Annotated in this window: 49 protein-coding genes, 7 tRNA genes and 1 pseudogene (1 of these 57 cut by a window edge); 49 read left to right on the top strand and 8 right to left on the bottom strand. The window is 62.2% G+C overall.

Annotated elements, in window-relative coordinates:
* Positions 1 to 895: the 3' portion of a UDP-N-acetylmuramate dehydrogenase gene (gene murB, locus ABOA88_RS21630; RefSeq protein WP_367851202.1), read on the top strand. Its footprint begins 122 nt before the window's first position; 895 of the gene's 1017 nt are visible here — the last part of the coding sequence; the start codon falls outside the window, past its left edge; it ends in the stop codon at positions 893 to 895.
* 114 nt (positions 896 to 1009) lie between these two features.
* Here the strand turns inward: murB and rne are convergent, their stop codons facing one another.
* Positions 1010 to 4168 carry a ribonuclease E gene (rne, locus tag ABOA88_RS21625; protein ID WP_367851203.1) on the bottom strand — a complete coding sequence of 1053 codons (3159 nt, stop codon included), beginning with the start codon at positions 4166 to 4168 and terminating at the stop codon, positions 1010 to 1012.
* 907 nt (positions 4169 to 5075) lie between these two features.
* Between rne and rluC the strand changes: the two genes are divergently transcribed.
* The 3 genes from rluC to ABOA88_RS21610 are packed head-to-tail and all read left to right on the top strand — an operon-like array spanning position 5076 to position 7713.
* Positions 5076 to 6032, top strand: a complete 957-nt coding sequence (rluC, locus tag ABOA88_RS21620) for a 23S rRNA pseudouridine(955/2504/2580) synthase RluC (protein ID WP_043214399.1) — start codon at positions 5076 to 5078, stop codon at positions 6030 to 6032.
* Positions 6033 to 6038: 6 nt separating this feature from the next.
* Entirely contained in the window at positions 6039 to 6728 is a 690-nt protein-coding gene (locus ABOA88_RS21615) for an HAD family hydrolase (RefSeq protein WP_196169400.1), read from the top strand.
* Positions 6721 to 7713, top strand: coding sequence for a S49 family peptidase (locus ABOA88_RS21610; RefSeq protein ID WP_196169399.1), 993 nt, complete (start codon positions 6721 to 6723; stop codon positions 7711 to 7713). The genes ABOA88_RS21615 and ABOA88_RS21610 overlap by 8 nt, the downstream gene beginning before the upstream one ends.
* 95 nt (positions 7714 to 7808) lie before the next feature.
* Here ABOA88_RS21610 and ABOA88_RS21605 read toward each other — a convergent pair whose 3' ends face one another.
* Positions 7809 to 8387: a Maf family protein gene (locus tag ABOA88_RS21605; RefSeq protein ID WP_196169398.1), complete on the bottom strand. Its 579-nt coding sequence runs from the start codon at positions 8385 to 8387 to the stop codon at positions 7809 to 7811.
* 96 nt (positions 8388 to 8483) lie between these two features.
* On the opposite strand from ABOA88_RS21605, the gene ABOA88_RS21600 reads away from it, so the two are divergent.
* From ABOA88_RS21600 to ABOA88_RS21520, 17 genes are all read left to right on the top strand, one after another.
* Positions 8484 to 9011 carry a YceD family protein gene (locus tag ABOA88_RS21600; protein ID WP_043214407.1) on the top strand — a complete coding sequence of 176 codons (528 nt, stop codon included), beginning with the start codon at positions 8484 to 8486 and terminating at the stop codon, positions 9009 to 9011.
* A gap of 13 nt (positions 9012 to 9024) precedes the next feature.
* Entirely contained in the window at positions 9025 to 9207 is a 183-nt protein-coding gene (gene rpmF, locus ABOA88_RS21595) for a 50S ribosomal protein L32 (RefSeq protein WP_008096416.1), read from the top strand.
* 3 nt (positions 9208 to 9210) lie between these two features.
* Positions 9211 to 10221: a phosphate acyltransferase PlsX gene (gene plsX / locus ABOA88_RS21590; RefSeq protein WP_196169397.1), complete on the top strand. Its 1011-nt coding sequence runs from the start codon at positions 9211 to 9213 to the stop codon at positions 10219 to 10221.
* 124 nt (positions 10222 to 10345) lie between these two features.
* The gene (fabD, locus tag ABOA88_RS21585) at positions 10346 to 11284 is read left to right on the top strand and encodes an ACP S-malonyltransferase (RefSeq protein ID WP_070573266.1); all 939 of its coding nucleotides are present in this window, start codon (positions 10346 to 10348) and stop codon (positions 11282 to 11284) included.
* 16 nt (positions 11285 to 11300) lie between these two features.
* On the top strand, positions 11301 to 12041 hold the full coding sequence (gene fabG, locus ABOA88_RS21580) for a 3-oxoacyl-ACP reductase FabG (RefSeq protein WP_196169396.1): 741 nt from the start codon (positions 11301 to 11303) through the stop codon (positions 12039 to 12041).
* 206 nt (positions 12042 to 12247) lie between these two features.
* On the top strand, positions 12248 to 12484 hold the full coding sequence (gene acpP, locus ABOA88_RS21575; RefSeq protein WP_043214413.1) for an acyl carrier protein: 237 nt from the start codon (positions 12248 to 12250) through the stop codon (positions 12482 to 12484).
* A 152-nt stretch (positions 12485 to 12636) separates the two neighbouring features.
* Positions 12637 to 13881, top strand: coding sequence for a beta-ketoacyl-ACP synthase II (fabF, locus tag ABOA88_RS21570; protein ID WP_367851204.1), 1245 nt, complete (start codon positions 12637 to 12639; stop codon positions 13879 to 13881).
* Positions 13881 to 14702: an aminodeoxychorismate lyase gene (gene pabC, locus ABOA88_RS21565; protein WP_196169394.1), complete on the top strand. Its 822-nt coding sequence runs from the start codon at positions 13881 to 13883 to the stop codon at positions 14700 to 14702. Before fabF ends, pabC begins: the two co-directional genes overlap by 1 nt.
* A gap of 3 nt (positions 14703 to 14705) precedes the next feature.
* Positions 14706 to 15863, top strand: coding sequence for an endolytic transglycosylase MltG (mltG, locus tag ABOA88_RS21560; protein WP_367851205.1), 1158 nt, complete (start codon positions 14706 to 14708; stop codon positions 15861 to 15863).
* Between the two features lie 9 nt (positions 15864 to 15872).
* Positions 15873 to 16505 carry a dTMP kinase gene (gene tmk / locus ABOA88_RS21555; RefSeq protein WP_367851206.1) on the top strand — a complete coding sequence of 211 codons (633 nt, stop codon included), beginning with the start codon at positions 15873 to 15875 and terminating at the stop codon, positions 16503 to 16505.
* Positions 16498 to 17484 (top strand): DNA polymerase III subunit delta', encoded by a 987-nt coding sequence (locus ABOA88_RS21550; RefSeq protein ID WP_196169391.1) that lies wholly within the window; start codon positions 16498 to 16500, stop codon positions 17482 to 17484. Before tmk ends, ABOA88_RS21550 begins: the two co-directional genes overlap by 8 nt.
* Positions 17485 to 17517: 33 nt before the next feature.
* Entirely contained in the window at positions 17518 to 18303 is a 786-nt protein-coding gene (locus tag ABOA88_RS21545; RefSeq protein ID WP_367851207.1) for a TatD family hydrolase, read from the top strand.
* 388 nt (positions 18304 to 18691) lie between these two features.
* Positions 18692 to 19327, top strand: a complete 636-nt coding sequence (locus tag ABOA88_RS21540) for a TetR/AcrR family transcriptional regulator (protein WP_043215450.1) — start codon at positions 18692 to 18694, stop codon at positions 19325 to 19327.
* Positions 19328 to 19432: 105 nt separating this feature from the next.
* The gene (locus ABOA88_RS21535) at positions 19433 to 20401 is read left to right on the top strand and encodes a GTP 3',8-cyclase MoaA (protein ID WP_367851208.1); all 969 of its coding nucleotides are present in this window, start codon (positions 19433 to 19435) and stop codon (positions 20399 to 20401) included.
* Positions 20402 to 20467: 66 nt separating this feature from the next.
* Positions 20468 to 21073: a DUF4823 domain-containing protein gene (locus ABOA88_RS21530; protein ID WP_196169388.1), complete on the top strand. Its 606-nt coding sequence runs from the start codon at positions 20468 to 20470 to the stop codon at positions 21071 to 21073.
* A gap of 10 nt (positions 21074 to 21083) precedes the next feature.
* Positions 21084 to 21641, top strand: a complete 558-nt coding sequence (locus ABOA88_RS21525; RefSeq protein WP_367851209.1) for a DUF1285 domain-containing protein — start codon at positions 21084 to 21086, stop codon at positions 21639 to 21641.
* A gap of 137 nt (positions 21642 to 21778) precedes the next feature.
* Complete coding sequence (locus ABOA88_RS21520; RefSeq protein WP_196169386.1) at positions 21779 to 22192, top strand: cupin domain-containing protein; 414 nt, start codon at positions 21779 to 21781, stop codon at positions 22190 to 22192.
* Positions 22193 to 22253: 61 nt separating this feature from the next.
* Here the strand turns inward: ABOA88_RS21520 and ABOA88_RS21515 are convergent.
* Together ABOA88_RS21515 and ABOA88_RS21510 are read right to left on the bottom strand one after the other, a co-directional pair.
* Positions 22254 to 22329, bottom strand: a tRNA-Asn gene (locus tag ABOA88_RS21515).
* A gap of 62 nt (positions 22330 to 22391) precedes the next feature.
* A complete protein-coding gene (locus ABOA88_RS21510; RefSeq protein WP_196169385.1) occupies positions 22392 to 23588 on the bottom strand; it encodes an amino acid aminotransferase in 1197 nt (398 codons plus the stop codon).
* 287 nt (positions 23589 to 23875) lie between these two features.
* Between ABOA88_RS21510 and uvrB the strand changes: the two genes are divergently transcribed.
* A complete protein-coding gene (gene uvrB / locus ABOA88_RS21505) occupies positions 23876 to 25891 on the top strand; it encodes an excinuclease ABC subunit UvrB (RefSeq protein ID WP_196169384.1) in 2016 nt (671 codons plus the stop codon).
* Between the two features lie 66 nt (positions 25892 to 25957).
* Here the strand turns inward: uvrB and ABOA88_RS21500 are convergent, their stop codons facing one another.
* On the bottom strand, positions 25958 to 27448 hold the full coding sequence (locus ABOA88_RS21500; RefSeq protein ID WP_196169616.1) for a DHA2 family efflux MFS transporter permease subunit: 1491 nt from the start codon (positions 27446 to 27448) through the stop codon (positions 25958 to 25960).
* Positions 27449 to 27497: 49 nt separating this feature from the next.
* Positions 27498 to 28553, bottom strand: coding sequence for an HlyD family secretion protein (locus ABOA88_RS21495; RefSeq protein WP_196169383.1), 1056 nt, complete (start codon positions 28551 to 28553; stop codon positions 27498 to 27500).
* 143 nt (positions 28554 to 28696) lie between these two features.
* Here ABOA88_RS21495 and gltX point away from each other — a divergent pair, with 143 nt between their 5' ends.
* The 12 genes from gltX to ABOA88_RS21435 all read left to right on the top strand — a co-directional run bounded on the left by gltX (position 28697) and on the right by ABOA88_RS21435 (position 34871).
* Positions 28697 to 30178: a glutamate--tRNA ligase gene (gene gltX / locus ABOA88_RS21490; protein ID WP_043215431.1), complete on the top strand. Its 1482-nt coding sequence runs from the start codon at positions 28697 to 28699 to the stop codon at positions 30176 to 30178.
* Positions 30179 to 30464: 286 nt separating this feature from the next.
* A tRNA-Ala gene (locus ABOA88_RS21485) sits at positions 30465 to 30540 on the top strand.
* 78 nt (positions 30541 to 30618) lie between these two features.
* Positions 30619 to 30694: transfer RNA gene (locus ABOA88_RS21480), tRNA-Glu, on the top strand.
* Between the two features lie 51 nt (positions 30695 to 30745).
* Positions 30746 to 30821: transfer RNA gene (locus ABOA88_RS21475), tRNA-Ala, on the top strand.
* Positions 30822 to 30864: 43 nt separating this feature from the next.
* Positions 30865 to 30940: transfer RNA gene (locus ABOA88_RS21470), tRNA-Glu, on the top strand.
* Between the two features lie 51 nt (positions 30941 to 30991).
* Positions 30992 to 31067, top strand: a tRNA-Ala gene (locus ABOA88_RS21465).
* A 43-nt stretch (positions 31068 to 31110) separates the two neighbouring features.
* Positions 31111 to 31186 (top strand) — tRNA-Glu (locus ABOA88_RS21460).
* Positions 31187 to 31353: 167 nt separating this feature from the next.
* On the top strand, positions 31354 to 31893 hold the full coding sequence (locus ABOA88_RS21455; RefSeq protein WP_367851210.1) for a TetR/AcrR family transcriptional regulator: 540 nt from the start codon (positions 31354 to 31356) through the stop codon (positions 31891 to 31893).
* Between the two features lie 25 nt (positions 31894 to 31918).
* On the top strand, positions 31919 to 32752 hold the full coding sequence (locus ABOA88_RS21450; RefSeq protein ID WP_196169973.1) for an alpha/beta fold hydrolase: 834 nt from the start codon (positions 31919 to 31921) through the stop codon (positions 32750 to 32752).
* Between the two features lie 44 nt (positions 32753 to 32796).
* Positions 32797 to 33231 carry an acyl-CoA thioesterase gene (locus tag ABOA88_RS21445; protein ID WP_196169972.1) on the top strand — a complete coding sequence of 145 codons (435 nt, stop codon included), beginning with the start codon at positions 32797 to 32799 and terminating at the stop codon, positions 33229 to 33231.
* A gap of 51 nt (positions 33232 to 33282) precedes the next feature.
* A complete protein-coding gene (locus ABOA88_RS21440; RefSeq protein WP_196169971.1) occupies positions 33283 to 34257 on the top strand; it encodes a tRNA dihydrouridine synthase in 975 nt (324 codons plus the stop codon).
* A gap of 170 nt (positions 34258 to 34427) precedes the next feature.
* Positions 34428 to 34871 (top strand): Hsp20 family protein, encoded by a 444-nt coding sequence (locus tag ABOA88_RS21435; RefSeq protein ID WP_196169970.1) that lies wholly within the window; start codon positions 34428 to 34430, stop codon positions 34869 to 34871.
* Positions 34872 to 34940: 69 nt separating this feature from the next.
* On the opposite strand, the gene ABOA88_RS21430 is transcribed toward ABOA88_RS21435, so the two are convergent.
* Together ABOA88_RS21430 and ABOA88_RS21425 are read right to left on the bottom strand one after the other, a co-directional pair.
* Positions 34941 to 38240 carry a PAS domain S-box protein gene (locus tag ABOA88_RS21430; protein ID WP_367851211.1) on the bottom strand — a complete coding sequence of 1100 codons (3300 nt, stop codon included), beginning with the start codon at positions 38238 to 38240 and terminating at the stop codon, positions 34941 to 34943.
* 59 nt (positions 38241 to 38299) lie between these two features.
* Positions 38300 to 39178 carry a LysR family transcriptional regulator gene (locus tag ABOA88_RS21425; protein WP_367851212.1) on the bottom strand — a complete coding sequence of 293 codons (879 nt, stop codon included), beginning with the start codon at positions 39176 to 39178 and terminating at the stop codon, positions 38300 to 38302.
* Positions 39179 to 39309: 131 nt separating this feature from the next.
* Here ABOA88_RS21425 and leuC point away from each other — a divergent pair, with 131 nt between their 5' ends.
* The 15 genes and pseudogenes from leuC (at position 39310) to ABOA88_RS21350 (ending at position 56910) form a co-directional block, all read left to right on the top strand.
* Complete coding sequence (gene leuC, locus ABOA88_RS21420; protein ID WP_196169967.1) at positions 39310 to 40743, top strand: 3-isopropylmalate dehydratase large subunit; 1434 nt, start codon at positions 39310 to 39312, stop codon at positions 40741 to 40743.
* Positions 40740 to 41384: a 3-isopropylmalate dehydratase small subunit gene (leuD, locus tag ABOA88_RS21415; protein ID WP_196169966.1), complete on the top strand. Its 645-nt coding sequence runs from the start codon at positions 40740 to 40742 to the stop codon at positions 41382 to 41384. The genes leuC and leuD overlap by 4 nt, the downstream gene beginning before the upstream one ends.
* A gap of 117 nt (positions 41385 to 41501) precedes the next feature.
* Positions 41502 to 42584 (top strand): 3-isopropylmalate dehydrogenase, encoded by a 1083-nt coding sequence (gene leuB, locus ABOA88_RS21410; RefSeq protein WP_196169965.1) that lies wholly within the window; start codon positions 41502 to 41504, stop codon positions 42582 to 42584.
* A gap of 64 nt (positions 42585 to 42648) precedes the next feature.
* Entirely contained in the window at positions 42649 to 43761 is a 1113-nt protein-coding gene (asd, locus tag ABOA88_RS21405) for an aspartate-semialdehyde dehydrogenase (protein ID WP_043206838.1), read from the top strand.
* 306 nt (positions 43762 to 44067) lie between these two features.
* The gene (locus ABOA88_RS21400) at positions 44068 to 45072 is read left to right on the top strand and encodes an aspartate-semialdehyde dehydrogenase (protein ID WP_196169964.1); all 1005 of its coding nucleotides are present in this window, start codon (positions 44068 to 44070) and stop codon (positions 45070 to 45072) included.
* A gap of 71 nt (positions 45073 to 45143) precedes the next feature.
* Entirely contained in the window at positions 45144 to 47825 is a 2682-nt protein-coding gene (locus ABOA88_RS21395; RefSeq protein ID WP_367851213.1) for a FimV/HubP family polar landmark protein, read from the top strand.
* A 172-nt stretch (positions 47826 to 47997) separates the two neighbouring features.
* On the top strand, positions 47998 to 48852 hold the full coding sequence (gene truA, locus ABOA88_RS21390; RefSeq protein ID WP_230387829.1) for a tRNA pseudouridine(38-40) synthase TruA: 855 nt from the start codon (positions 47998 to 48000) through the stop codon (positions 48850 to 48852).
* 60 nt (positions 48853 to 48912) lie between these two features.
* Positions 48913 to 49533: a phosphoribosylanthranilate isomerase gene (locus ABOA88_RS21385; protein WP_367851214.1), complete on the top strand. Its 621-nt coding sequence runs from the start codon at positions 48913 to 48915 to the stop codon at positions 49531 to 49533.
* Between the two features lie 251 nt (positions 49534 to 49784).
* Entirely contained in the window at positions 49785 to 50678 is an 894-nt protein-coding gene (gene accD / locus ABOA88_RS21380) for an acetyl-CoA carboxylase, carboxyltransferase subunit beta (RefSeq protein WP_196169961.1), read from the top strand.
* Positions 50678 to 51981 (top strand): annotated as a pseudogene (gene folC, locus ABOA88_RS21375) (bifunctional tetrahydrofolate synthase/dihydrofolate synthase). The gene accD and the pseudogene folC overlap by 1 nt, the downstream one beginning before the upstream one ends.
* Complete coding sequence (locus tag ABOA88_RS21370; protein WP_367851215.1) at positions 51965 to 52651, top strand: SPOR domain-containing protein; 687 nt, start codon at positions 51965 to 51967, stop codon at positions 52649 to 52651. The pseudogene folC and the gene ABOA88_RS21370 overlap by 17 nt, the downstream one beginning before the upstream one ends.
* 159 nt (positions 52652 to 52810) lie before the next feature.
* Positions 52811 to 53365 carry a CvpA family protein gene (locus ABOA88_RS21365; RefSeq protein WP_043206819.1) on the top strand — a complete coding sequence of 185 codons (555 nt, stop codon included), beginning with the start codon at positions 52811 to 52813 and terminating at the stop codon, positions 53363 to 53365.
* A 42-nt stretch (positions 53366 to 53407) separates the two neighbouring features.
* On the top strand, positions 53408 to 54913 hold the full coding sequence (gene purF, locus ABOA88_RS21360; protein WP_196169958.1) for an amidophosphoribosyltransferase: 1506 nt from the start codon (positions 53408 to 53410) through the stop codon (positions 54911 to 54913).
* 15 nt (positions 54914 to 54928) lie between these two features.
* Positions 54929 to 56140 (top strand): O-succinylhomoserine sulfhydrylase, encoded by a 1212-nt coding sequence (locus tag ABOA88_RS21355; RefSeq protein ID WP_043206813.1) that lies wholly within the window; start codon positions 54929 to 54931, stop codon positions 56138 to 56140.
* Positions 56137 to 56910, top strand: coding sequence for an SDR family oxidoreductase (locus ABOA88_RS21350; protein ID WP_196169957.1), 774 nt, complete (start codon positions 56137 to 56139; stop codon positions 56908 to 56910). The genes ABOA88_RS21355 and ABOA88_RS21350 overlap by 4 nt, the downstream gene beginning before the upstream one ends.
* Positions 56911 to 57196 lie beyond the last annotated feature (286 nt).

Genomic DNA, 57196 nt, shown 5'->3' with positions numbered 1-57196 from the left:
CATCGAGCGGCAAGTGCGTGTGCTGGTGATCGGTGGCGGCAGCAACCTGTTGCTGACCGGCGACATCGATGCGTTGGTGTTGCATATGGCCAGCCGAGGCCGGCGGGTGTTGCAGGACGATGGTGATCGGGTCGTGGTGGAGGCCGAGGCAGGCGAGCCTTGGCACCCCTTCGTGCAATGGAGCCTGACACAGGGCTTTTGCGGCCTGGAGAACCTCAGCCTGATCCCGGGCACCGTTGGCGCTGCGCCCATGCAGAATGTCGGTGCCTATGGCGTAGAGATCAAGGACGTATTTGCCGGCCTCACCGCCTTGGATCGTGAAACCGGCGAGTTGCGGGATTTTGCCCTGGAGGAATGTGCCTTCGCCTACCGGGACAGTTTGTTCAAGCGCAACCCTGGACGGTGGCTGATCCTGCGGGTGCGTTTTGCCCTCAGCCGAACCTTGCATGCGCACCTGGATTACGGCCCGGTTCGCCAGCGCCTGCTGGAGCAGGGCGTTCAAGCACCGACCGCCATGGCTATCAGCGAGGCCATCTGCAGCATTCGCAGGGAGAAACTGCCTGATCCGGCCGAGCTGGGCAATGCCGGGAGCTTCTTCAAGAACCCCGTGGTAACGGCGGCGCTGGCCGAGCAGATTCGCGAGCGTTTCCCGAGCGTGGTGGCTTATCCACAGGCCGACGGGCAGGTGAAGCTGGCAGCGGGCTGGCTGATCGAGCAGGCGGGGTGGAAAGGGTACCGGGATGGGGATGCCGGTGTGCATCGTCTGCAGTCGCTGGTCCTGGTGAACTATGGCCAGGCGAGCGGGGCGCAGTTGCATGACCTGGCGCGCAGGATACAGGCCGATATCTTAGAGCGCTTCGGGGTCGAGCTGGAGATGGAGCCGAACCTGTACTGATCCTTGGAGGCTGCTACGCAGTCCATCACTCAAGACAGTCTCGCAGTAAATGTTCCCGATATGAAAAAGCCCCGCCAGTTCGCACTGGCGGGGCTTTTCATTCAACCGATGGCATCAACCGTGATGAGGTTTCTGCTCTTCGGTGGTCGCCAGCGCTTCGCCAGCCTGTGCCTCGGCGGCAGCCTTGGCAGCGGCTTCTGCTTCGCGCTTGCGGCGACGCACTTCACGTGGGTCGTTCGGTGCGCGGCCGTTCGGCAGCATTACAGTGGCAGGCTCGACCGGAGCCGGGGCTTGCTCTTGTACGCTGGCTTGGACGGCTGGAGCAGGCTCGGTCACTTCCGGCTTGGCCTCGACAGGTTGCTCGGCAACCGGTGCTGGTGCTGCCTCCTGCTCAATGGCGGGGGCTTGCTCAGCTTCACCGGATTCCACGACAGCCGCTTCTGCGACCGCTTCGGTAGTTGGCGCTTCGTCGACCGGTTGTGGGACCACTTCGACCACGGGCTCGGCGCTTGGCTCGGTCACCGCGACCGGCTCGCTGATCGGTTGCTCGACCACGGGCGCGATGGTGAACTCCTCAACCTGGGTGATCTGCTCGATGACCTGCTCGGCAGGCTGAGCAGCTTCCTGGGCTTGGGCAACCACGTTGGTGGCCTGTTCGGCCTGCTGGTTGGCCTGGGCTTCGGCTTCGGCACTGATGTTGCTGGAGGCAACGGCAGCGGTGACGGCAAGGCCAGCGGCCAGCTCTGCGCCCAGCTCGGTAGCCTGGTGTTGCTGTGCTGGTTGCTCTTCGCCGGAGGCTTCGTCTTCACCACCTTCGATCAGCTCGCCGTTGGCATTGCGTTGGCGCTCGCGACGGTTGCTGCGACGACGCTGGCCGCGGGAGCGACGACGTGGGCGTTCGCCTTCGGCGCCGTCCTGTTGCTCGTCCTGCAGCAGCTCTTCGTTTGGCAGTTGGTCCTCGGCGGCCTCGGCAACCTCGGTACCTACGCGAGGCTGACGCTCTTCGCGAGGCGGGCGTGGCTGACGCTCTTCACGCTCGGCACGCTCTTCACGTGGCGCGCGTTCTTCGCGCGGGGCACGCTCTTCGCGTGGGGCACGCTCTTCGCGTGGGGCGCGTTCTTCACGAGGCGCACGCTCTTCGCGTGGTTGGCGCTCTTCACGTGGCGCACGCTCCTCGCGGGCTACACGCTCTTCGCGCGGGGCGCGCTCTTCACGTGGCTGGCGCTCTTCGCGGGCGGCAGGGGCGGCTTCCAGGGGCTCACGCAGTTCGCGCACGCGCTCTTCACGGTTGCCGCGGCGGTCTTCGCGCTGCTGACGTGGCTGGCGCTCTTCGCGTGGAGCACGCTCCTCACGGGGGGCGCGTTCTTCACGCGGCTGACGCTCTTCGCGCGGGGCGCGCTCGCTGCGTTCTTCACGCGGCTTGCGGTCTTCGTCGCGACGACCATTGCGGTTGCGGCTCTGCTGACGGCCGTTGCGGCGCTCTTCGTTGCGTTGTGGACGCTCGGCAGCCGGTTTCTCGGTATTGGCGACCGGGGCGGCTACAGGTTCGTCCTTGCCGGCGAACAGGCTTACCAGCGACTTGACTAGGCCTTTGAACAGGCTTGGCTCCGGAGCGCTCGGGGCTGGTGCGACCGGTGCGACCGGTGCAGGCTCGGGCGTGCTCGGTACCGGCGCGTTGGCGCGGGCCGGGGCAGTCTTGACCGCGGCTTCCTGGCGTACCAGGGTGCGGGTGGCGGTCGGTTGCGGCGCTTCTTCTGTTTCGGCGGCGGCGATCTCGTAGCTGGACTGGTTGTTCAGCACGTCCGGATTGTCATCGCGCAGGCGCTGGACTTCAAAGTGCGGCGTTTCCAGGTGATCGTTCGGCAGGATGATGATGCGGGCGCGGGTGCGCAGTTCGATCTTGGTGATCGAGTTGCGCTTTTCGTTGAGCAGGAAAGCTGCAACCGGGATCGGCACCTGGGCGCGTACCTCGGCGGTACGATCCTTCAGGGCTTCTTCCTCGATCAGGCGCAGGATGGCCAGGGACAGCGACTCGACGTCACGGATGATGCCGGTACCGGAGCAGCGTGGGCAGACGATGCCGCTGCTTTCACCCAGGGAAGGACGCAGGCGCTGACGGGACATTTCCAGCAGGCCGAAGCGCGAGATGCGGCCAACCTGGACGCGGGCGCGGTCGGCCTCGAGGCATTCACGCACGCGCTCTTCAACGGCGCGCTGGTTCTTGGCCGGGGTCATGTCGATGAAGTCGATGACGATCAGGCCGCCGATGTCACGCAGGCGCAGTTGGCGGGCGATTTCCTCGGCCGCTTCCAGGTTGGTCTGCAGGGCGGTTTCTTCGATGTCGCTGCCTTTGGTGGCACGCGCCGAGTTGATGTCGATGGAGACCAGGGCCTCGGTCGGGTCGATGACGATGGAGCCGCCGGACGGCAGGTCAACCACGCGCTGGAAGGCGGTCTCGATCTGGCTTTCGATCTGGAAGCGGTTGAACAGCGGGACGCTGTCTTCGTACAGCTTGACCTTGCTGGCGTACTGCGGCATGACCTGGCGGATGAAGGTCAGGGCTTCTTCCTGGGCGTCAATGCTGTCGATCAGCACTTCGCCGATGTCCTGGCGTAGGTAGTCGCGGATGGCGCGGATGATGACGTTGCTTTCCTGGTAGATCAGGAAAGGTGCGGCGCGATCCTGGGAGGCTTCCTTGATGGCGGTCCACAGTTGCAGGAGGTAGTCGAGGTCCCACTGCATTTCTTCGCTGCTGCGGCCAAGGCCGGCAGTACGCACGATCAGGCCCATGTCGCCTGGTACGGTCAGGCCGTTCAGGGCTTCGCGCAGTTCATTACGCTCTTCGCCTTCGATGCGACGGGAAATGCCGCCTGCGCGTGGGTTGTTGGGCATCAGTACCAGGTAGCGACCGGCCAGGCTGATGAAGGTGGTGAGGGCGGCGCCTTTGTTGCCGCGCTCTTCCTTCTCGACCTGGACGATGACTTCCTGGCCTTCGCTCAATACTTCCTTGATGTTGACGCGGCCTTCGGGCGCCTTCTTGAAGTATTCGCGGGAGATTTCCTTGAGCGGCAGGAAACCATGACGTTCGGAGCCGAAGTCGACGAAAGCGGCTTCGAGGCTGGGTTCGATCCGGGTGATCCGGCCTTTGTAGATGTTGGCCTTCTTCTGCTCGCGCGCCCCGGATTCGATATCCAGGTCGTAGAGACGTTGGCCATCCACCAGGGCTACACGCAACTCTTCGGGTTGAGTTGCGTTAATCAGCATTCTTTTCATGTTGTACCGTCGGTTTCCGGGCTGCCGGAAACGGCGTTCGGCACACACGACGTCTCATGGTCGGTGCCAAGGTGCGCAAAGGGTGGCGGACCACCCCCGTGTCCAACGACATTCGGCACCAGCCGGTTGCCCAGCCTGCCGTGGTCGCGACGACGCGTCCTGTTTTGCGGTGCCTGGTGGCCGGTGTGGTCGAACCGAGTACTTCATCTCGGTACCAGGGCTTGCCTCGCTGCGTTGCCATTGCTCGGCGTAGCTTGGCTACGACGGGGCGTGGCGCCTTGCCTGGCAAACCCTGGCACTCGAAGTTGAATCCTCGAACAACCGTACAGGCCACTTGCACTCAGTCAGGAGGAGGAATCAGCCGTGGGCCGTGGACACCCTCGAAGGTGTCTGCGAAGCCCGGGTCCGCTTGCCAGGCCAGCCTGGGGCTGGTGGCCGGATGCCGTGCTACACGGTCCGAGGTCTGTGCATCTCCACCCTGCACGTATCCCTGATAGTTCGGGTGCTGCCGCGCGCTGAATCCGCAACGGGTTGCATTTTTCGTCAGTTCCGATTCGGGAACTGGCGCCATTTATGTCCAAGGCAGGTGTTTCCGAAGCATTCGCCGGACGATGCGTGCAAGCGCCAAGGGGTGGGCAGAGGTACGGCGAAAAGAAGCGGGTAAGCAGGTGAAACACCGCACTTGTCGTTTTTTTTCGGTCTTCTCTACTCAGCGCTGGTGGCGATTCCAGGCATTTCGGTAAACTGGCGAAAACCCCGTCGGACGGCCTCGCGTCCTCGAGAATTGCGATGGTCAGGGGCGGGCCTGGAGCCTGCTGCCGCTGGCCTGCCGCTTTTGGCGGCGTTCGCGACTATAGCAGCAATGATTAAGTGCTTCAATTCCATAAAAAATTGTTATGATTCCTCCATGACGACCAATACCCCTCCGACTTCCGGCGTTCAGCTGATCGAAGTCGCGCCGGAGCTTGCCGGCCAACGCATCGACAATTTCCTCATCACGGCCCTCAAAGGCGTGCCCAAGACCTTGGTTTACCGCATCCTGCGTAAAGGCGAGGTGCGGGTCAACAAAGGGCGGATCAAGCCTGAGTACAAGCTGCAGGCGGGCGACATCGTACGAGTGCCGCCCGTCCGGTTGCCTGAGCGCGACGAGCCAGCGCCGGTAGCCCAGGGCTTGTTGCAGCGCCTGGAGGCGGCCATTGTCTACGAAGACAAGGCGTTGATCGTGCTCAACAAGCCAGCCGGCATCGCCGTGCATGGCGGCAGTGGCCTGAGCTTCGGCGTGATCGAGGCGCTGCGTCAGTTGCGTCCGGATGCCAAGGAGCTGGAGCTGGTGCATCGCCTTGATCGCGACACCTCCGGGCTGCTCATGATCGCCAAGAAGCGCAGCATGCTGCGCCACTTGCATGCCGCGTTACGTGGCGACGGTGTCGATAAGCGTTACATGGCCTTGGTGCGTGGCCACTGGCCAACGTCCAAGAAGCAGGTCAGTGCGCCGCTGCAAAAGAGCAACCTGCGCTCCGGCGAGCGCATGGTCGAAGTCGATGAAGAGGGCAAGGAAGCACTGACGCTGTTCCGCGTCCTGCGTCGCTTCGGCGACTTCGCGACCATGGTCGAGGCGCGTCCGGTGACCGGTCGCACCCACCAGATTCGTGTGCACACCTTGCATGCCGGGCATAGCATCGCCGGGGACAGCAAGTATGGCGACGAAGACTTCTCCAAGGAGATTCGCGACCTGGGCGGCAAGCGTCTGTTCCTGCATGCCTACGCCCTGACCGTGCCGCTGCCCGATGGCGGCGAGCTCAAGCTCGAGGCTCCGGTGGACGAGGTGTGGTCCAAGACTGTGGAGCGCTTGAGTGCGACCTGATCGTTCATGAATAAACCCTATGAGTTGTTGATCTTCGATTGGGACGGCACTCTGGCCGACTCCATCGGACGTATCGTCGAGGCCATGAATGCCGCGGCCGAACGAGCCGGAGAAGCCTCCAGCAGCGATGCTGCGATCAAGGGCATCATCGGTCTGGCGCTGGGGGAGGCGATCTCCACGCTCTATCCTCATCTGGATGCCATTGAGGTCGAGGTTTTCCGGCAGCACTACGCCGATATTTACATGGCTCTGGATCAACAGCCTTCGCCGTTGTTCGACGGCGTGGTCGAGTCGTTGGAGGCTTTTCGTGCAGAGGGCTATCGTCTGGCGGTAGCCACCGGCAAGGCGCGTCGCGGTTTGGATCGGGTGCTCAAGGCCAATGGCTGGGAGCGGTACTTCGACATTACGCGCGCTGCCGACGAGACGCGCGGCAAGCCGCACCCGCTGATGCTCGAGCAGATCCTTGCTCATTGCCGGGTCGAACCCCGTCAGGCGTTGATGGTCGGAGACTCTGCATTCGACTTGCAGATGGCCAGCAACGCCGGGATGCATTCGGTTGCGGTGGGGTATGGCGCCATGTCGCTGCAGGCCTTGAGCGAATTCGGCCCGCAGGTGTGCATCGATCATTTTTCACAGCTGCGCGAGTGGCTCGCCCGTTCGCGCACAGTCAATTCCAAGGTAGGTAAGCATGGCTGATGAATGGCGGGCACCCGAGCCCGAAGAATCGGAAGATCGCGAGGAGCGCAAGAGCTGGAGGCTGCTGGAGAAGACCCTGCTCGCAGGCGTCCAGGAGCAGCGTCGTGCGCGGCGCTGGGGTATCTTCTTCAAGCTGCTGGCCTTTGTTTACCTGTTCGGGTTGTTGGCGCTGTTCACGCCCATGATGGATGTGGACAAGGCTGCGTCGCGCAGTGCCAGCCATACAGCGCTGGTAGAGGTGCGAGGCATGATCGCCGACGAGGAGCCAGCCAGTGCCGACAATATCGTCAAAAGTCTGCGGGACGCGTTCAAGGATGCCAAGACCAAGGCCGTGATCATGCGCATCAACAGTCCTGGCGGCAGTCCTGTGCAGTCGGGTTACGTTTACGACGAGATCCGCCGTCTGCGTGCTGAATATCCTGCGATCAAGCTCTATGCGGTGATTGCCGACCTGGGGGCGTCGGGGGCTTACTACATTGCCAGTGCGGCTGATGAAATCTATGCCGACAAGGCGAGCCTGGTCGGCTCCATCGGTGTGACTGCTGCAGGTTATGGTTTTGTCGGCACTATGGAAAAGCTGGGTGTGGAGCGGCGGACCTACACCGCTGGCGAGCACAAGGCGTTTCTGGATCCGTTCTCGCCGCAAAAGCCGGAGGAGACCGCCTTCTGGCAGGGGGTGCTCGATACCACGCATCGTCAGTTCATCGCCATGGTCAAGCAGGGCCGCGGTGATCGCCTGAAGGACAAGGAACATCCAGAGCTGTTCAGTGGCCTGGTCTGGTCGGGCGAGCAGGCCAAGGAGCTGGGGCTGGTGGATGGGCTGGGCAGTGCCAGCTACGTGGCGCGTGAGATTGTGGGTGAGAAGGAGTTGGTGGACTTCACTGTCCAGGAGTCGCCGTTCGATCGCTTCTCCAAGCGTTTGGGTGCCAGCGTGGCTGAGCACCTGGCCATGTGGATGGGTTTCCAAGGGCCATCGTTGCGCTGACGGATGCCGCGCAACAAGCCCACTCCAGTCAATATCGGCATCGCTCGCGCATGTCGGGCGTTGCCGTCAGGGAGTGGGTTGCTTCGCGCTGTGCTTCAGGGGATCTGTACACCTTCTTTCAAAAGCATGTCCACCAGTCGGATCAGTGGTAGCCCGATCAGGCTGGTTGCATCGCAGCCGTGGGTGCTCTGGAACAGGCTTACTCCCAGGCCTTCGGCCTTGAAGCTGCCTGCGCAGTCCAGGGGTTGTTCCGCTGCCACATAGCGTTCCACGCTTTCGCGATCCAGTTCGCGCAAATTCACGGTAAACGGTACGCAATCGAGCTGGCATTGGCCTGTGGTGCTGTTGAGTAGCGCCAGGCCGGTGAGGAAAGTGACCTGCTGCCCGCTGGCAGCCAGCAGTTGTTCGCAGGCACGTTCGAAGGTGTGTGGCTTGCCCAGGATCTGCTCGCCGAGCACTGCTACCTGGTCGGAACCGATGATTAGGTGGTCGGGGTGAGTGGCAGCCAGTGCCTCGGCTTTTTGGCGTGCCAGACGACGAACCAGGGCGGTAGCCGGTTCGTCATCCAGGCGCTGCTCGTCTATATCAGGGCTTGCCCAGCTGAAGGGCAAGTGCAGGCGCTCAAGTAGTTCGCGCCGGTAGGGGGAGCTGGAAGCCAGTAACAGGGGAAGCATGGTAGACTCCTGGGCTGATGAACCAAATTCTAACATGTGAGATGCCGCCGAATTTCCTTTGACAGGGGCGGGGGGCATCCCTAGAATGCTGCGCCTATGTTGAATGACCCGATTCCACCTCACGTTGACCCGCGCAAATTGGCCGATCGTGGCGTAACCATCCAAGGTTCGCTGCAACTCGCTGATTTGGAAAGACTCTGCGACCCGCTGTCCGACGATGTCGGTACGGTGCAGGCGAAGTTCGATTTTGAGCGAGACGAGCAAGGCGCTGTGGTGTTTCACAGCGAACTCGATGTCGAAGTCAAGATGGTTTGCCAGCGTTGTCTTGAGCTGGTCACCCTGCCGATTCACAGTGAATGTACTTACGCTGTGGTGAAGGAGGGTGCGAATACCCAGTCGTTGCCGAAAGGCTATGACGTGCTGGAACTGGGCGAAGATCCTTTGGATCTGCAGGCGTTGATCGAGGAGGAGCTCTTGCTCGCCTTGCCTATCGTGCCTGCTCATCATCCGGAAGAATGCCAGCAGCCGGCGGGCGCAGATGAGCCCGAATCGAGCAAGGACGAGGTATCGCGGTCCAACCCGTTCAGTGTTTTGGCGCAGTTAAAGCGTGACCCAAACGTTTAGGAGTTAATCAATTATGGCTGTTCAGCAGAACAAAAAATCCCGCTCTGCCCGTGACATGCGCCGTTCCCACGACGCCCTGTCGGAAAACGCGCTGTCCGTAGAGAAGAGCACCGGTGAAGTACACCTGCGCCACCACGTTTCGCCAGAAGGCGTATACCGTGGTCGCAAAGTGATCGACAAGGGCGCTGACGAGTAATCCTTGTCCGCTCAGATCATCGCGATCGACGCAATGGGCGGGGACTTCGGTCCCCGCAGCATTGTTCAGGCAAGTATTGCTTGCCTCTCGGCTACCCCCTCGCTACACCTGACCCTCGTCGGTCAACCCTCCCTACTTGAAGATCTTGTCAGCAGTCTCCCGGCTGCGGATCGCGCGCGCCTGCAAATCGTAGCGGCAAGCGAAGTGGTGGGTATGGATGAGCGGCCATCCCAGGCGTTGCGGGGTAAACCTGACTCGTCGATGCGCGTCGCCCTGGAGTTGGTGCGTGATGGCAAGGCTCAGGCCTGCGTGAGCGCCGGAAATACCGGTGCGCTCATGGCGCTGTCGCGCTTCGTGCTCAAGACGCTGCCGGGCATCGACCGGCCGGCGATGGTGGCAGCGATTCCCACGCAGGCAGGGTATTGCCAACTGCTGGACCTTGGCGCCAATGTCGACTGCAGCGCCGAGAACCTCTACCAGTTCGCTGTGATGGGGTCAGTGGCCGCCCAGGCGCTGGGAATCCATCGTCCGAGGGTGGCGTTGCTCAATGTCGGCACCGAGGACATCAAGGGCAACCAGCAGGTCAAGCTGGCGGCGAGCCTTCTGCAGAATGCCCGCGGGCTCAACTACATTGGTTTCGTCGAGGGCGATGGTCTCTACCGTGGCGAGGCCGATGTGGTGGTATGTGACGGCTTTGTCGGCAATATCCTGCTCAAGTCCAGCGAAGGTCTGGCCACCATGATCGGTGCGCGCATCGAGGCACTATTCAAGGGAAGTATGTTGGCCCGGGCCGCTGGTGCCATGGCCATGCCCTTGCTCAAGCGCTTGCAGGCCGACCTGGCCCCGGCGCGGCACAATGGTGCGAGCTTCCTTGGTCTGCAAGGTATCGTCATCAAGAGTCATGGCTCTGCCGGGGTGCAGGGCTTCCAGAGCGCCATCCAGCGGGCGCTGATCGAAATCCAGGAGAACCTGCCGCAACGCCTGCATGGTCGCCTGGAAGATCTCTTGCTTTAATTCCCGCCGTGAAATGGTTAAATGTGACCGCTTGGTCTCTTTTCCCATCCAAGTTTTCAGTTTCCGCGTCCAGCCCTGGGCTCGACGCACCCTATCCGACGACAAGATCATAAGGGCTTGTTCAATGTCTGCATCCCTCGCATTCGTCTTTCCCGGTCAAGGTTCCCAGTCGCTGGGCATGCTCGCCGAACTCGGCGCAGAGAAACCGGTAATCGTCGAGACCTTCAAGGAGGCTTCCGAGGCTCTGGGCTATGACCTGTGGCAGTTGGTCCAGCAAGGTCCGGAAGAACAACTCAACCAAACCGACAAAACCCAGCCGGCGATCCTCACTGCATCCATTGCCCTGTGGCGCCTGTGGCTGGAAGAGGGTGGTGCACAACCAGCCTTCGTTTCCGGCCATAGCCTGGGTGAGTACAGCGCGCTGGTCGCTGCTGGCAGCCTGAGCCTGAAAGATGCCGTTCGCCTGGTCGAGCGTCGTGGTCAGCTCATGCAAGAGGCCGTTCCTGCAGGTCACGGTGCCATGGCGGCGATCCTGGGCCTGGATGATGCCGATGTTGTGGCGATCTGTGCCGAAGCGGCTGAAGATGAAGTGGTCAGCGCGGTCAACTTCAACTCGCCTGGCCAGGTGGTCATCGCCGGCAACAAGGCCGCGGTGGATCGTGCCATGGAGCTGTGCAAGGCCAAGGGTGCCAAGCGCGCGCTGCCGCTGGCGGTCAGTGTGCCGTCGCACTGTGCATTGATGAAGCCTGCCGCCGAGCGCTTCGCCGAGGCGGTCAACGCCATCGAGTGGAAGGCCCCGCAGATTCCGGTCGTGCAGAATGTCACCGCCGCGATCGCCGCCGACCTGACTGCTCTTAAGCAGGATCTGCTGGCCCAGCTGTACCAGCCGGTGCGTTGGGTCGAGTGCGTGCAGACCCTGGCCGCCAATGGTGCGGTCAACCTGGTCGAGTGTGGCCCGGGCAAAGTCCTGGCTGGCCTGAACAAACGTTGCGCCGATGGCGTGACCACCTACAACCTCAATACCCCTGACGCCGTCGCCGCCACCCGTGCGGCGCTGGCCTGAAACTGGAGAAGCTTGCATGAGCCTGCAAGGTAAAGTTGCCCTGGTCACCGGCGCCAGCCGCGGTATCGGCCAGGCTATCGCCCTGGAGCTGGGCCGCCAGGGCGCGACCGTGATCGGCACCGCTACCTCGGCCTCGGGTGCCGAACGTATCGCCGCGACCCTGAAGGAGCACGGCATCAATGGCACCGGCATGGAACTGAACGTGACCAGCGACGAGTCGGTCAGTGCCGTGCTCGCGGCCATCGGTGAGCAGTACGGTGCACCGGCCATCCTGGTCAACAACGCTGGTATTACCCGCGATAACCTGATGCTGCGCATGAAGGATGATGAGTGGTTCGACGTGGTCGACACCAACCTCAACAGCCTCTACCGTCTGTCCAAGGGCGTGCTGCGCGGCATGACCAAGGCGCGCTGGGGTCGTATCATCAGCATCGGCTCGGTCGTCGGTGCCATGGGTAACGTCGGTCAGGTCAACTATGCTGCCGCCAAGGCCGGCCTGGAAGGCTTTAGTCGTGCCCTGGCGCGTGAAGTGGGCTCGCGCAACATCACCGTCAACTCGGTGACTCCGGGCTTCATTGATACCGATATGACCCGTGAGCTTCCAGAAGCACAACGCGAAGCCCTGCAGTCGCAGATTCCGTTGGGCCGTCTGGGCCACGCCGAAGAGATCGCCAAGGTGGTTTCCTTCCTGGCATCCGATGGCGCGGCCTACGTGACGGGCGCCACGGTGCCGGTCAATGGCGGGATGTACATGTAAAAACCTGCAGCATCAATGTGACGGATTGCTTCAAAAAAGTGTCATACACGGAGCCTAAAATCCGTTATAAAGCTGCAACCAGATTCCAGGCAGGGGGTCAGGTGACTTCGAGATCGGCGCGTTCCGCTTGAAAAGCAGGCGTCTTTCTATAAACTTGGTCACCGGCCAGCTGCCTGACATATGTCCATTAGGAGTGAAAACTAGGTATGAGCACCATCGAAGAACGCGTCAAGAAAATCGTCGCCGAGCAACTGGGCGTCAAGGAAGAGGAAGTGACTGCTGAGAAGTCCTTCGTCGATGACCTGGGTGCCGATTCGCTTGACACCGTTGAGCTGGTGATGGCTCTGGAAGAGGAATTCGAGACCGAAATCCCTGACGAAGAAGCCGAGAAGATCACTACCGTTCAAGCTGCTATCGACTACGTCAAAAGCCACCAGGCCTAAGACGCAGTAGTCGACGCTTCTTGTCGGGAAAAACCGCACTGCCTTTGCCGGCGTGCGGTTTTTTCTTTGCGAGCGCCGAGAGCCTGTTGCCATTTCATTCCATTGACTGAATGCAATGGCAAGAGACTCTGTTATTAGAAGAGGAGAGTACTGTGTCGCGTAGACGCGTCGTGGTCACCGGTATGGGTATGCTGTCGCCACTGGGTACCGATGTACCGAGCACTTGGCAAGGCATTCTGGCTGGCCGCAGTGGCATTGGGCCGATCGAACACACGGACCTGTCTGCCTATACCACCCGTTTTGGCGGCTCGGTGAAGGGCTTCGAGGTTGAGCAGTACCTGTCGGCCAAGGAAGCTCGCAAGCTCGACCTGTTCATCCAGTACGGCCTGGCGGCCGGTTTCCAGGCGGTACGCAATGCCGGCCTGGAGGTCACCGACGCCAACCGCGAGCGTATCGGCGTGGCCATGGGTTCGGGCATCGGTGGCCTGACCAACATTGAAGAAACCAGTCGCACCTTGCACGATCAAGGGCCGCGGCGGATTTCGCCGTTCTTCGTGCCGGGTTCGATCATCAATATGATCTCGGGCTTCCTGTCGATCCACCTGGGGCTGCAGGGACCGAACTACGCCATCGCCACTGCGTGCACCACCGGCACCCACTGCATCGGCATGGCCGCGCGCAACATCGCCTACGGTGAAGCCGATGTGATGATCGCTGGCGGTGCCGAGATGGCAGCCTGTGGTCTGGGCATGGGTGGCTTTGGCGCTTCCCGTGCACTGTCGACGCGCAATGATGAGCCGACCCGTGCCAGCCGTCCATGGGACAAAGGCCGTGATGGCTTCGTGCTTTCCGATGGTGCTGGTGCACTGGTTCTCGAAGAACTCGAGCATGCCAAGGCCCGTGGCGCGACTATCTATGCCGAGCTGGTTGGTTTTGGCATGAGCGGTGATGCCTACCACATGACTTCGCCGCCCGACACCGGTGATGGTGCTGCGCGCTGCATGGTCAACGCCCTGCGCGACGCTGGAATTCAGCCGGAAGAGGTCAGCTACATCAATGCTCATGGTACCTCGACCCCGGCGGGCGACATTGCCGAAGTGGCCGCGATCAAGCGGGTGTTCGGCGAGCACGCCTACAAGCTGGCCGTGAGCTCGACCAAGTCGATGACCGGTCACCTGCTGGGCGCCGCCGGTGCGGTGGAAGCGATCTTCAGCGTGCTGGCGATCAACAGCCAGATGGCGCCGCCGACCATCAACCTGGACGAACCGGACGAAGGCTGCGACCTTGACTTCGTGCCTCACGAAGCCCGCAGCATGCCTATCGATGTAGTGTTGTCCAACTCCTTCGGCTTTGGCGGGACCAACGGTTCGCTGGTGTTCCGCCGGTTTGTCGGCTGATGCACAGTTGGATCGACGGCCAGGCCGCGACTGCAATCAATCTGCAGAACCGCGGGCTGGCCTATGGCGATGGCCTGTTCGAGACCATCGCCGTGCGTGCGGGCAGGCCCAGCCTGCTCACGCATCACCTTGATCGCCTGGCGTTGGGTTGCCAGCGACTGGCGATCGAGGCGGACCTGCCACTGATCCGCGACGAAGTCATCGCCTACGCCAGCCAGCTCGGTGAAGGCGTGGTCAAGCTGATCCTCACCCGTGGCGACAGCCTGCGTGGCTATGCACCTGCTGCAGGTGCCACGCCCCGTCGTATCCTCCAGGGCAGCCCGTTGCCTGCCTACCCCCGGGAAAACGCCGAACACGGCATACGGCTGTTCGATTGCCAGACCCGCCTGGCGGAACAACCGCTGCTGGCCGGGCTCAAACACCTGAACCGCCTGGAGCAGGTGTTGGCTCGTGGTGAATGGCAAGGCGCCGATCATGCCGAAGGGCTGATGCGCGACATGCATGGGCGGCTGATCGAGGGGGTGTACAGCAACCTGTTCCTGGTGCGAGACGGTGTGCTGCTGACGGCGGACCTGACCCGCTGCGGCGTGGCGGGCGTGATGCGTGCGGCGTTGCTCGAGCAGGTCGCGGCACTCGGTATCCAGGTTCAGGTGCGCGACCTCGCGCTGGCGGAGCTGGAGCAGGCTGACGAAGTGTTCCTGTGCAATAGTGTGTACGGCGTCTGGCCGGTGCGCGAATTCGCGGCACTCAAGCTTAACTGGTCGCCAGGCCCGCTCACCCGTAAACTGCAGGCCGTTGCCCGTACGTTACTGGAAACCTGATTCGTGAGACGCAAATTCCTGCTGCTGCTGGAAATGGGGTTGATCCTGGCTGGCCTCGCCGTGGGCTGGTCGGCCTGGAAGGTCAACTCGGTCCTGGAGCAGCCTCTGCACGTGACGCAGGAGCAACTGCTCGACGTGCCCAGCGGCACCACCCCCAATCGTATGTTCTATCGCATGCAGCGCGATGGGCTGCTCGATGATGCCGTCTGGCTGCGCCTGTACTGGCGTTTCAACATGGCCGGCACCCCATTGCACACGGGCGAATACCGCCTTTCTCCTGGTATGACCGTGGCCGAACTGTTCGAGGCCTGGCGCCGCGCCGATGTGGTGCAGTACAACCTGACCCTGGTCGAGGGCTGGACCTTCCGCCAGGTGCGCGCCGCAGTGGCCAAGCACGAAAAGATCAAACACACCCTTGACGGTCTGTCCGACGCTGAGGTGATGGAAAAGCTGGGGCATACCGGCGTGTTTCCTGAAGGGCGCTTCTTCCCTGACACCTACCGTTTTGTACGGGGCATGAGCGATGTCGAACTGCTGCAGCAAGCCTACATGCGCCTGGAAGAGGTCCTGGCCAAGGAATGGGCCGAGCGGGTCACCGACCTGCCGTACCGCGACCCGTACCAAGCGCTGATCATGGCGTCTCTTGTGGAGAAGGAAACCGGTATTCCCCAGGAGCGTGGGCAGATTGCTGGCGTATTCGTACGTCGCCTGCGTCTAGGCATGATGCTTCAGACCGACCCGACCGTGATCTACGGCATGGGTGAGCGCTATAACGGCAAGATCACCCGCGCCGACCTACGTGAGCCGACGCCCTACAACACCTACACCATGACCGGCTTGCCGCCGACACCGATCGCCATGGTCGGTCGCGAGGCGATCCATGCCGCGCTGAACCCCTCCGATGGCACGAGCTTGTATTTCGTCGCCCGCGGCGATGGCAGCCATGTGTTCTCGGATGACTTGGACGACCACAATAGCGCGGTGCGTGAGTTCCAGCTCAAGCGCCGCTCCGATTACCGCTCCAGCCCCGCGCCGCAGACGCAGCCGGATGCGAGCGAGCAGGCACCGGCCGAGTCGGGCCAGAACACGACCCCTGAGGGCGATGCGCCTGCCCGCGAACCTGCGCCGGGCGATGCGCCGGCACCTGACGAACAACAGTAAGGACTGCCAGTGAGCGGCTTGTTTATTACCCTGGAAGGCCCCGAAGGCGCGGGCAAAAGTACCAATCGTGAATACTTGGCCGAGCGTTTGCGCGAGCAGGGGCTGGATGTGGTCATGACCCGCGAACCCGGTGGTACGCCGCTGGCCGAGCGGATCCGCGAACTGTTACTGGCACCCAGTGACGAGAGTATGGCGGTCGATACCGAACTGCTGCTGATGTTCGCCGCCCGTGCCCAGCACCTGGCGCAAGTCATTCGTCCCGCTCTGGCGCGTGGTGCGGTGGTGCTCTGCGATCGCTTCACCGACGCCACCTATGCCTATCAAGGCGGTGGCCGGGGGCTGTCCCAGGCGCGTATCGCTACCCTGGAAACCTTTGTCCAGGGCTCGCTGCGCCCGGACCTGACCCTGGTGTTCGACCTGCCGGTCGAGGTCGGCTTGGCACGCGCTGCTGCCCGTGGTCGCCTGGACCGCTTCGAGCAGGAAGGTCAGGCCTTCTTCGAGGCTGTGCGGCAGGCGTACCTGCAGCGCGCCCAGAGCGCCCCCCAGCGCTATAGTGTGCTGGATGCCGCACAACCGCTGGAGGCTGTGCAGCGTGCCATCGACGTGCTGCTGCCGGGCATCCTGGAGCGGTGCCGTGGCTGAAGCCTATCCCTGGCAGCAAGGGCTTTGGGAGCAATTGGCCGGGCGTGCCCAGCACGCCCATGCCTACCTGCTGCACGGGCCGCAGGGTATCGGCAAACGCGCCCTGGCCGAACGCCTGATGGCGCGCCTGCTATGCCAACAACCCCAGGGGCTGGATGCCTGCGGCCAGTGCAAGTCGTGCCTGCTGCTAAGGGCGGGGAGCCATCCGGACAACTTCGTGCTCGAGCCCGAAGAGGCTGACAAGCCGATCAAGATCGACCAGGTACGTGAACTGGTGTCCTTCGTGGTGCAGACCGCCCAGCAGGGCGGGCGCAAGGTAGTGCTGATCGAGCCGGTCGAGGCGATGAACATCAATGCATCCAACGCCTTGCTCAAGAGCTTGGAGGAGCCATCCGGCGACACCGTGTTGCTACTGGTCAGTCATCAGCCCAGCCGCTTGCTACCGACCATCAAGAGTCGCTGCCAGCAGGTCGCCTGTCCACAACCAAGCCTGGCTCAAAGCCAGGCCTGGCTGGCCGGCGCCTTGCCCCAGAGCAGTGCTGAGGAGCGCGATGAGCTGCTGACCCTCGCGGCTGGCTCGCCGTTGATGGCTGTCAGCCTGCAGGCACAAGGCGTGCGCGAGCAGCGTGCGCTGGTCACCGACGGGGTGAAGAAGCTCCTCAAGCAGCAGCAATCGCCCAGTCAGCTCGCCGAGGCTTGGAACAACGTACCCTTGCTCTTGTTGTTCGACTGGTTCTGTGACTGGTCGCACCTGATCCTGCGTTATCAATTGACCCAAGACGAAGAGGGACTAGGCTTGGCCGATATGCGCAAGGTGGTTCAGTATCTGGCGCAGAAGAGCCGCCAGGGCAGGGTGCTCGAGGTCCAGGCGTGGATTCTCGAACAGCGCCAGAAGGTATTGGCCAAGGCCAACCTCAATCGTGCCTTGTTGCTGGAAGCCTTGCTGGCCCATTGGGTCCAGTTGCCTGGCGCTCGCTGATTCTTTCGTTTTCTCCATGTGTGCCGTCATCCCATGCTCGTAGATTCCCATTGCCACCTTGATCGTCTAGACCTCAGTGCCCACCAGGGCTCCCTCGATGCGGCGCTGCAGGCTGCCCGGGAGCGGGGCGTCGGGCATTTTTTGTGTATCGGTGTGAGCGCCGAGAACGCCGCGGCCGTCAAAGCGCTGAGCGAGCAGTACGCCGATGTGGATTGCTCGGTGGGGGTGCACCCGCTGGACCTGGCGCCCGGTGAAACACCCGCGCTGGAGTGGCTGCTGCGTGAGCTGGCCCACCCCCACGTCGTTGCTATTGGCGAAACGGGCCTGGATTACCACTACGAGCCGGAGGCGGCAGCATTGCAGCAGGCGTCCTTCCGTCTGCACCTGGAGGCGTCGCGCCAGACCGGCAAGCCGGTGATCGTTCATACCCGCGCGGCACGGGCCGACACCTTGGCGTTGCTGCGCGATGCCAGCTTGCCCCAGGCCGGTGTGCTGCACTGCTTCACCGAAGACTGGGACATGGCCCGCCAGGCCTTGGATCTTGGCTATTACATCTCCTTGTCGGGCATTGTCACCTTCCGCAATGCGGATGCCCTGCGTGATGTCGCCCGTCAGGTGCCTGCCGACCGGCTGCTGGTCGAGACCGACTCGCCATACCTTGCGCCGATTCCGTATCGGGGCAAGCCTAATCTGCCGCAATATGTGCGTGAAGTGGCCGAGTACGTGGCGTCGCTGCGTGGCGTCAGTTATGCCCAATTGGCCGAGCAGACCACGGCCAACTTCAAGCGGCTGTTCCCGCTGGCGCGGGTGGCTGGCTGATCCGATTGCCCTCACCCTGCAAGGCGGGGATCCGGGCAAAAAAAACCCGGGTTCTGGGGGGGGAATCCGGGTTAAGACCATTAGGAGTAAAACAAAGGTACCGCGGTCCCTGGGCACCTTTATTGACGCGCCACTTGGGGGGATGCGCCGCGCCAACACTCCAAGTATTGGTCAGGTTTGGCACAGTGCCAGCGACAACTGGTCGTTTTTTAAACAGATTTGGAATACGCCTTGGAACCATTGGGCCATCCCTGTATGGCTGGGCGTATTTTCCAGGGGCTTGAGGGCCTCCCTGCACGTATCGTGATACACAGATGCTTGGATGATCCGTGCAATTTCCTGCAAGTTAGGCATAATAATCCGCTTCGATTGTCATCCAGTCCTTCCTATGCAGAAAGAACCTCGTAAGGTCCGTGAGTTTCGCCGCCGCGAACAAGAGATCCTCGATACCGCGCTCAAGCTGTTTCTCGAACAAGGGGAAGACAGCGTCACCGTCGAGATGATCGCCGACGCCGTGGGCATCGGCAAAGGCACGATCTACAAGCACTTCAAGTCCAAGGCGGAGATATACCTGCGCCTGATGCTCGACTATGAGCGCGACCTGAACGCGCTGTTGCATTCGGACGACGTCGACCGTGACAAGGAAGCCCTGTCGCGCGCCTATTTCGAATTCCGCATGCGCGATCCGCAGCGCTATCGGCTGTTCGACCGCCTGGAAGAGAAAGTGGTCAAGGGCAACCAAGTGCCTGAGATGGTCGACGAACTGCACCGCATCCGTGCCTCCAATTTCGATCGCCTAACCCTCTTGATCAAGGGGCGCATCAGCGAAGGCAAGCTCGAGGACGTGCCGCCATACTTCCACTATTGCGCCGCCTGGGCGTTGGTGCACGGCGCCGTTGCGCTGTACCACTCGCCGTTCTGGAGCAATGTGCTGGAGGACCAGGAAGGCTTCTTCCAGTTCCTCATGGACATCGGCGTACGCATGGGCAACAAGCGCAAACGCGACCCCGAAATCGCAAACTGAAGGTCTCGCCGGGCTTTGCCCGGCGCCGTCCGGCATTGAGGCTTGCAAAAACCTGATTTTTGAGTCAGGTTTTGCAGGCCCGATTCTTCCATGCCGGAGTCATTCATGATCGTCGATCGTCAAGGCAGGCGCTTTCGCAACCTGCGTGTCAGCCTGACGGCTGCTTGCAACTACGCCTGTACCTACTGTGTGCCTGATGGCAAGCGCCTGGTGGCGGCACAGGATGAGCTCCCGGCTGAAACCCTGGCTCGCGGTGTGGCCTACCTGGTCGAGGCGGCTGGCATCGAGCGCCTACGCATTACCGGGGGGGAACCCTTGGTCAGTCCTCGCTTGGAAGGCTTTCTGAAGTCGGTGGCCAAGCTGGGGCTGGCCGAGATCGGCCTGACCACCAATGGCCAGCTGTTGTCGCGCAAGCTGCCGTTGTTGTTAGACGCCGGAATTCGCCGACTGAATGTTTCCCTCGATACCCTCGATGCGCAGGCGTTTCGCCGAATTGCGCGTGGCGGCGACCTGCAGAGTGTGTTGAACGGCATGGCGCAAGCCAGGGCTGCCGGCATGAGCATCAAGGTGAACATGGTGCCGATGCGTGGGCAGAATCTCGATCAGGTGTTGCCGCTGCTTGATTATTGCCTGGCGCACGGGTACGAGCTGCGTTTCATCGAGCTCATGCGTATGGGGCATCTGGCCCGCGACCACAACGCTTTTCTGCAGCAATTCGTGAGTCTGGAGCAACTGCTCGGGTTGATCGGCCAGGTTCATGCTTATCAACAGGCTAGCGCCCCTATCGATGCCACTGCTATGCGTTATCGCATTCCGGGCAAAGGGCATTTCGGCGTAATTGCCAACGAGAGCGTGCCATTCTGCCGAACCTGCTCACGCCTGCGGCTGTCCTCAACGGGCTGGCTGCATGGCTGCCTGTCGTCGGGCAATCGGCATTTTGTCGGCGATCTACTCGACAAACCGCGTCACCAGGCGCTTCCCAGCTTGCAGCGGTTATTGGTCAAGGCTCTGGCGGACAAGCAGGATGTGGCGTTTTCCGGTGGGGTGACGATCATGAAAGTTATCGGCGGTTGATTCTGGCGCAAAAGCTGCATCTGGCGGCTATTCGCCGGTTTTTCGTCGCCGGTTTCTGGAGGAATGATGCGTAGCCTGGTCTTGTCGCTCGCCCTGATGGCGTTGGGCGGCTGCATGAATGTCAGTGATATGGGTGAAGGCGTTCGCTACCACATGAGTGATGCTGGGCTGCTGGATCACAGCGAGACCCGGCGCAGCCTGTCGGTACGTCTGCAACCAGATTCGTTCATTTTCATCGGCCAAGGCCACTTCGTACCGCCGGCCAAAGGTCCGGTACCACGCCAGAACGCCGTGGCCGAGGAGGCCTACAAGAATTTTGTCGAGTACTTCCCGCTGGTACGCCGTGCGCAGGGGCCGCTGGGGCTGGAGGAGGCGATTGCCGAGGCGCGCTCGGTTGGGGCCGATTACGTGCTGTACACTCGCTTCGCCCGTACCGACGATCGCATCGGCAATGGGGACGAATGGTATGACGAGCAGGCTGTGGATCGTTTGGGCGTGGACACCGGTGTGGTGCAGATGATGCTGATCGAGACCAGCACTCGCTATCTGATTGACACCGTACGTATCAAGAGCCGTGGCGGTTTGTTGACGTTCCACGACAATGCGCCGGAAGATTTGCTTGCTCAGCCCATGCGCGACTACGCTCGTAGTCTCGTGGGTATGAGTCGTTGAGGGTACGAGCATGACAGGTAGCGGCAAGGCCAACGATCTTCTGGCGCAGATCCCCAAGGAGAAAGGCCTGCCGCCGGTGCATCTATGGAACCCGGGCTTCTGCGGCGACATCGACATGCGCATCGCCCGGGATGGCACCTGGTACTACCTGGGCACACCTATCGGGCGCAAGCCGATGGTGCGGTTGTTCTCCACCATCATTCGCCGCGATGGCGATGACTATTTCCTGGTTACCCCGGTGGAGAAGGTCGGCATTCGTGTCGATGATGCACCGTTCGTCGCGGTGACACTGGATGTGGAGGGCAGTGGCGAGCAACAGGTGCTGCGCTTTACCAGTAACGTCGATGATCAGGTCGCTGCTGGCAAGGATCATCCCCTTCGTGTCGAAATCGATTCGCGGACCCAGGAACCTTCGCCCTATATCCTCATGCGCAGCAACCTCGAGGCGTTGATTCACCGCAACGTATTCTATCAATTGGTCGAGTTGGCGGTGCCGCGCGAAATCGACGGACAAGTGTGGCTGGGTGTCTGGAGTGGTGGCGAGTTCTTTCCGATCGGTCGGCCTTGAAGAGCTGAAGGCTGATATGGGGCGCACAGCTGCCCAGGATTGATACCGATCGGCCTCCTGTTTTTTCCCTGAATTGGCCATTTGCCTCTAGCGCCTTGGGACATAACCTGCTGGCAATCGCCCATCAGGAGATACCCATGAAAACCCTCCATCACTCCCTCGCCTTGTTGCTGTCCTTTGGCTTGTGGGGCGCCCAAGTTCCAGCCTGGGCCCACGGTGAGCAACCCGATCAGGTCAAGATCCTGCAAGAGCAGCTTCCCAGCAATGCGCCCGGCAAAAAAGCCGTCATGCTCACCGTCAGCTATGCACCGGGACAGGCATCGCCGGCCCATCAGCACCCTGGCGCGGTCATGGCCTATGTGCTCGAGGGCGCGGTGGCTTCCAAGCTCAATGATGAGCAAGAAAAGATCTACAAAGCAGGGGAGTACTGGTACGAGGCACCGGGGACCGTGCACAGTGTGTCACGTAACGCCAGCCAGAGCCGGCCCGCCAAGCTGCTGGTATGGAGCCTGGTCGGTGAGGGTAAACCGGTCACCGAGCCGCTGAAATAAATGCAACGGTAGAAACGAAAAAACCTCCAGTGCTTGCGCATCTGGAGGTTTTATCAATGTTTGGCTCCGCGACCTGGACTCGAACCAGGGACCCAATGATTAACAGTCATTTGCTCTACCGACTGAGCTATCGCGGAATCTGCGCGTATCTTACTGATCGCCAGGGGGAAGTCAAGCTTCCCCCTGAGCAATCAATGAGTTACAGCACTTCGACGATGGCCTTGGTGACTACGTGGATGTTGCTCTGGTTCAACGCGGCAACGGCGATACGGCCAGTGTCCAGTGCGTAGATACCGAAGTCGTTCTTCAGGCGGGTCACTTGCTCAACGGTCAGGCCCGAGTAGGAGAACATGCCCACTTGGCGGCCGACGAAGCTGAAGTCGCGCTTGGCGCCGTACTGGGCCAGCAGTTCGACCATTTGCTTGCGCATGCCGTGGATGCGCTCGCGCATCTCGCCCAGCTCCGCTTCCCACATCTGGCGCAGTTCGGCGCTGTTGAGCACGGTGGCGACGATGGTCGCGCCGTGAGTCGGCGGGTTGGAGTAGGTGGTGCGGATGACGCGCTTGACCTGCGACAGCACACGGGTGCTTTCGTCTTTCGAGGCGGTGACGATCGACAGGGCACCAACGCGCTCGCCGTACAGCGAGAACGACTTGGAGAACGAGCTGGAAACGAAGAACTCCATGCCCGACTCGGCGAACAGGCGCACCGCGAAAGCGTCTTCGGCGATGCCGTCACCGAAGCCCTGGTAGGCCATGTCCAGGAAGGGCACGTGGCCCTTGGCCTTGACGACCTCCAGGACGTTCTTCCAATCGTCCAGGTTCAGGTCGACGCCGGTCGGGTTGTGGCAGCAAGCGTGCAGCACGACGATCGAGCCGGAAGGTAGGTTGTTCAGGTCCTCGAGCATGCCGGCGCGGTTGACGTCGTTGCTCGGCGCGTCGTAGTAGCGGTAGTTCTGCACCGGGAAGCCAGCGCTTTCGAACAGGGCGCGGTGGTTTTCCCAGCTCGGATCGCTGATGGCCACTACGGCGTTGGGCGAAATTCGCTTGAGGAAGTCGGCGCCGATTTTCAGAGCACCGGTACCGCCAACGGCCTGTACGGTGACTACGCGGCCAGCGGCCAGCAGTGGCGACTCGGCGCCGAACAGCAGCTTCTGTACGGCCTGGTCGTAGGTGGCGATACCATCGATCGGCAGGTAGCCGCGCGAGGCGTGCTGGGCAGCACGCTGGGTCTCGGCTTCGATCACGGCGCGCAGCAGCGGAATGCGGCCTTCCTCATTGCAGTACACGCCTACGCCCAGGTTGACCTTGTCGGTACGTGGGTCGGCGTTGAATGCTTCGTTGAGGCCCAGGATGGGGTCGCGGGGTGCCAGCTCGACAGCGGAAAACAGGCTCATTGTTACCTTGGCTCTGATTGGAGAGTGATAGGACGCGCACACTCCGGCCGAGTGCACAGAAGTGGTGCGCAAACGGGGAGTCAGTATAGTGATACCCATCGGTCACCGCGACAGTCTGGCGCAGGTTTTCCGGGCTTTTGTGCGAATATTTTTCGACCATTGGTCGAATTGCCCGGTCCATCGTAATGCGCGTTCGCAGCTTGGCCTTGATTCCGGTCCCGGGCGGGCGCATTTGGGTATAGACTACTGGCTAAATTTACAGTTGCTGCGTTACTGCGAGGTCCGTCATGTCCGAGTTCCAGCTCGTCACCCGTTTCCAGCCGGCCGGCGACCAGCCCGAGGCCATCCGGCTGATGGTCGAAGGCATCGAGGCCGGGCTTTCGCACCAGACCCTGCTGGGCGTGACTGGCTCGGGCAAGACCTTCAGCATCGCCAATGTCATTCAGCAGGTGCAGCGTCCGACCCTGGTGCTGGCACCGAACAAGACCCTGGCGGCGCAGTTGTATGGCGAGTTCAAGGCGTTCTTCCCGAACAACGCAGTGGAGTATTTCGTCTCCTACTACGACTACTACCAGCCTGAGGCCTATGTGCCTTCGTCCGATACCTTCATCGAGAAGGACGCCTCGATCAACGATCACATCGAGCAGATGCGACTGTCGGCCACCAAGGCCCTGCTGGAGCGCCGCGACGCGATCATCGTCACCACGGTGTCCTGCATTTATGGCCTGGGCAGTCCCGAGACCTACTTGAAGATGGTCTTGCACGTCGATCGTGGCGATAAACTCGACCAGCGTGCACTGCTGCGTCGCCTGGCGGACCTGCAATACACCCGCAACGAGATGGACTTCGCCCGTGCCACCTTCCGTGTGCGGGGGGACGTGGTCGATATCTTTCCGGCCGAATCGGACCTCGAGGCCATCCGCATCGAACTGTTCGATGACGAGGTGGAGAACATCGCCGCATTCGACCCGCTCACCGGTGAGGTCATCCGCAAGCTGCCGCGCTTCACCTTCTATCCCAAGAGCCACTACGTCACGCCGCGTGAGACCTTGCTCGAGGCTGTGGAGGGCATCAAGGAAGAACTCAAGGACCGCCTGGATTACCTGCAGAAGGCGAACAAGCTGGTAGAGGCCCAGCGCCTGGAGCAGCGCACCCGCTTTGACCTGGAGATGATCCTCGAGCTTGGTTACTGCAACGGCATCGAGAACTACTCCCGCTACCTGTCCGGCCGACCGGCCGGCGCGCCGCCACCGACCCTGTACGACTACTTGCCGGCGGACGCTTTGCTGGTAATCGATGAATCCCACGTCAGCGTTCCCCAGGTCGGTGCAATGTACAAGGGCGACCGCTCGCGCAAAGAAACTCTGGTGGAGTACGGTTTCCGCCTGCCGTCGGCGCTGGACAACCGCCCCATGCGCTTTGACGAGTGGGAGGCTGTCAGCCCGCAGACCATCTTCGTCTCGGCTACCCCCGGTCCCTACGAAGCCGAGCACGCCGGGCGGGTGGTGGAGCAGGTGGTGCGTCCCACCGGCCTGGTGGACCCGCAGGTGGAGGTGCGGCCGGCCCTTACCCAGGTCGATGACCTGCTGTCGGAAATCCGCAAGCGAGTGGATGCTGGCGAGCGGGTGTTGGCCACCACCCTGACCAAGCGCATGGCCGAGGACCTTACCGACTACCTGGCCGATCACGACGTGCGGGTACGCTACCTGCACTCGGACATCGATACCGTCGAACGGGTCGAGATCATCCGCGACCTGCGCCTGGGTAGCTTCGACGTGTTGGTGGGCATCAACCTGTTGCGTGAAGGCCTGGACATGCCCGAGGTGTCCCTGGTGGCCATCCTCGATGCCGACAAGGAAGGTTTCCTGCGTTCGGAACGCTCACTGATCCAGACCATCGGCCGCGCCGCACGTAACCTCAACGGCAAGGCGATCCTCTATGCCGATCAGGTCACCGGTTCCATGCAGCGGGCCATCGACGAGACCGAGCGACGCCGGGCCAAGCAGATCGAATTCAACCTGGCCCACGGCATCGTGCCCAAAGGCGTGGTCAAGGACATCACCGACATCATGGAAGGCGCGAGCGTTCCGGGCGGACGCAGCAAGAAGCGCAAGGGCATGGCCAAGGCTGCGCAAGAGAGCGCCCGCAACGAGGCTGAGTTGCAGACGCCGGCGCAGATCACCAAGCGCATCAAGCAATTGGAAGAGAAGATGTTCCAGTACGCCCGCGACCTGGAGTTTGAGGCCGCCGCCCAGTTGCGCGACGAGATCACCCAACTGCGCGATCGGTTAATAGCAAGTTGATCGATCTAGTGCCTGTGGGACTTCTTCGCGGGTTGACTCGCGAAGAGACCCCAGGCGACACCCCGTTCAATGGGCCTCGCCTGGCTTCATTCCAGGTGGCAATTTGCGGGTCAGCAGTACGGCTACCATGCTCACCACCAGTCCCAAGCCAACCCAGTGGAAGGCGTCGTTGTAGGCCATGATCAATGCTTGCTGGTGGGTGATCTCGCTCAGTCTGCCCAGCGCCGCGTTATCACTGCCTAACCGCTCGGCCAACTGCGAGAGCCGTTCGGCCACCTGTGGATTGCTCGGTACCACCGATTCTCGCAGGTAATCGAAATACACCTTGGTTCGCGCATCCAGCAGTGTGGCCAGCAAAGCGATACCGATAGCCCCGCCCAGGTTGCGCAGGATGTTGAACAGGCTCGACGCTGATCCAGCGTCTTCCGGCAGGATGTAGGCAGTGGCGATGAGCGAGATGGTCACCATGATCATCGGTTGCCCCACTGCGCGGATGATCTGGATCTGGTCGAATTGCGGCCCGGCAAAGTCTGGGTTCAATACGCCCGAGCCGAAGCTGGCAAGACCGAACAGGCAAAAGCCCAGTGCGCAGAGCACCTTGGGCGGGATCACCTTCATCAACAGCGGCACCAGCGGAATCAGGAACAGCTGCGGCAACCCCATCCACATGATCACCTCGCCGATCTGCAGGGCGTTGTAGCCCTGGACCTGCGCCAGGTACAGCGGCAGCAGGTAGATTGAGCCATACAACCCTACACCCATCCCCAGGCTTGCCACGCTGCTGAGCCCAAAATTGCGATTGCCGAGGATGCGCAGGTTGATCAGTGGGTGAGGTCTGGAGAACTGCAGGATGACAAATGTGATCAGGCTGATCAGCGCGACTGTGCCCAGGCTGACGATCAGGTTCGACTCCAGCCAATCCTTGCGATGACCTTCTTCTAGAAACACTTGCAAGCAGCCCAGGCCCAGCCCCAGCGTGACGATGCCCGCGTAGTCGGTGCGCTTGAGCAGGTCCCAGTGTGCCTCTTTCCTCTCAAGGCCATAGAGCAGGCCTGCGATCATCACCATGCCTGGCGGCACATTGATATAGAAGATGTACTCCCAGCCCCAATTCTCGGTCAGCCAGCCGCCTAGTGTCGGGCCGATCGACGGTGCGAACGTGGCCGTCATGGCAAACATGGCCATGCCCTTGGCGCGCTGGTGCTCTGGCAGTTTGATGAGCGTAAGGGTGAACGCCAGGGGGATCAGGGCGCCACCGGTGAAACCCTGAAGAGCACGAAAGAGGATCATGCTTTCCAAGTTCCAGGCCATGGAGCACAGCAGCGAAGACACGAGAAACCCCAGCGACACCCAGACCGCCAGGCGCCGGGCCGAGAGCAATTGCACCAGCCAGGCGGTGAGAGGGATCATGATGATCTCCGCCACAAGGTACGAGGTGGAGATCCACGAGCCTTCCTCAAGGGTGGCCGAGAGCGCGCCCTGAATGTCTTTGAGCGATGAGTTGGTGATCTGGATATCCAGCACCGCCATGAACGCCCCGAGCATCGCGCTCATCACCGCGATCCAGTCGCGACGGCTTGGCTGCGCAGTGGGGCGTATCAGCGCGTCACCGGCCATCGTGGCCTTCGTCCGCATCGCGCAGGTCAACGGTCGCGGTTACCGACATGCCCGGACGGATACGCCCATGCAGCGGATTGTCGGCGGCAAAGGTGAGCTTCACCGGGATACGTTGGACCACCTTGGTGAAATTGCCGGTGGCGTTGTCCGGCGGCAGCAGGCTGAACTGTGCCCCGGAGGCGGCGAACAAGCTGTCCACCTGACCTTCGATCGGGGTGTCCGGGTAGCTGTCGAACACCAGCTCTGCGCGTTGCCCTGGGTGCATGCGGCCAATCTGGGTCTCCTTGAAGTTGGCCTGCACCCAGATGTCTTCATCCGGAACGATCGATAACAGGTAGGCGCCAGCTTGCACTACCTGTCCATTGCGTGCATTGCGCTGGCCGATGGTGCCGCTGATCGGCGCGCGGATTTCGCAGCGACTCAGGTTCAGCTCGGCCTGGGCCAGGTCGGTGCGGGCATTGGCGATCTGCGCATCGAGACGCTTGAGGTCAGCGCTCAGGGCATTGACCTGCTGGCGCTGGCTTTGCAGATCGGCCTGTGCCTTGTCGACCTGGGAACGGGCCACGTGACTTTCCGCCGAGAGGGTAGTGACACGCTCTTCAGAGACAAAACCCGGTTTACGCAAGGCCTGGGCGCGGTTGAGGTCCAGTTGCGAGCGGTTGAAGGTCGCCTGGTTGGCGGCCACTTCGGCCTGGCCGGCCGCGATCAGGCTGCCTTGCTGGGTCAGCCGGCTCTGCGCCTGCTCGTATTCGGCTTCGCGGGTGGCCAGGGCTGCCCGGGCGCGCTCGACGGCCAGTTCGAAGTCGGCCCGTTCCAGGTGAACCAGGAGCTCGCCCTTGGTCACATGCTGGTTGTCCTCGACCAGGACGTTGTCGATGCGAGCGCCGAGCTGGCTTGAGATGCGCGTGATTTCGCCCTGGACATAAGCATTGTCGGTGCTCTCGTAGAAGCGGCCCTTGAAGTACCAATGGGCCAGGAAGGCGAGGGCGACGAGCAGGACCAGGGTGAAGAAGATCAGCAGGCGACGTTTGAGCTGGGCGGGCATGGGTACTATGGTTCCAGAAATGTAAGTAAATTTAACAGCGAGTACTGGCGCTCTCACAAGTGACAATCGCGCCATTGCTGGAGCCGGACGCCCGCTCCCTGCTAACATTCCGCCTTTGTTTCATCTTTCGTTCGAGACTCTCCATGACCACCGTTCGCACGCGCATCGCGCCATCGCCCACCGGCGATCCCCATGTCGGCACCGCCTACATCGCCCTGTTCAACTACTGCTTTGCCAAGCAGCACGGCGGTGAGTTCATCCTGCGTATCGAAGATACCGACCAGTTGCGCTCGACCCGTGAGTCGGAGCAGCAGATCTTCGACGCCCTGCGTTGGCTCGGCATCGAATGGAACGAAGGCCCGGACGTCGGCGGTCCCCACGGCCCATACCGGCAGAGCGAGCGTGGCGAAATCTACGCCAAGTACGCCAAGCAACTGGTCGATGCCGGCCACGCCTTCTATTGCTTCTGCACCGCCGAGGAACTGGAGCAGATGCGTGCCGAGCAGATGGCCCGTGGTGAGACCCCGCGCTATGACGGCCGTGCGCTGTTGCTGAGCGCCGAGGAAGTGCAGCGACGCCTGGACGCCGGCGAGCCCCATGTGATCCGCATGAAGGTGCCAAGCGAAGGTGTCTGCGTGGTCCCTGACATGCTCCGTGGCGACGTCGAGATCCCATGGGATCGGATGGACATGCAGGTTTTGATGAAAAACGACGGCCTGCCGACCTACTTCCTGGCCAACGTGGTTGATGACCATCTGATGGGCATCACCCACGTCCTGCGCGGTGAGGAGTGGCTGCCGTCGGCGCCGAAGCTGATCAAGCTGTACGAGTACTTCGGCTGGGAGCAGCCCAAGCTCTGCTACATGCCGCTGCTGCGCAACCCCGACAAGTCCAAGCTGTCCAAGCGCAAGAACCCCACCTCGGTGACGTTCTACGAGCGTATGGGCTTCATGCCCGAAGCCATGCTCAACTACTTGGGCCGCATGGGCTGGTCGATGCCGGACGAGCGCGAGAAGTTCTCCCTGGCCGAAATGGTCGAGCACTTCGACCTGTCGCGCATCTCCCTGGGTGGCCCCATCTTCGACATCGAGAAGCTGTCCTGGCTCAATGGCCAGTGGCTGCGCGAGCTGCCGGTGGAGGAGTTCGCCGCACGCGTGCAGAAGTGGGCCTTCAATAGCGACTACATGATGAAGATCGCGCCACACGTGCAGGGCCGGGTCGAAACCTTCAGCCAGATCGCTGCGCTGGGGGGATTCTTCTTCGAAGGTGCGCTCAAGCTCGATGCCAAGCTGTTCGAGAGCAAGAAGCTGTCCGCCGACCAGGTGCGCCAGGTCATGCAATTGATCCTGTGGAAGCTCGAGAGCCTGCGCCAGTGGGAGAAGGACCGTATCACCGGCTGCATCCAGGCGGTGGTCGATGCCCTGGAGTTGAAACTGCGTGACGCCATGCCGCTGATGTTCGCGGCGGTCACGGGCCAGGCCAGCTCGGTGTCGGTGCTCGATGCCATGGAGATCCTCGGCCCTGACCTGACTCGTTACCGTCTGCGCCAGGCGTTGGACTTGCTCGGTGGCGTGTCGAAGAAAGAAAACAAGGAATGGGAAAAACTGCTGGCGAGCATCGCCTGACAGCTTTCCGAGGCTCGTCGTTGGCCTGTGGGAGCGGGTTCGTCCGCGAATACGGTGGTGCATCCACCTCGGCATTTGCGGATAAACCATGCTCCCATGGGGGCGGCGCTGCGGGTTCACTAGGGCAGGGCGGTAAGTGATTGTTATCTGTGAAAATTTTTTTGAGTATTTTCAAAAATTTGTTTGACAGCCCTGCAATCGGAACTTAATATGCGCCCCGTCCACAGCGATGAGCAAAACGAAGCACAAGGCACCCAGCCAGCACTTCGGTTCAGCGCGACATTGTGGGGCTATAGCTCAGCTGGGAGAGCGCCTGCATGGCATGCAGGAGGTCAGCGGTTCGATCCCGCTTAGCTCCACCAAATTCCCCTTCACGATCAAGGTAATTGATCGCGAAGAAAGATCGGTTCCAGCAATCCGGTCTTTGAGGTAGAAGGTTCGTCCCCTTCGTCTAGTGGCCTAGGACACCGCCCTTTCACGGCGGTAACAGGGGTTCGAGTCCCCTAGGGGACGCCAGTTTTACACAAGCGATGTTTCGATATCGCTGGGCCGAGAGGCTAGAAATCCGGGGCTATAGCTCAGCTGGGAGAGCGCCTGCATGGCATGCAGGAGGTCAGCGGTTCGATCCCGCTTAGCTCCACCAATTTTGCCGCGGTTCGTGAAAGCGGACCGGCACGAAGGTTGTTGTCCCCTTCGTCTAGTGGCCTAGGACACCGCCCTTTCACGGCGGTAACAGGGGTTCGAGTCCCCTAGGGGACGCCACTTTTACACAAGCGATGTTTCGATATCGCTGGGCCGAGAGGCTAGAAATCCGGGGCTATAGCTCAGCTGGGAGAGCGCCTGCATGGCATGCAGGAGGTCAGCGGTTCGATCCCGCTTAGCTCCACCAATTCTGCCAGGGTCTGCGTTAGCGGACCTGCGCGAAGGTTCACGTCCCCTTCGTCTAGTGGCCTAGGACACCGCCCTTTCACGGCGGTAACAGGGGTTCGAGTCCCCTAGGGGACGCCACTTTTACCCGCGTTTTGCGGGACTTCAAAGGCTCATTCGCATATTGAATGGGCCTTTTGTTTTTCTGCGTCGAAAAATTATTCAGTCATCCGGCAGGATGACGGTTTCTGCTTGCAAAAAAATATTACGGGCATAATATTTCACTCATAATATTTTCGAGATTGGTCATGAGTGACAAGAAGAGCAAGACCCGCGAGCGCATCCTGGAAGCAGCCCGCAGTGCCTTGATTCAGCACGGTCCCGCCGACCCGAGCGTAAGCCAGGTGATGGGGGCCGCCGGGCTGACGGTCGGGGGCTTCTACGCCCATTTCGACAGCAAGGACGAGCTGATGCTTGAGGCATTTCGCCAGTTGCTGGGTGAGCGCCGGGCCTTGCTTGCCCAAGTGGATCCGAGCCTCGATGGGGCAGGGCGGCGTGCGCTGGTGGCAGCATTCTACTTGTCACGCAAGCACCGCGATGCCCATGAGCACGCCTGTCCACTGCCCACTGCCCTGAGTGAGATGCAGCGCCTACCCGAAACCTTCCGTGAGGTGTTGGCCGAGCACATCGAGCTGATGACCGCGCAAATGGTTGATCGCCCGGAAGACGTCGATAAAGCCTTTGCCGACCTGTCCCTGATGATCGGCGGTTTGACCTTGGCGCGGGCCTTGGGTGATAGCGAGCTGTCCGACCGTATCCTGCGCGCCGCCAAATCGGCGGTGATCTGAGCTAACCGACCTCTGGAGCAAGGTGATGACTACCCTGAGCTGGATTCGTGGCGTCAATGGCACTTTGGGTCGACTGGCCCCAGAGCATGTCGCCGGCAAGATGCGTCGAGCATTCATGACTCCTCGTCCTTTGCCGCCTCGGCACTGGGAGCTGCCCCTGTTGGCCAAGGCCGAGCGTATCACCCTGCGCTTTGGGCTCTCGGCCTTGCGCTGGGGCACGGGGCCGGCCGTGTTGATGATGCACGGCTGGGAAGGTCGGCCGACTCAGTTCGCAGCCCTGACCGAGGCACTCGTAGCGGCCGGCCACACCGTCGTGTCCCTTGAGGGGCCAGGTCACGGGCAGTCTCCGGGGCAACACGCCCACGTGGGGCTGTTTGCCCGCGCCTTGTTGGAGGCGGCTGCCGAATTGCCGCCGCTGCGTGCGGTGGTGGGGCATTCGATGGGCGGAGCCAGTATGCTGCTGGCCCTGCAATGGGGGCTGCGTGCCGAGGTGGCGGTGAGCATCGCTGCGCCGGCGCAATTGCTCGGTGTATTGCGAGGTTTTGCCCATCGCCTGGGGCTGCCGGCGCGGGCCAGGGCGGCGTTTATCCGCCAGGTCGAGCAGGAAGTTGGCGTGCAGATCTCACGGCTGGATGTCAGTGGCTACCAGTTGGATGTGCCTGGTCTGATAGTGCATGCACGCGACGATGCTCTGGTGCCGGCCAGTGAGGCCCAGGCCATCCACAACGCCTGGTTCGACAGCCGCCTGATGTTGCTGGAGGAGGGTGGCCACCAGCGTGTGCTGGCCGATCCGCAGGTGAGTCAGGCGGTGCTCGAGCTGCTGGCGCGCACGCCACAAGGAGCGCGGCAAAGCGCCTGAGCATCCGGTACACTCTGTCCGATCACTGACCAAGGGGAGCGGGCATGAGCTGGGATCTGGCATCGCCATTCATCATTGATCTGCGTGTCGGCGCCGAGGACATCGACGGCCTCGGCCATGCCAACAATGCGGTCTATGTCACCTGGCTGGAGCGCTGTGCTTGGCGTCATTCGCAGCGGCTGGGGTTGGATTTGGCCGAGTACCGCCGCCTGGACCGTGCCATGGCCGTGGTCCGCCACGAGATCGACTACCTCGCCGCCGCCTATGAAGACGACGAGTTGCAATTGGCCACCTGGATCATCGACTGGGACCAGCGCCTGCGCATGACCCGCCGCTTCCAGCTCAAGCGCCCGCGTGACGGCGTCACTCTGCTGCGGGCGCAGACCACCTTTGCCTGCATCGAGTTGTCCAGCGGCAAGCCCAAGCGCATGCCGTCGGAGTTTATCGAAGGCTATGGTCCGGCGCTGGCCGGTGCCTGAACCGGCAGTCTTTTTTGCTAGACTGCCGCCTTTTTTCGCCGAGACCCTGACATGCAAATTGCCCTGGCCCCCATGGAGGGGCTGGTAGACAACATCCTGCGCGACGTCCTGACCCGGGTGGGTGGTATCGACTGGTGTGTCACCGAGTTCATCCGCGTCTGTGATCGCCTGCTGCCGGCCTCGTCGTTCGACAAGCTGGCACCCGAGCTGCGCCAAGGCGCGCGCACGGCAGCCGGGGTACCGATGCGCGTGCAATTGTTGGGTTCGGATCCTGCCTGTCTGGCCGACAACGCCGTGCTGGCTTGTGAGCTTGGCGCGCCGGTGATCGACCTGAACTTCGGTTGCCCGGCCAAGACGGTGAACAAGTCTCGTGGTGGCGCGGTGCTGCTCAAGGAGCCCGAACTGCTGCATGCCATCGTCCGTGAGGTTCGTCGGGCAGTGCCGGGCCACATTCCGGTGACCGCCAAGATGCGGCTGGGCTTCGACAGCCCGGACGGCGCCCTGGAGTGCGCCACTGCGCTGGCCGAAGGCGGGGCCGAGCATCTGGTGGTGCATGCCCGGACCAAGGTCGAGGGCTACAAGCCTCCGGCCCATTGGGAGTGGGTGGCGCGGGTGCAGGATGTGGTGAAAGTGCCGGTGTTCGCCAACGGCGAAATCTGGACCGTCGATGATTGGCGGCGTTGCCGCGAAGTCAGCGGGGCCGAAGACATCATGCTCGGCCGTGGTCTGGTGTCGCGCCCGGACCTGGGATTGCAGATCGCCGCGGCTCGCGACGGGCGGGAATACCGGGCCATGACTTGGGACGACCTGATGCCGCTACTGCGTGAGTTCTGGCGTCAGGCTCAGGCCAAGCTGTCGCCGCGTTATGCGCCCGGGCGCTTGAAGCAGTGGCTGGCCATGCTGACCCGCAGTTATCCCGAGGCGGTGGTGCTGTTTGCCGAACTGAGGCGTGAGGATGATTGTCAGCGCATCAGCCGTTTGCTAGGTGTGGAGCAGGCGGTAGCGCTGGACGCGTGCGTTGCCTGAGCACTTGCCATGCCGGATGGTCCCGCGTCTGCCGCACGCGGGCATGGCTTGGCAAAAAAATTTTGGATGACCTCTTGAAACCCACTTGTCGGGCCCTATCTCTTGAGTACGCGATGCCGAAGTCGGGTCGCGTAGTGACTTAACTTGCTGAATCTCAGGAGTTCATGACCATGACTACCGCTTTCTCTCTCGCTCCACTGTTCCGTCATTCCGTTGGTTTCGATCGTTTCAACGATCTGTTCGAATCCGCGGCACGTAACGAGGCGGGTAGCAGCTACCCTCCCTACAACGTGGAAAAACATGGCGATGACCACTATCGCATCGTGGTTGCCGCAGCCGGTTTCCAGGAGCAGGACCTCGACCTGCAGGTCGAAAAAGGCGTCCTGACCGTTATCGGTGGCAAGCGCGACAACAGCACCGAAGGCGTCACCTACCTGCACCAGGGTATTGCCCAACGCGCCTTCAAGCTGTCCTTCCGCTTGGCCGACCACATCGAAGTGAAGGCCGCGGGCCTGGCCAATGGCCTGCTCAGCATCGATCTGCTGCGCATCGTGCCGGAAGAGGCCAAGCCAAAGCGCATTCCGATCAATGGCGAGCAGCCAGCGCTGAACTAAGTTCGGCGAGTTAAAAGAGGGCACCTTCGGGTGCCCTTTTTTTGTATCTGGATGATGCTGGCAGGAGAATCAATAATCCGCCGGTGCCTCCATCAACATCTGGCGAAATTCCGGCAAGGGCAGTGGGCGGCTGTGCAGGTAGCCCTGATACAGGTAGCAACCCTGGCGCTCGAGAAACTCCAGCTGATCGGATTGTTCGACCCCTTCGGCAATCACCGCCAGGTCCAGGCTGCGGGCCATGGCCACGATGGCGCGGACGATCTCGGCATCGTTGGGGTCGATCGGTGCGTCCCGCACGAAGGTCTGGTCGATCTTCAGGGCATCGACCGGTAGGCGCTTGAGGTAGGTCAGCGAAGAATAGCCGGTGCCGAAGTCGTCCATGGCGAAGCTCACCCCGTAGCGCTTGAGTTCGCGCATCTTGCTGATGGTGTCTTCCAGGTTCTGGATGACGATGCCTTCGGTGATCTCCAGCTTCAGCATGCGCCGTGGCAGGCGGTAATCGTCGAGGCTGCGCAGCACCCGTTCGACAAAATCGTTCTGGCGGAACTGCCGGGGGCTGATGTTCACGCACAGGCTGAAATCATCGGCATCGATCAACCCATCCTCAAGCATGCGCGCGCAAGCGTCGCAGGCTTCGTCAAGGATCCAACTGCCCACTTCAAGGATCAGGCCGCTCTCTTCAAGTACCTGGATGAACTGCGACGGTGGCTGCTGGCCCAGTTGCGGGTGATGCCAGCGCAGTAGTACCTCGGCCCCGACGATGCGGTTGTCGCGGGCGTCCACCTGTGGCTGGAAGTGCAGGGCGAGTTCGCCGCGGGCCAAGGCCAGGCGCAGGTCGGTTTCCATGCGCAGGCGTTCGCTGGCGGCCTTTTGCATGCTGGTGTGGAACAGTTGTGTGGTGTTGCGCCCGGAGTCCTTGGCTCGATACAGGGCGATGTCCGCGCGCTTGAGCAGATCGGCGGGTGTCGCCCCGTGGTCGGGTATCAGCGCCACGCCGATGCTGGGCGTGACCTGTAGGCGCTGGCCATCGAGGGACATGGGTTCGGCGAGCAGTTCGCGCAGGGTGTCGGCCAATTCGCGGACTTTCTCTTCCACTTGATCGCGGCTGCCCTCCAGACCGCTGAGCAACACCACAAACTCGTCGCCGCCCAGGCGGGCCACCGTGTCCTCCAGGCGTACGCTAGCCTCCAGACGCGCGGTGATGATCTTGAGCACCGTATCGCCCACCGGGTGACCGAGGGAGTCATTGATGTGCTTGAAATGGTCAAGGTCCAGGAACAGCAGCGCGCCGCGCAGATTGTGGCGTTTGAGCAGGGCGATCTGTTGGCTGAGGCGGTCCATCAGCAGGGCGCGGTTGGGCAGGTTGGTCAGCGGGTCGTGGTAGGCCAGGTGACGGATCTGCGCCTGGGCGTTCTTCAGTTGACTCACATCGCGGGCGGTGAGCAGCAAGCAATCGGCCTCGTTGAGACTCAGCGGCTCCACCGAAACCTCCACGGTGAGGATGTCGCCGCGTTTGTTGCGGCCCAGCATTTCGCGGTGGTGCACCCTGCCTCGTTCGCGCAGTTCGGTGAGCAGGGCGGCGCGTTGCTTGTCGTCGGCCCAGATGCCGATCTCATAGACCGTGCGGCCGATCACTTCGGCGCTGCTGTAACCGGTCAGCCGGCAGAAACCATCGTTGACTTCGAGGTAGCGGCCGGTCGTGCGCTCGGTCAGGGTGATGGCGTCGGGGCTTGAGTGGAATGCTTTGGCGAACTTCTCTTCGCTGGCCTTGAGGGCCGCTTCGGCGCGCTGCTGTTGGGTGATGTCGCGCAGGGTCGTGACGCTGCAGGGCTGGTTGTCGACGGTGATCTGGCAGCTGGAGATGACGCATGTCAGCGACGCGCCGTTATGGTGATTGACCACCACCGCCACATTGCTCAATGCCCGTTCCCGGATCACTTGCTCGATGCGTTGTGCCCGTTGCGCCGACTCCGCCCACAGGCCGATCTGTTCGGCAGTGCGGCCGATGACCTGTTCGGCGCTCCAGCCGAAAGTCTGGGTAAAGGCGCGGTTGATCTCGATGAACTGACCGTTGTCCTGGCGGGTGACGCAAATCGGGTCAGGGCTGACCTGGAACAGGCTGGCGAATTTTTCCTCGGAGGCGCTCAAGCGCTGCTCGCGTTCCACTTGGTCGGTGATGTCGAGCAACGTGCCGGCCATGCGTAGGGGGTTGCCCTGTTCGTCGCGATAGAGGCGGGCGCGGCTTTCGATGTAACGCGACTGGCCGTTGTCCAGTTGCACGCGGTAGGTGACCTGATAGTTGCCCGCCGGTCCCTCGCGCAGGCTGCGGTAGGTCTGGCGCATGACGCTGCGTTCGTGCTCCGAGACCCCTTCGAAGAACGCCTCGAACGACTCGTGGAAAGGCACCGGGGGCAGGCCGTGCAACTGTGCGGCGCGGGCCGAGCCGTAGAGCATGCCGCTGGGGATGTGCCAGTCCCAGGTGCCCAATTGCGCCGAATCCAGGGCCAGGTCCAGGCGTTCCTGGCTGTCCTTGAGGGCTTGTTCCGCGCGCTTGCGCTCGCTGGTATCGACGAACGTGCTGAGCAGGTAGGTCACGCCTTCGAGTTCGATGCTCTGGGTGCAGAGGATGCCATCGTGGAGCTTGCCGGTGCTGGCGCGAAACTGCACCTCGAGGGTCAGCGGGCCGCCATTGCTGCTGCGGGTGTTGTCCAGCACCTGATGGCGCAATTCAGGGTTGACCCATAACCCCAGTTCCAGAGTGGTCTTGCCGATGACCTGGTGTCCGGGCCAGCCGAACATGTCTTCGAAATGCTGGTTGACCTCGAAGATCATGCCGTCCTGGCGACGGGTCAAGAGAATGACATTGGGGCTCAGGTGAAAGAGGGTGGCGAAGCGCTTTTCGGAGTTGATCAGCGCGGTTTCCCGATCATGTTGACGGGTGATTTCCCGTACGACCCCGATCATTTGCGGACGACCGTCAGGAGCATGTGTCAGGCTGCCAGTGACTTCCAGCCAGTGCACGCTGCCATCGGGCCAGCGTATGCGGTGGCGCATTGCCGGTTCCACAGGTTCGCCATTGACCACGGCCTGGAACATCTGGCGCGTGCGGGCGCGGTCCTCCTCGGGCAGCAGGTCGAGGTAGTCGATGTCGTTGGGCAGAGGCCGATCAGGCTCGAAGCCGAACAGCGCCTGGGTGGCCCGCGACCAGCTGATCCGGCCACTGTCGATATCCCACAACCACGCCCCCAGGCGCGCGCCATTGAGCGCGGCCAACAGTTGCGGAGCGTTCTGCCAAGTCTGCTCCGACTCCTGGGGAGCTGCCGCGTGGATGCGCGGCAGGCGCGGAAAACGGTTTGCTGATTTGGGCATCGGTACCAGACCTTTGGCGGATGACGCGTCCCTGTATTTGGAAGACCGGCCGACTGCGCTCAGGCAGTCGCTGCGTGGCTGTCGAGCAGCGCCATGAAGGCCTTGGCTGCGTTCGACAGCGTGCGTTCCGTATGCAGAATGTAGCCTAGCTGGCGTGACAGCTGTATGCCGGGCAAGGCGATGGGTGCAACCTGCTCGTCGAGCATGGTGCGCGGTAGCACGCTCCAGGCAAGACCAATGGAAACCATCATCTTGATCGTCTCCAAGTAATTGGTGCTCATGGCGATGTTCGGCGTCAGGCCCTGGCTTTCGAACAGACGCTGGACGATATGGTGGGTGAAGGTGTTGCCGCCGGGGAATACCGCCGGGTGTCTGGCGACATCGGCCAGGCTGACCTGTCGGTTGCTGGCCAAGGGGTGCTCCGGTGCGGCGACGAAATCCAGTGCATCGTCCCAGACGGGCACGGCACGCACCAGATGGTGGGGCTCGGGAGCCAGGGTGATAACCGCGATCTCTGCACGCCCATGGAGAATCTCGTCGTAGGCCGCTTCCGAATCCAGGAACTGAATATCCAGCGCCACCGCCGGGTGCTGACGGGTGAAAGCCCGCAATAGCGGGGGCAGGCGGTGTAAGCCGATGTGGTGACTAGTGGCAAGGGTCAGGCGACCACTCACCTCACCGGTCAAATTGGTCAGCGCTCGTCGGGTATCATCCAGGACATTGAGGATCTGGTAGGCGCGGGGCAACAGGGCGCGCCCGGCCTCGGTCAGGGTTACCTCCCGACCCAGGCGATCGAACAGGCGCACATCCAGTTGCTGCTCGAGCCCGGCGATGCGTTTGCTGACGGCCGGTTGGGTCAGGTGCAGGCGTTCCCCGGCACCGGAAAAACTTCCGGTTTCGGCAATGGCGATGAAGGCGCTGAGGTTGGCCAAGTCCACGACGTAGAATTCCTGTTAGTTATCCAAAGCATAAAAATTATGAATTTGAGTTATTCAATCTAACCCCATAGCATCGACCGTACAAGCCAAGGGGTTATTGGCATAGAAATACGCTGATGAGGAATAGTCAGATGTCTGGCAAAACGCTCTACGACAAACTCTGGGATGCGCACGAAGTCAAACGGCGCGACGACGGTTCGTCCTTGATCTACATCGATCGTCACATCATCCACGAAGTGACTTCGCCCCAGGCCTTCGAAGGCCTGCGTTTGGCCAACCGCAAGCCATGGCGTATCGATGCCAATATCGCGACCCCTGACCACAACGTGCCGACCACGCCAGAGCGCAAAGGCGGCATCGCAGCCATCGTCGACGAAGTGTCGCGCCTGCAGGTGCAGACCCTCGACGAGAACTGTGACGAATACGGCATCGTCGAATTCAAGATGAACGATGAACGTCAGGGCATCGTGCACGTCATCAGCCCGGAGCAGGGTGCCACCTTGCCAGGCATGACCGTCGTCTGCGGCGACTCGCATACCTCGACCCACGGCGCCTTCGGCGCGCTGGCCCATGGCATCGGCACCTCGGAAGTCGAGCATGTGCTGGCCACCCAGTGCCTGGTTGCCAAGAAAATGAAGAACATGCTGGTGCGCGTCGAAGGTCAGTTGCCTGCGGGCGTGACCGCCAAGGACATCGTCCTCGCCGTGATCGGCAAGATCGGCACTGCCGGTGGCAATGGCCACGCGATGGAGTTCGCCGGCAGCGCCATCCGCGAGCTGTCCATGGAAGGCCGCATGACCATCTGCAACATGTCCATCGAAGCCGGTGCCCGTGTGGGGCTGGTGGCCGTGGATGACACCACCATCGCTTATGTCGAGGGCCGTCCGTACGCGCCCAAGGGCGAGCAGTGGAAACAGGCGGTGGAGGCTTGGAAGGGGCTGGTTTCCGATACCGATGCCGTGTTTGACACCATCGTTGAACTGGACGCTGCTCAGATCAAGCCGCAAGTGAGCTGGGGCACCTCGCCGGAGATGGTCCTGGCCGTCGACCAGCGTGTGCCGGATCCGGCTGCCGAGCCTGACCTGATCAAACGTGGCTCCATCGAGCGCGCCCTCAAGTACATGGGCCTGGCCGCCAATCAGGCGATCACCGACATCAAGCTCGACCGCGTGTTCATCGGTTCTTGCACCAACTCGCGCATCGAAGACTTGCGCGCCGCCGCCGAGATCGCCAAGGGCCGCAAGGTCGCGGCGAACGTCAAGCAAGCCTTGGTGGTCCCAGGCTCGGGCTTGGTCAAGGCCCAGGCCGAGCGCGAGGGGCTGGACAAGATCTTCATCGAGGCAGGATTCGAATGGCGTGAACCCGGCTGCTCCATGTGCCTGGCGATGAACCCGGACCGCCTGGAAAGCGGCGAGCATTGCGCCTCGACCTCGAACCGCAACTTCGAAGGCCGTCAGGGCGCGGGTGGTCGTACCCACCTGGTCAGCCCGGCCATGGCCGCCGCCGCCGCGGTGACTGGCCACTTCATCGATGTCCGCGAGTTGATCCAAGGGAGCGCAGCATGAAAGCCTTTACCCAGCACATCGGTCTTGTCGCGCCATTGGATCGTGCCAACGTCGACACCGACCAGATCATTCCCAAGCAGTTCCTGAAGTCGATCAAGCGCACCGGCTTCGGTCCGAACCTGTTCGATGAGTGGCGTTACCTGGACGTGGGCCAGCCCTACCAGGACAACAGCAAGCGTCCGCTCAACAAGGACTTCGTGCTCAACCACGAGCGCTACCAGGGGGCTAGCGTGCTGCTGGCGCGGGAGAACTTCGGTTGCGGCTCGAGCCGCGAGCACGCACCGTGGGCGTTGGACGAATACGGTTTCCGTAGCGTCATCGCACCGAGCTTCGCCGATATCTTCTTCAACAACAGCTTCAAGAACGGCCTGCTGCCGATCATCCTCAGCGACGAAGAAGTCGACGAGTTGTTCAAGCAGGTTGAAGCCAACCCAGGCTACCAACTGACCATCGACCTGCAAGCCCAGGCCGTGACCCGTCCGGACGGCAAGGTGCTGCATTTCGAGATCGACGCCTTCCGCAAGCACTGCTTGCTCAACGGCCTCGATGACATCGGCCTGACCTTGCAGGACAGCGACGCCATCCAGGCGTTCGAGGCCAAGCACCGGGCCACCCAACCTTGGTTGTTCCGCGACGTCTGATAAGCGGATTGCCCGGCTGAGCGGCTCCTGTAACGATGTAGGGTAGGGGCCGGTTCGCCGGGCCGGTTTTTTTCGGTGGGCCGAGCAGGCGCGCCGTTCGAATGGATAGAGGAAAGCATGAGCAAGCAGATTCTGATTCTCCCAGGTGATGGTATCGGTCCGGAAATCATGGCCGAGGCGGTCAAGGTGCTGGAGCTGGCAAACGACAAGTTCCAGCTCGGCGTCACCCTGGAGCACGACGTGATCGGCGGCGCCGCCATCGACAAGCACGGCATTCCGCTGGCCGACGAGACCCTGGAGCGCGCACGCAAGGCCGATGCCGTGCTGCTCGGCGCGGTCGGCGGGCCCAAGTGGGACAAGCTTGAGCGTGACATCCGTCCAGAGCGCGGCCTGCTCAAGATCCGTTCGCAGTTGGGACTGTTCGCCAACCTGCGTCCGGCCATCCTCTATCCGCAACTGGCCGATGCCTCCTCGCTCAAGCCGGAAATCGTCGCGGGCCTGGATATCCTGATCGTCCGCGAGCTGACCGGCGGTATCTACTTCGGTGCGCCACGTGGTCAGCGCGAGCTGGAAGGTGGCGAGCGCCAGGCCTACGACACCCTGCCGTACAGCGAAAGTGAAGTGCGCCGCATTGCTCGCGTCGGCTTCGACATGGCCCGCGTGCGCGGCAAGAAGCTGTGCTCGGTGGACAAGGCCAACGTACTGGCTTCCAGCCAGCTGTGGCGTGAAGTGGTCGAGGAGGTGGCCAAGGACTACCCGGACGTCGAACTCAGCCACATGTACGTCGACAATGCCGCCATGCAGCTGGTCCGCGCGCCCAAGCAGTTCGACGTGATGGTGACCGACAACATGTTCGGTGACATTCTGTCGGATGAAGCTTCCATGCTGACCGGTTCCATCGGCATGCTGCCGTCTGCGTCCCTCGATGCCAACAACAAGGGCATGTACGAGCCTTGCCACGGTTCGGCGCCGGACATCGCAGGCCTTGGCATCGCCAACCCGTTGGCGACCATTCTGTCGGTGTCGATGATGCTGCGCTACAGCTTCAACCAGGTGGCTGCCGCCGACGCGATCGAGAAGGCGGTCAGCGTGGTATTGGATCAGGGCCTGCGTACCGGCGACATCTGGTCGGCCGGCTGCAGCAAGGTGGGTACGCAGGAAATGGGCGACGCAGTAGTCGCAGCGCTGCGGAATCTGTAATCTCTCTGGCCCGCCATCGTCTTCCCTTCGATGGTGGCCCACTTTTAGCAAAGGTGTAGTTGCGATGAAACGTGTAGGTCTGATCGGTTGGCGAGGTATGGTCGGTTCCGTGCTCATGCAGCGGATGCTGGAGGAGCAGGATTTCGACCTCATCGAGCCGGTGTTCTTCACCACGTCCAACGTGGGTGGCCAGGGTCCGAATGTGGGCAAGGACATTGCTCCGCTCAAGGACGCCTATAGCATTGAAGAGCTCAAGACCCTCGACGTCATCCTGACCTGCCAGGGTGGCGACTACACCAACGAAGTCTTCCCCAAGCTGCGTGAAGCCGGCTGGCAGGGGTACTGGATCGACGCTGCTTCGTCCCTGCGCATGCAGGATGACGCCGTGATCATCCTCGACCCGGTCAACCGCAAGGTCATCGACCAGCAGCTCGACGCCGGCACCAAGAACTACATCGGCGGCAACTGCACTGTCAGCCTGATGTTGATGGGCCTGGGTGGCCTGTTCGAAGCGGGCCTGGTCGAATGGATGAGCGCCATGACCTACCAGGCCGCCTCCGGCGCCGGCGCGCAGAATATGCGCGAGCTGATCAAGCAGATGGGGGGTATCCACGCGGCGGTCGCCGATGACCTGGCCAACCCGGCCAGTGCCATCCTCGACATCGACCGCAAGGTTGCCGAGACCATGCGCGGCGAAGCCTTCCCGACCGAGAACTTCGGCGTACCGCTGGCAGGCAGCCTGATCCCCTGGATCGACAAAGAGCTGCCTAACGGCCAGAGCCGTGAGGAATGGAAAGCCCAGGCCGAGACCAACAAGATCCTGGGGCGCTTCAAGAACCCGATCCCGGTCGACGGCATCTGTGTGCGCATCGGCGCCATGCGTTGCCACAGCCAGGCGCTGACCATCAAGCTGAACAAAGACGTGCCGCTGGCGGATATCGAAGGCATGATCAGCCAGCACAACCCATGGGTGAAGCTGGTGCCGAACCAGCGTGAGATCAGCATGCAGGAGCTGAGCCCGACCAAGGTGACTGGCACCCTGAACGTGCCGGTTGGCCGTCTGCGCAAGCTGAACATGGGGTCGCAGTACCTGGGGGCTTTCACTGTCGGTGACCAGTTGCTGTGGGGTGCTGCCGAGCCGCTGCGTCGCATGTTGCGGATTCTGCTGGAGCGTTGATCGCACCTTTGCTTTGACCGAGAACCCACGCCTGGCGTGGGTTTTCTGTTTTTAGGGTGGGTGTTGGTGTTGCGAGGTGGGGCATATCCACTTGATAGTGTGACGCTAATTCACCATCCCACCTTTACAGCGGGTCACTTTGCCAAGACCAAAGTGACCCGCTGTAAAGGCGCAAAGCGCCAGTGGCGCCCCCACAAAAAATGGATATGCTCAAAACTCCAAAAGCCCAAGCCCAAGCAAAACTACTCCCCATCGCCCAATCCAAGTAAAGTGCCGCACCCCAAGTTCCACCAGAAGGACCCAACCATGCCCCAGCCCATAGACATCGCCATCATCGGCGCCACCGGCAGCGTCGGCGAAACCCTTGTCCAGATCCTCGAGGAACTCGAATTCCCCGTCGCCACTCTGCACCTGCTGGCCAGTATGGAATCTGCTGGCAGCAACATGATGTTCGCGGGCAAGAAACTGCGTGTACGAGAAGTCGACAGTTTCGACTTCGCCCAGGTCAAGTTGGCGTTCTTCGCCGCAAGCCCTGCAGTCACCCGCAGTTTTGCTCCCAAGGCCCAGCAGGCCGGTTGTTCGGTCATCGATCTGTCCGGCGGACTGGAGCAGGCTTTGGCCTTGGTCCCGGAAGCCAACGGGGACAAAGTCGCCCAGCTCAAGCATCCCGCCCTGATCGCCAGCCCCAGTGCCGCGGCCGTCGCGCTGGCGGTGGCGCTGGCCCCGCTCAAAGGCTTGCTCGACATCGAGCGGGTACAGGTGATGGCCAGCCTGGCCGTGTCGGCCCAAGGCAGGGAAGCGGTGAGCGAACTGGCCCGCCAGACCGCTGAGCTGCTCAATGCTCGGCCGCTGGAACCGCGCTTCTTCGATCGTCAGATCGCCTTCAATGTGCTGGCGCGGGTCGGTGTCGCCGACGAGCACGGTCATACCAGCCTGGAGCGGCGCTTGGTCGATGAGTTGCGCGTGCTGCTCGACCTGCCGGCGCTGAAAATCTCCGTGAGCTGCGTTCAAGTCCCGGTGTTTTATGGCGATAGCTTCAGTGTGGCGGTGCAGAGCCGTCGCCCGGTCGACCTGGTCGCGGTCAATGAGGCGCTCGAGGCTGCACAAGGTATCGAGCTGGTCGAGCCGGATGATTATCCGACGGCTGTCGGCGACGCAGTGGGGCAAGACGTGGTCTATGTTGGTCGTGTACGCCATGGCATCGACGAGCAGGAACAACTCAACCTCTGGCTGACGACCGACAACGTGCGCAAAGGGGCCGCCCTTAACGCCGTGCAAGTGGCCGGATTGTTGATAAAAGACATGGTGTAAAAGATACTGGCGCGTACTTTTGTCCTACACCACACGCAGGTCTAGGGACGATTCTTAGAAGGGAAGAGGTCATGCTTCGAATTCGCAAACTGGTTCTGGCCATGGCAGCAGCCTCGGCGCTGTCGTCTGGCATGGCCAATGCCCTCGGGTTGGGTGAGTTGACCCTCAAGTCGGCGCAGAACCAGCCGCTGGACGCCGAGATCGAACTGCTCGATGTGCGTGACCTCACCGCTGCCGAAGTGGCGCCGAGCCTGGCACCACCGGAAGAATTCGCCAAGGCTGGGGTGCCTTACCCTTCCTACCTCGAAGACCTGACCTTCACGCCGGTGATCAACCCAAACGGCAAGAGTGTGTTGCGGGTGACCTCCAGCCAGCCGCTGCCGGCACCGGTGGTGAAATTCCTGGTCCAGGTGATGTGGCCTCAAGGTCGCCTGCTGCGTGATTACAACATGCTGCTCGACCAGCCCAAGGCCCAGGGCGAGGCGGCCTCCGCCACCGGTATCGCGCCGGCGGTCAGTGGTGCCGGTCGCTACACCACCAAACGTCGCGATACGCTTTGGCAGATTGCCGCACGCAACACCCAGGGCGGCTCGGTCCAGCAGACCATGCTGGCTATCCAGGCCTTGAACCCGGATGCCTTCATCGGCAACAACATCAACCAGCTCAAGATCGGGCAGGTGCTGCGCCTGCCTGACCAGCAGCAGATCCAGAACATTCCACAGGGCGAGGCCATTCGCGAAGTTGCCGAGCAGTACGCTGCCTGGCGTGAAGGTCGACGCCTGGGCCCGCGTGCCCGTCAGCTGGACGCGACCCGCCGAGGTGCTGCTGAAGCCGCACCGGCGCGCGTCGCCCAAGGTGACAACCTGCGCCTGGTCAGCCCGGATGCCAAGGGCGCTGCGGGCAATGCCAAGGCGCTCAGCGACAAGCTGGCCGTGGCCCAGGAAAGCCTCGACACCAGCCGACGTGACAACGAAGAACTCAAGAGCCGCATGGCAGACCTGCAGAGCCAGCTGGACAAGCTGCAGCGTCTGATCCAGCTCAAGAACGATCAGCTGGCACGCCTCGAAGCCCAGGGTGCGGCCGCGCAACCCCCAGTTGCCGCGGCGTTGCCAGGCGGGCCCGCTCCTGCACAGCCTGCGGTCAATGCCCAGCTGGCTCCGGCCGAGCCCGTGGTCGATCCGGCGCCGGCAGCGGTGGACACGGCCCCTGTGGTCAAGGAAACCCCTTATCAAGGCGTGCTCGACGAGCTGCTCGGTAACCCGCTGTTGCTAGGGTTGCTGGCCGGTTCGACTTTCCTGGTATTGCTGTTGCTGCTGCTACTTCTGGCACGCAAGCGCAAGGCTCAGCAGGAAGCCGAGAAGCATCTGCGCATGGCGCGGGCCCTGGCTGAGGAGAATGAGCGCGGCCCTGACCTGAGCATGCCGCCGGGCAGTTTCGATGACCTGGATGTGTCGGCACCTAGCGTGACGCTGTCTCCGGCCGTAGTCGCAGCTTCCGCAGCTGCTGCAGTTGCCGCGGAGAAACCGGCTGCACCGGCACCGGAGCCTGCCCCCGCAATTGCGCCTGCGGCAGTGGTTGATCCGTTGGCCGGTCTGCTGGTCGAGGTCGACCAAAGCCTGGCGCAAGGCCGTCTGAATCACGCCGCCGACTTGCTCGAGCCGGCGCTGGCCGCCCACCCCGAGCGTGGCGACCTGCGTCTGAAGTTGATGGAAGTCTATGCCCGCCAGGGCGATCAGAACGCGTTCGCCAACGAGGAGCGCCACCTGGCGCCGACCGAGCAGAACAAGGCCGAAGTCGAGTCGCTCAAAGAGCGTTTCCCGGCGATGGTAGCAGTGGCCGCTGCAGGCCTTGGCGCCGCAGCCCTAGCTGCCGAAATGGACGCGCAGTACGTTCAGGACCTGCTGCAGGAAAGCACTGACGAGGTCGCTGAAAGCGGACTTGCGCCAGATCCCGAGCCAGCAGTCATTACCCAGGTCGAGTCTGAGCCACAGCCGGAACCTGAGCTGGACGCGATCATCGAGGCGCCAGCTATCGATGAAAGCGATCTGGACAGCGCCTTTGATCTCAGCCTGGATGATGACCTTCCTGAGGATGCGGCGCTTGACCTGCCGCAAGAGCCCGCGGTCGCCGAAGAACCCGTTCTGGACAGTGCCGAACCTGTCGCACCCCAGACCAATGCCGACGAAGATTTCGAAGCCTTGCTCGAGCAGGCCCAGGTCCAGACCGAACCACAAAGCCTGGACGATCTGGCCGACTTTGATTTGGACATTGGCGAGGCGCAGTCCCCGGCGCCCGCTCCAGTGGAGGCCGAAGAGGCGCCGGTGGATGTGGCGGCCGAGTTGGCAGCCTTCGACGAGATTCCTGAGTTCGATCCAATCTCCGAGCTGGAGCTGCCGGAAGACTTCGACCTGTCCCTGTCGCTGGACGATGAGTCGCCTGCGGCCAAGAGCTTTGCCTCGGAGCTCGACGACGTCAACGCCGAGCTGGACAAGCTATCCCAGAGCCTTGAGTCGCCTTCGCTCGAGCCGCATTTCACCGCCGAAGACGCCGTCCAGGACCTTGATCCGCTGGATGATCTGGACTTCGACTTCTTCTCCGGCGCTGACGAAGTGGCGACCAAGCTGGATCTTGCCCGTGCGTACATCGACATGGGCGACCACCAAGGCGCGCGCGACATCCTCGACGAAGTGGTCAAGGATGGTGATGACAGCCAGCGCCAGGAAGCCGAGGAGATGCTTTCGCGCCTGGTGTAGTGATCTTTCGCAGGCCGACCCGTTCCCGCGCGGCATACCACGGGTGGGGGCGGGTTGGCCTGCGAAGAAAGCGCCGCTGTGATACGGCCGGTTCCTCCGATAACGGCAGCCCTTGTGGCTGCCGTTGCCGTTATAATGCCCGCCTTTAGTTCCATCCACAGGTTTCACGTTCTTGGACATCAACGACATCGAGGCAGCCGAATCGGCGGCCGAAGGCTACTCCCGCATCGCCTTGGGCGTGGAATACAAAGGCTCGCGCTACCGTGGCTGGCAGCGCCAGGCCAGTGGCGTGCCAAGCGTCCAGCAAGCCCTGGAGCAAGCGCTGTCGACGGTGGCCAACGAGCCAATCTCGGTGATCTGTGCCGGGCGCACCGACGCCGGTGTGCACGGCTGTGGCCAGATCGTTCATTTCGACACCCGTGCGGTGCGTGATGAGCGGGCCTGGACCATGGGCACCAATTTCAATCTGCCCAACGACATCAGCGTCACCTGGGCACGGCCGATGCCTGCGAATTTCCATGCCCGATTCAAGGCTATGGCACGGCGTTATCGTTACGTCATCTACAACGACCCGATCCGCCCCGCGCATCTGGCCGAGGAGGTCACCTGGAACCATCGACCGCTGGATGTCGAGCGCATGGCCGAGGCGGCGCAGTTCCTGCTGGGGACCCATGACTTCAGCGCGTTCCGTGCCAGCCAGTGCCAGGCCAAGTCGCCGATCAAGCACATCTATCACCTGCGCGTCACCCGCCACGGCAAGATGATCGTGCTGGACGTTCGCGCCACGGCATTCCTCCATCACATGGTGCGTAACATCGCCGGAGTGCTGATGACCATCGGTGCGGGCGAGCGCCCCGTGACCTGGGCGCGCGAGGTGCTCGAAGGGCGCAATCGTCGCGAGGGCGGGGTAACCGCCCACCCCTATGGCCTGTATCTGGTGCAGGTGGAGTACCCCGAGGCCTTCGCCTTGCCGCAACGTTACATCGGCCCACACTTTCTCACCGGGTACGAAGCATTGGCAGACTGACGGGCGAAACGTCATTTGCTACCATCCGGCCTTTCACCGCCCACTCAAGGTTCGCCGTCCATGAGCAACGTTCGCAGCAAGATCTGCGGGATTACCCGCATTGAGGACGCCCTGGCCGCCGCCGAAGCCGGTGCCGATGCTATCGGCTTGGTCTTTTATGCCAAGAGCCCGCGTGCGGTGGAGGTGCGCCAGGCGCGGGCGATCATCGCCGAGCTGCCACCGTTCGTGACTACTGTAGGCTTGTTCGTCAATGCATCGCGGTGCGAGCTCAACGAGATTCTCGAGGTGGTGCCGCTGGACCTGCTACAGTTCCACGGCGACGAAACCCCGGCCGATTGCGAGGGTTACCATCGGCCTTGGATCAAAGCGCTGCGGGTGCGTCCCGGCGATGACCTGAAGGCTGCCTGCCAGCACTATGCAGGGGCTCGAGGTATTCTCCTGGACACCTACGTGCCTGGCGTGCCGGGCGGTACTGGCGAGGCCTTCGACTGGTCGCTGGTACCTGCTTCGCTGAGCAAGCCGATCATCCTGGCCGGTGGCTTGTCCGCGGACAACGTCGGTCAGGCCATCGCCCAGGTGCGCCCTTACGCCGTGGATGTCAGCGGCGGGGTGGAGCAGGCCAAGGGCATCAAGGACGCGGCGAAGATCGAAGCCTTCATGCGTGCGGTGAAACAGGCGTGACGATGGATGTGACGGCTGCCCGCGCGGCATCGTCCATAGCTTTCGCAGCCCGGTGCTGCCAAGCCTGCCCCTTGGGCGGGTGGTGCGGATCGCCGGCATGACAGATTGACGATGGCCCGACCGCCAGGTCGGCTCCGCTTCAATGCGGGCCCCGGACCGGGCCATCATCGTTTCATTGAAGAACATGAGCTCAAGGGCAGGGCATGGCCGGCCAGACCGGCCCCCGCCCACCGATACTGGAGAAAGAAAGCATGAGCAACTGGTTAGTCGACAAACTGATCCCTTCGATCATGCGTTCCGAGGTGAAGAAGAGCTCGGTGCCTGAGGGCCTGTGGCACAAGTGCCCGGCATGCGAGTCCGTGCTGTATCGTCCGGAGCTGGAAAAGACCCTGGATGTCTGCCCCAAGTGCAACCACCACATGCGCATCGGCGCACGTGCCCGTATCGACATCTTCCTCGATCCTGAGGGGCGTACCGAGCTGGGGGCTGACCTCGAGCCCGTGGATCGCCTGAAATTCCGTGACGGCAAGAAGTACAAGGATCGCCTGACTGCGGCCCAGAAGCAGACCGGCGAGAAGGACGCGCTGATTTCCATGAGCGGCACCCTGATGGGCATGCCGATCGTGGTCAGCGCCTTCGAGTTCTCCTTCATGGGTGGTTCCATGGGTGCCATCGTCGGTGAGCGCTTCGTGCGCGCCGCCAACTACGCCCTGGAAAACCGCTGCCCGATGGTCTGCTTCTCCGCCTCGGGCGGTGCGCGTATGCAAGAAGCCCTGATCTCGCTGATGCAGATGGCCAAGACCTCGGCCGTGCTGGCCCGCCTGCGTGAAGAAGGCATTCCGTTCATCTCGGTTCTGACCGACCCGGTCTACGGTGGTGTCTCCGCAAGCCTGGCGATGCTCGGCGACGTCATCGTCGGTGAGCCGAAGGCGCTGATCGGCTTCGCCGGTCCTCGCGTGATCGAACAGACCGTCCGCGAGAAGCTGCCGGAAGGCTTCCAGCGCAGCGAATTCCTGCTTGAGCACGGCGCCATCGACCTGATCATCTCCCGTGGCGAGCTGCGTCCGCGTCTGGCTCGCCTGCTGGCCCAGATGACCGGCCAGGCGACCCCGGCGCAAGCCCTTGAGGCGGCTGCCGTCGCGTGATGAGCACTCGCACTCTGGGTGACTGGCTCGCCTACCTCGAGCAGTTGCATCCTTCGGCCATCGACATGGGCCTGGAGCGTTCGCAGCAGGTGGCGGCGCGGCTCGGGCTGGGCAAGCTGGCACCCCGGGTGGTGACGGTTACCGGCACCAACGGCAAAGGCTCGACCTGCGCATTCGTGGCATCACTGCTCCGGGCGCAGGGGCTGAAAGTCGGGGTGTACAGCTCGCCCCACCTGTTGCGTTACAACGAGCGGGTGCGCATCGACGGTGCCGACGCCAGCGATGAGCGCCTGTGCGAGGCGTTCGCTGCCGTGGAAGCGGCCCGTGGCGAGATCTCCCTGACCTACTTCGAGATGGGTACGCTGGCTGCGTTCTGGCTGTTCCAGCAGTCCGCGCTGGATGCCGTGGTGCTAGAGGTTGGTCTGGGTGGTCGTCTGGATGCGGTCAACCTGATCGATGCGGACCTGGCGTTGGTCACCAGCATCGGCGTGGATCATGCCGATTACCTGGGCGATACCCGCGAATCCGTCGCCTTCGAGAAGGCGGGAATTTTCCGTCAGGGCAAGCCGGCCCTGTGTGGCGATCTGTACCCGCCACAGCCTTTGCTGGACAAGGCGCGTGAACTTGCTTGCCCGTTCCTGCTGCGGGGCCGCGATTTCGATCTGGCCACCACCGATCAGCACTGGCAGTGGCGTGGCAGCCGGCTCGACGGCAGCAGTGTGGAGCTGCATGACCTGCCGCTGCTTGACCTGCCGATGGAGAATGCCGCCCTGGCGCTGCAGGCCTATCTGCTGATGGGCTTGCCTTTCGAGGCTGGGCAGCTTCGCCAGGCGCTGCTCGATACCCAGGTTACCGGTCGTCTGGACCGCCGCGTGCTGCAGTGGCAAGGCCGACGTCTGGAGCTGTTGCTGGATGTGGGGCACAACCCCCATGCTGCCGAATACCTGGCTGCCCGTTTGGCCGCGCGTCCGGTCAAGGGGCGTCGCCTGGCGGTGTTCGGCCTGCTCGCCGACAAGGACCTGGAGGGCGTGATCGCGCCGCTCAAGGGAGTGGTCGACGAATGGGCGGTGGCGCCGCTGCAAACGCCACGCAGTCGTCCGGCTGCGGAGCTGGCGGCCGCCTTGACGAACGTCGGTGCAGCGGTGAAGTCTTATGTCAGCATTGATGCAGCCCTCGAGGGGCAATGCGCGCAGGCAGGGGCGGACGATCAGATCCTGCTGTTCGGTTCGTTTTTCTGTGTTGGCCAAGCCCTGGAATGGCTAGAGCGGCAAGCTCCGGAGGAGTAGATGGCAGTGCTGGATAAAGGGATTAAGCAGCGCATGGTGGGTGCGTTGGTGCTGGTGGCGCTGGCGGTGATTTTCCTGCCGATGCTGTTCACCCGCGAAGACGAGATGCGCCAAGTGCGTGTCGAGGCGCCTGAGGCGCCTGCCATGCCGAGCTTGCCGCAGGTGCAGGTCGAGCCTGTGCAGGTGCCAGAGCCCCAGCCATTACCGGACGTATCGGAGCCGGTGCCGGAGCAGCCACCGGTGGTGGTCAACGAATCCAGCGCGCCAATCACCACGCCGAGCCAGCCGATCACGCCTTCCCCTACCCAGGCCACCCAGGCGCCGGCTCCCAAGCCTGCACCGGCACCCGCGCCGAAGGTCGAGGCGCGTCCGGCCGCCACGCCTGCACCGGCAACGACAGCCAGCACTACCAAGCCGGCCGCGCCCTCCAAGGTCGACGTCAATGGTCTGCCGGTGAGCTGGTCGATCCAGCTGGCCAGTCTTTCCAATCGCGCTGGCGCCGACAACCTGCAGAAAACCCTGCGCAGCCAGGGCTATAACGCCTATATTCGTGCTGCCGATGGCATGAACCGTGTCTATGTCGGGCCGCTGATCGAGCGGACCGAGGCCGAGCGTCTGCGGGATGTGATCAATCGCCAGCACAATCTCAAGGGCTTTGTGGTGCGCTTCCAGCCAGAGCGCAACTGATCCAGAGCGGTTGCGCAGCCTGTCCCGGGCTGCGCAGGCTTCCACCTGGGCCTTGCATCGCGAGAGGGCGCAAAGTAGCCCTAATGGGCTGACATTCCGCTTACCCCAAACCCGCTGCTCTGGTAAAATGCGCCGCCTCAAACGTCGGCAGGCAACACCGTGGCATTTACCTGGGTCGATTGGGCGATCATCGCGATCATCGCCATTTCCTCACTGATCAGTCTCAAGCGCGGCTTCGTCAAGGAAGCCTTGTCCCTGCTCATCTGGATCATTGCCGGTGCGGTCGCCTGGATGTTCGGCGGCTCCCTTTCGCAGTATCTTGAAAGCTATATCCAGACGCCATCGGCCCGCATCATTGCCGGCTGCGCCATTCTTTTCGTCGCCACCTTGCTGGTGGGGGCCATGATCAACTTCCTCATCGGCGAGCTGATTCGCGTGACCGGGCTGTCCGGCACCGATCGTTTCCTCGGCATGGCCTTCGGGGCTGCGCGTGGGGCCTTGCTGGTGGTAGTAGCCATCGGGCTGTTGAGCCTGGGGCCCGTGCAACAGGATCCGTGGTGGCAGGAGTCGCGCCTGATACCACAGTTTCTATTGGTCGCTGACTGGTCCAAGAACCTGATTCTGGGGTTCACCGGTCAATGGATGTCCAGTGGGATCAGCGCACCGGCTGATCTTCCGTTCAAGGAACAGTTGCTCGGGCCCACCAGGCCTTGAGCGCTTTTCAATCAAGTTTCATCAAAGTAGGGGTTGCGTCGCATGTGTGGCATCGTCGGTATCGTCGGTAAGTCGAACGTCAATCAGGCGCTGTATGACGCGCTAACCGTGCTCCAGCACCGCGGCCAGGACGCTGCCGGTATCGTGACCAGCCACGACGGCCGGTTGTTCCTGCGCAAGGATAACGGCCTGGTACGTGATGTCTTCCAGCAGCGTCATATGCAGCGCCTGGTCGGCCACATGGGCATTGGCCATGTCCGCTACCCCACCGCGGGCAGCTCCACCTCGGCCGAGGCTCAGCCGTTCTACGTCAACTCGCCCTATGGCATCACCCTGGCGCACAACGGCAACCTGACCAACGTCGAGCAGTTGGCCAAGGAGATCTACGAATCGGATCTGCGCCACGTCAACACCAACTCCGACTCGGAAGTGCTGCTCAACGTGTTCGCCCATGAGCTGGCCGTGCGCGGCAAGCTGCAGCCGACCGAGGAAGACGTGTTCGCCGCGGTCTCCCACGTGCACAGCCGCTGCGTGGGCGGCTACGCTGTGGTGGCGATGGTCACCGGCTATGGCATCGTCGGTTTCCGTGACCCCAACGGTATCCGTCCGGTCGTGTTCGGCCAGCGTCATACCGACGAGGGCGTCGAATACATGATCGCCTCCGAAAGCGTTGCCTTGGATGTGCTCGGTTTCACCTTGATCCGTGACCTGGCGCCGGGCGAAGCGGTGTACATCACCGAGGAAGGCCAACTGTTCACCAAGCAGTGCGCCAACAACCCCAAGCTTCAGCCGTGCATCTTCGAGCACGTCTACCTCGCCCGCCCGGACTCGATCATGGACGGCGTCTCGGTGTACAAGGCGCGCCTGCGCATGGGCGAAAAGCTGGCCGAGAAGATCCAGCGCGAGCGCCCTGATCACGACATCGATGTAGTCATCCCGATCCCGGACACCAGCCGTACCGCTGCCTTGGAGCTGGCCAACCACCTGGGCGTGAAGTTCCGCGAAGGCTTCGTCAAGAACCGTTACATCGGCCGGACCTTCATCATGCCCGGCCAGGCCGCACGCAAGAAGTCGGTACGCCAGAAGCTCAATGCCATCGAGCTGGAATTCCGCGGCAAGAACGTGATGCTGGTGGACGACTCCATCGTGCGTGGCACCACTTGCAAGCAGATCATCCAGATGGCCCGCGAAGCCGGTGCCAAGAACGTCTACTTCTGCTCCGCGGCACCCGCGGTGCGCTATCCCAACGTCTACGGCATCGACATGCCGAGCGCTCACGAACTGATCGCCCACAACCGTACCACCGAGCAGGTGGCCGAGTTGATCGGCGCCGACTGGCTGGTCTACCAGGACCTGCCTGACCTGATCGAATCGGTCGGTGGCGGCAAGATCAAGATCGAGCACTTCGATTGCGCGGTGTTCAATGGTGAGTACGTCACCGGCGACATCGACGAAGCCTACCTTGAGCGTATCGAGCAGCAGCGCAACGACCTTGCCAAGGCGAAGACTCAGGCTGTCAGCGCGATCATCGACCTCTACAACAACTGATTTGGGAGCGACGGCATGACCGATCAATGGGATGCCGGTCGACTGGACAGTGACCTCGAGGGTGTCGGATTCGACACCCTGGCGGTGCGCGCCGGTCAGAACCGCACACCGGAAGCCGAGCACAGCGAAGCGCTGTTCCTGACCTCCAGTTATGTCTTCCGCACGGCCGCCGATGCGGCTGCGCGCTTTGCTGGCGAAACGCCCGGCAACGTCTATTCGCGGTACACCAACCCGTCGGTACGCGCCTTCGAGGAGCGTCTGGCGGCCATGGAAGGCGCCGAGCAGGCCGTGGGGACTTCCACCGGCATGGCGGCGATCCTGGCCGTGGTGATGTCCCTGTGCAGCGCCGGTGATCATGTGCTGGTGTCGCAGAGCGTGTTCGGCTCGACCATCAGCCTGTTCGAGAAGTACTTCAAGCGTTTCGGCGTGCAGGTGGACTACGTGCCGTTGGTCGATCTCAGCGGTTGGGAAAAGGCCATCAAGGCCAATACCAAGTTGCTGATCGTCGAGTCACCGTCCAATCCGCTGGCCGAACTGGTCGATATCGCCGCACTGGCCGAGATCGCGCACGCCCGTGGCGCGATGCTGGTCGTGGACAACTGCTTCAGCACCCCGGCATTGCAGCAGCCGCTCAAGCTCGGTGCCGATATCGTCTTCCACTCCGCGACCAAGTTCATCGACGGCCAGGGCCGTTGCATGGGTGGCGTGGTGGCCGGGCGTAGCGAGCAGATGAAAGAAGTGGTGGGCTTCCTGCGGACCGCCGGTCCGACGCTCAGCCCGTTCAACGCCTGGATCTTCACCAAAGGCCTGGAAACGCTAAAGCTGCGTATGCGCGCCCACTGCGAAAGTGCCCAGGCGCTGGCCGAGTGGCTGGAAAAGCAGGAGGGCGTGGAAAAGGTTCACTACGCCGGCCTGCCGAGCCATCCGCAACACGAACTGGCCAAGCGCCAGATGAGTGGCTTCGGCGCGGTGGTCAGCTTCGAGGTCAAGGGGGGCAAAGAGGGCGCGTGGCGTTTCATCGATGCGACCCGCGTGATCTCCATCACCACCAACCTGGGTGACAGCAAGACCACCATCGCTCACCCTGCTACCACCTCCCACGGGCGCCTGACGCCGCAGGAGCGTGAGGCGGCAGGCATCCGCGACAGCCTGATTCGCGTCGCTGTCGGCCTGGAAGACGTGGCTGACTTGCAAGCCGATCTGGCCCGCGGTCTGGCGGCGCTGTGATCGACTGGAGGGGCGGTGAGCCCGGCCACAATGGTCGGGTCGCCCTGGTCACCGGTGCCGCTCGCGGCATCGGCCTGGGCATCGCCGCTTGGTTGATCTGCGAAGGCTGGCAGGTGGTGCTCAGCGACCTGGACCGTGTGCGGGGTTCCAAAGTGGCCAAGACCTTGGGCGACAATGCCTGGTTCGTGTCGATGGATGTCGCCGACGAGGCCCAGGTCAGCGCTGGCGTCTCTGAGGTGCTCGCGCAGTTCGGCCGTCTGGATGCCTTGGTATGCAATGCGGCTATCGCCAATCCACACAACCAGACCCTCGAGAGCTTGTCCCTGTCCCAGTGGAGCAGGGTGCTGGCGGTCAACCTCAACGGGCCGATGCTGTTGGCCAAGCATTGTGCGCCCTACCTGCGCGCCCATGGCGGGGCCATTGTCAACCTGACATCCACCCGGGCCCGGCAGTCAGAGCCTGACACCGAGGCCTATGCGGCGAGTAAGGGTGGCCTGTTGGCGTTGACCCATGCACTGGCCATGAGCCTTGGGCCGGAGATTCGCGTCAATGCGGTCAGCCCTGGCTGGATCGACGCCCGGGACCCTTCCCAGCGCCGTGCCGAGCCGCTGACCGAGGCTGATCATGCCCAGCATCCTGCGGGCAGGGTAGGGACGGTGGAGGATGTCGCGGCGCTGGTGGCGTGGTTGCTGTCGCGCCAGGCAGGGTTCGTCACCGGCCAGGAGTTCGTGGTCGATGGCGGGATGAGCCGCAAAATGATCTACACCTGAGCTGCAAGCTATTAGCCACCAGCTGCAAGAGGGGACCGTGAGGTCCCTTCGTCATTTGTGGGGCAGGACTACTTGCTACAGCGGCAAGCGTTTCCTTGTCGCTTGCCACTCGCAGCTTGCAGCTTTTTCGGCCTTTTTGAAAAAAAAATCCAATGGGGCTATTGACTTAGCTTCGGCACCTGCGTAAATTTCGCGGCCTCAGCGAAGCAAACGCACTAAGCAACACTGCGAGGGTGATTAGCTCAGCCGGGAGAGCATCTGCCTTACAAGCAGAGGGTCGGCGGTT

Origin of the sequence: Pseudomonas sp. PKS, assembly GCF_051913525.1 — a bacterium.
In the GTDB taxonomy this organism is placed as follows: domain Bacteria; phylum Pseudomonadota; class Gammaproteobacteria; order Pseudomonadales; family Pseudomonadaceae; genus Aquipseudomonas; species Aquipseudomonas guariconensis_D.
The sequence above is the reverse complement of the archived record's forward strand: the minus strand, read 5'-3'. Positions and strand labels throughout refer to the sequence as shown.

Coding starts and splice junctions, on each gene's coding strand:
- accD (WP_196169961.1), top strand. CDS start 49,785: ATGAGCAACTGGTTAGTCGACAAACTGATCCCTTCGATCATGCGTTCC.
- fabG (WP_196169396.1), top strand. CDS start 11,301: ATGAGCCTGCAAGGTAAAGTTGCCCTGGTCACCGGCGCCAGCCGCGGT.
- rpmF (WP_008096416.1), top strand. CDS start 9,025: ATGGCTGTTCAGCAGAACAAAAAATCCCGCTCTGCCCGTGACATGCGC.
- ABOA88_RS21615 (WP_196169400.1), top strand. CDS start 6,039: ATGAATAAACCCTATGAGTTGTTGATCTTCGATTGGGACGGCACTCTG.
- purF (WP_196169958.1), top strand. CDS start 53,408: ATGTGTGGCATCGTCGGTATCGTCGGTAAGTCGAACGTCAATCAGGCG.
- ABOA88_RS21385 (WP_367851214.1), top strand. CDS start 48,913: ATGAGCAACGTTCGCAGCAAGATCTGCGGGATTACCCGCATTGAGGAC.
- fabD (WP_070573266.1), top strand. CDS start 10,346: ATGTCTGCATCCCTCGCATTCGTCTTTCCCGGTCAAGGTTCCCAGTCG.
- leuC (WP_196169967.1), top strand. CDS start 39,310: ATGTCTGGCAAAACGCTCTACGACAAACTCTGGGATGCGCACGAAGTC.
- ABOA88_RS21440 (WP_196169971.1), top strand. CDS start 33,283: ATGCAAATTGCCCTGGCCCCCATGGAGGGGCTGGTAGACAACATCCTG.
- ABOA88_RS21520 (WP_196169386.1), top strand. CDS start 21,779: ATGAAAACCCTCCATCACTCCCTCGCCTTGTTGCTGTCCTTTGGCTTG.
- ABOA88_RS21535 (WP_367851208.1), top strand. CDS start 19,433: ATGATCGTCGATCGTCAAGGCAGGCGCTTTCGCAACCTGCGTGTCAGC.
- ABOA88_RS21600 (WP_043214407.1), top strand. CDS start 8,484: ATGTTGAATGACCCGATTCCACCTCACGTTGACCCGCGCAAATTGGCC.
- rne (WP_367851203.1), bottom strand. CDS start 4,168: ATGAAAAGAATGCTGATTAACGCAACTCAACCCGAAGAGTTGCGTGTA.
- ABOA88_RS21400 (WP_196169964.1), top strand. CDS start 44,068: ATGCCCCAGCCCATAGACATCGCCATCATCGGCGCCACCGGCAGCGTC.
- leuB (WP_196169965.1), top strand. CDS start 41,502: ATGAGCAAGCAGATTCTGATTCTCCCAGGTGATGGTATCGGTCCGGAA.
- ABOA88_RS21450 (WP_196169973.1), top strand. CDS start 31,919: ATGACTACCCTGAGCTGGATTCGTGGCGTCAATGGCACTTTGGGTCGA.
- gltX (WP_043215431.1), top strand. CDS start 28,697: ATGACCACCGTTCGCACGCGCATCGCGCCATCGCCCACCGGCGATCCC.
- ABOA88_RS21455 (WP_367851210.1), top strand. CDS start 31,354: ATGAGTGACAAGAAGAGCAAGACCCGCGAGCGCATCCTGGAAGCAGCC.
- ABOA88_RS21495 (WP_196169383.1), bottom strand. CDS start 28,553: ATGCCCGCCCAGCTCAAACGTCGCCTGCTGATCTTCTTCACCCTGGTC.
- pabC (WP_196169394.1), top strand. CDS start 13,881: ATGCACAGTTGGATCGACGGCCAGGCCGCGACTGCAATCAATCTGCAG.
- ABOA88_RS21530 (WP_196169388.1), top strand. CDS start 20,468: ATGCGTAGCCTGGTCTTGTCGCTCGCCCTGATGGCGTTGGGCGGCTGC.
- acpP (WP_043214413.1), top strand. CDS start 12,248: ATGAGCACCATCGAAGAACGCGTCAAGAAAATCGTCGCCGAGCAACTG.
- ABOA88_RS21605 (WP_196169398.1), bottom strand. CDS start 8,387: ATGCTTCCCCTGTTACTGGCTTCCAGCTCCCCCTACCGGCGCGAACTA.
- ABOA88_RS21435 (WP_196169970.1), top strand. CDS start 34,428: ATGACTACCGCTTTCTCTCTCGCTCCACTGTTCCGTCATTCCGTTGGT.
- ABOA88_RS21525 (WP_367851209.1), top strand. CDS start 21,084: ATGACAGGTAGCGGCAAGGCCAACGATCTTCTGGCGCAGATCCCCAAG.
- ABOA88_RS21510 (WP_196169385.1), bottom strand. CDS start 23,588: ATGAGCCTGTTTTCCGCTGTCGAGCTGGCACCCCGCGACCCCATCCTG.
- uvrB (WP_196169384.1), top strand. CDS start 23,876: ATGTCCGAGTTCCAGCTCGTCACCCGTTTCCAGCCGGCCGGCGACCAG.
- ABOA88_RS21395 (WP_367851213.1), top strand. CDS start 45,144: ATGCTTCGAATTCGCAAACTGGTTCTGGCCATGGCAGCAGCCTCGGCG.
- ABOA88_RS21430 (WP_367851211.1), bottom strand. CDS start 38,240: ATGCCCAAATCAGCAAACCGTTTTCCGCGCCTGCCGCGCATCCACGCG.
- ABOA88_RS21370 (WP_367851215.1), top strand. CDS start 51,965: ATGGCAGTGCTGGATAAAGGGATTAAGCAGCGCATGGTGGGTGCGTTG.
- ABOA88_RS21355 (WP_043206813.1), top strand. CDS start 54,929: ATGACCGATCAATGGGATGCCGGTCGACTGGACAGTGACCTCGAGGGT.
- rluC (WP_043214399.1), top strand. CDS start 5,076: ATGACGACCAATACCCCTCCGACTTCCGGCGTTCAGCTGATCGAAGTC.
- ABOA88_RS21445 (WP_196169972.1), top strand. CDS start 32,797: ATGAGCTGGGATCTGGCATCGCCATTCATCATTGATCTGCGTGTCGGC.
- asd (WP_043206838.1), top strand. CDS start 42,649: ATGAAACGTGTAGGTCTGATCGGTTGGCGAGGTATGGTCGGTTCCGTG.
- ABOA88_RS21545 (WP_367851207.1), top strand. CDS start 17,518: ATGCTCGTAGATTCCCATTGCCACCTTGATCGTCTAGACCTCAGTGCC.
- ABOA88_RS21540 (WP_043215450.1), top strand. CDS start 18,692: ATGCAGAAAGAACCTCGTAAGGTCCGTGAGTTTCGCCGCCGCGAACAA.
- leuD (WP_196169966.1), top strand. CDS start 40,740: ATGAAAGCCTTTACCCAGCACATCGGTCTTGTCGCGCCATTGGATCGT.
- ABOA88_RS21610 (WP_196169399.1), top strand. CDS start 6,721: ATGGCTGATGAATGGCGGGCACCCGAGCCCGAAGAATCGGAAGATCGC.